The 57418-nt window shown below is 44.4% G+C and carries 61 protein-coding genes (1 of these 61 cut by a window edge); 26 read left to right on the top strand and 35 right to left on the bottom strand.

Annotation, left to right across the window (positions count from 1 at the left end; all coding sequences use genetic code 11):
• From QUB04_RS15465 to QUB04_RS15410, 12 genes are all read left to right on the top strand, one after another.
• Positions 1 to 663: the 3' portion of a hypothetical protein gene (locus tag QUB04_RS15465; protein ID WP_333285559.1), read on the top strand. The gene continues 261 nt to the left of window position 1, outside the view; only the last 663 of its 924 coding nucleotides appear in the window; its start codon lies beyond the left edge, outside the window; it ends in the stop codon at positions 661 to 663.
• Positions 664 to 798: 135 nt separating this feature from the next.
• Complete coding sequence (locus QUB04_RS15460; protein ID WP_333285558.1) at positions 799 to 1635, top strand: hypothetical protein; 837 nt, start codon at positions 799 to 801, stop codon at positions 1633 to 1635.
• A 38-nt stretch (positions 1636 to 1673) separates the two neighbouring features.
• Positions 1674 to 2489, top strand: a complete 816-nt coding sequence (locus tag QUB04_RS15455) for a class I SAM-dependent methyltransferase (protein WP_333285556.1) — start codon at positions 1674 to 1676, stop codon at positions 2487 to 2489.
• The gene (locus QUB04_RS15450; protein WP_333285554.1) at positions 2486 to 3637 is read left to right on the top strand and encodes a glycosyltransferase family 4 protein; all 1152 of its coding nucleotides are present in this window, start codon (positions 2486 to 2488) and stop codon (positions 3635 to 3637) included. The genes QUB04_RS15455 and QUB04_RS15450 overlap by 4 nt, the downstream gene beginning before the upstream one ends.
• 92 nt (positions 3638 to 3729) lie before the next feature.
• Positions 3730 to 5733, top strand: coding sequence for an ABC transporter ATP-binding protein (locus QUB04_RS15445; RefSeq protein ID WP_333285553.1), 2004 nt, complete (start codon positions 3730 to 3732; stop codon positions 5731 to 5733).
• A gap of 159 nt (positions 5734 to 5892) precedes the next feature.
• Positions 5893 to 7092, top strand: a complete 1200-nt coding sequence (locus QUB04_RS15440; protein ID WP_333285551.1) for a glycosyltransferase family 4 protein — start codon at positions 5893 to 5895, stop codon at positions 7090 to 7092.
• Between the two features lie 118 nt (positions 7093 to 7210).
• Complete coding sequence (locus QUB04_RS15435) at positions 7211 to 8161, top strand: glycosyltransferase family 10 domain-containing protein (protein WP_333285549.1); 951 nt, start codon at positions 7211 to 7213, stop codon at positions 8159 to 8161.
• 15 nt (positions 8162 to 8176) lie between these two features.
• Positions 8177 to 9289, top strand: coding sequence for a formylglycine-generating enzyme family protein (locus QUB04_RS15430; RefSeq protein ID WP_333285547.1), 1113 nt, complete (start codon positions 8177 to 8179; stop codon positions 9287 to 9289).
• Between the two features lie 97 nt (positions 9290 to 9386).
• The gene (locus QUB04_RS15425; protein WP_333285545.1) at positions 9387 to 10361 is read left to right on the top strand and encodes an Npun_R2821/Npun_R2822 family protein; all 975 of its coding nucleotides are present in this window, start codon (positions 9387 to 9389) and stop codon (positions 10359 to 10361) included.
• Positions 10358 to 11230, top strand: coding sequence for an Npun_R2821/Npun_R2822 family protein (locus tag QUB04_RS15420; RefSeq protein ID WP_333285543.1), 873 nt, complete (start codon positions 10358 to 10360; stop codon positions 11228 to 11230). Before QUB04_RS15425 ends, QUB04_RS15420 begins: the two co-directional genes overlap by 4 nt.
• Before the next feature lie 12 nt (positions 11231 to 11242).
• Entirely contained in the window at positions 11243 to 11569 is a 327-nt protein-coding gene (locus tag QUB04_RS15415) for a hypothetical protein (protein WP_333285541.1), read from the top strand.
• Between the two features lie 27 nt (positions 11570 to 11596).
• Positions 11597 to 12619: an Npun_R2821/Npun_R2822 family protein gene (locus QUB04_RS15410; protein ID WP_333285539.1), complete on the top strand. Its 1023-nt coding sequence runs from the start codon at positions 11597 to 11599 to the stop codon at positions 12617 to 12619.
• A 14-nt stretch (positions 12620 to 12633) separates the two neighbouring features.
• Here the strand turns inward: QUB04_RS15410 and QUB04_RS15405 are convergent, their stop codons facing one another.
• Together QUB04_RS15405 and QUB04_RS15400 are read right to left on the bottom strand one after the other, a co-directional pair.
• On the bottom strand, positions 12634 to 13584 hold the full coding sequence (locus QUB04_RS15405; protein ID WP_333285538.1) for an NAD-dependent epimerase/dehydratase family protein: 951 nt from the start codon (positions 13582 to 13584) through the stop codon (positions 12634 to 12636).
• Between the two features lie 192 nt (positions 13585 to 13776).
• Positions 13777 to 14151: a hypothetical protein gene (locus tag QUB04_RS15400; RefSeq protein ID WP_333084848.1), complete on the bottom strand. Its 375-nt coding sequence runs from the start codon at positions 14149 to 14151 to the stop codon at positions 13777 to 13779.
• 29 nt (positions 14152 to 14180) lie between these two features.
• On the opposite strand from QUB04_RS15400, the gene QUB04_RS15395 reads away from it, so the two are divergent.
• Positions 14181 to 14306, top strand: coding sequence for a hypothetical protein (locus QUB04_RS15395; protein WP_333285536.1), 126 nt, complete (start codon positions 14181 to 14183; stop codon positions 14304 to 14306).
• A gap of 2 nt (positions 14307 to 14308) precedes the next feature.
• Here the strand turns inward: QUB04_RS15395 and QUB04_RS15390 are convergent, their stop codons facing one another.
• The 4 genes from QUB04_RS15390 to QUB04_RS15375 form a co-directional block, all read right to left on the bottom strand.
• Positions 14309 to 14548 carry a hypothetical protein gene (locus tag QUB04_RS15390; RefSeq protein ID WP_333285534.1) on the bottom strand — a complete coding sequence of 80 codons (240 nt, stop codon included), beginning with the start codon at positions 14546 to 14548 and terminating at the stop codon, positions 14309 to 14311.
• A complete protein-coding gene (locus QUB04_RS15385) occupies positions 14440 to 16116 on the bottom strand; it encodes an AarF/ABC1/UbiB kinase family protein (protein ID WP_333104368.1) in 1677 nt (558 codons plus the stop codon). The genes QUB04_RS15390 and QUB04_RS15385 overlap by 109 nt, the downstream gene beginning before the upstream one ends.
• Before the next feature lie 29 nt (positions 16117 to 16145).
• On the bottom strand, positions 16146 to 16430 hold the full coding sequence (locus QUB04_RS15380; protein WP_333285532.1) for a hypothetical protein: 285 nt from the start codon (positions 16428 to 16430) through the stop codon (positions 16146 to 16148).
• A gap of 211 nt (positions 16431 to 16641) precedes the next feature.
• A complete protein-coding gene (locus QUB04_RS15375; RefSeq protein WP_333285530.1) occupies positions 16642 to 17799 on the bottom strand; it encodes a DegT/DnrJ/EryC1/StrS family aminotransferase in 1158 nt (385 codons plus the stop codon).
• Positions 17800 to 17926: 127 nt separating this feature from the next.
• Here QUB04_RS15375 and QUB04_RS15370 point away from each other — a divergent pair, with 127 nt between their 5' ends.
• Positions 17927 to 18706 carry an ABC transporter permease gene (locus QUB04_RS15370; protein WP_333285528.1) on the top strand — a complete coding sequence of 260 codons (780 nt, stop codon included), beginning with the start codon at positions 17927 to 17929 and terminating at the stop codon, positions 18704 to 18706.
• A gap of 159 nt (positions 18707 to 18865) precedes the next feature.
• Here the strand turns inward: QUB04_RS15370 and QUB04_RS15365 are convergent, their stop codons facing one another.
• The 10 genes from QUB04_RS15365 to QUB04_RS15320 form a co-directional block, all read right to left on the bottom strand.
• Complete coding sequence (locus QUB04_RS15365; protein ID WP_333285526.1) at positions 18866 to 19642, bottom strand: hypothetical protein; 777 nt, start codon at positions 19640 to 19642, stop codon at positions 18866 to 18868.
• The gene (locus QUB04_RS15360; protein WP_333285524.1) at positions 19635 to 20771 is read right to left on the bottom strand and encodes an AAA family ATPase; all 1137 of its coding nucleotides are present in this window, start codon (positions 20769 to 20771) and stop codon (positions 19635 to 19637) included. Before QUB04_RS15360 ends, QUB04_RS15365 begins: the two co-directional genes overlap by 8 nt.
• Positions 20772 to 20940: 169 nt before the next feature.
• Positions 20941 to 22830, bottom strand: a complete 1890-nt coding sequence (locus tag QUB04_RS15355) for a hypothetical protein (RefSeq protein WP_333285522.1) — start codon at positions 22828 to 22830, stop codon at positions 20941 to 20943.
• Positions 22831 to 22989: 159 nt separating this feature from the next.
• Positions 22990 to 23727, bottom strand: coding sequence for a nitroreductase family protein (locus QUB04_RS15350; protein WP_333285520.1), 738 nt, complete (start codon positions 23725 to 23727; stop codon positions 22990 to 22992).
• A gap of 117 nt (positions 23728 to 23844) precedes the next feature.
• On the bottom strand, positions 23845 to 24828 hold the full coding sequence (locus QUB04_RS15345; protein WP_333144854.1) for a GntR family transcriptional regulator: 984 nt from the start codon (positions 24826 to 24828) through the stop codon (positions 23845 to 23847).
• A 298-nt stretch (positions 24829 to 25126) separates the two neighbouring features.
• Positions 25127 to 25324 carry a zinc ribbon domain-containing protein gene (locus QUB04_RS15340; protein ID WP_445301061.1) on the bottom strand — a complete coding sequence of 66 codons (198 nt, stop codon included), beginning with the start codon at positions 25322 to 25324 and terminating at the stop codon, positions 25127 to 25129.
• 64 nt (positions 25325 to 25388) lie between these two features.
• A complete protein-coding gene (locus tag QUB04_RS15335; protein WP_333285516.1) occupies positions 25389 to 26252 on the bottom strand; it encodes an RNA-guided endonuclease TnpB family protein in 864 nt (287 codons plus the stop codon).
• Between the two features lie 54 nt (positions 26253 to 26306).
• A complete protein-coding gene (locus QUB04_RS15330; protein WP_333285514.1) occupies positions 26307 to 27875 on the bottom strand; it encodes an adenylate/guanylate cyclase domain-containing protein in 1569 nt (522 codons plus the stop codon).
• A 400-nt stretch (positions 27876 to 28275) separates the two neighbouring features.
• Entirely contained in the window at positions 28276 to 29685 is a 1410-nt protein-coding gene (locus tag QUB04_RS15325; protein ID WP_333285512.1) for an aminopeptidase P family protein, read from the bottom strand.
• Between the two features lie 116 nt (positions 29686 to 29801).
• Positions 29802 to 30014 (bottom strand): hypothetical protein, encoded by a 213-nt coding sequence (locus tag QUB04_RS15320; protein ID WP_333200791.1) that lies wholly within the window; start codon positions 30012 to 30014, stop codon positions 29802 to 29804.
• A gap of 69 nt (positions 30015 to 30083) precedes the next feature.
• On the opposite strand from QUB04_RS15320, the gene QUB04_RS15315 reads away from it, so the two are divergent.
• Positions 30084 to 30527 carry a DUF4332 domain-containing protein gene (locus QUB04_RS15315; protein WP_333285510.1) on the top strand — a complete coding sequence of 148 codons (444 nt, stop codon included), beginning with the start codon at positions 30084 to 30086 and terminating at the stop codon, positions 30525 to 30527.
• Positions 30528 to 30615: 88 nt separating this feature from the next.
• Positions 30616 to 31077: a Spx/MgsR family RNA polymerase-binding regulatory protein gene (locus QUB04_RS15310; RefSeq protein WP_333285508.1), complete on the top strand. Its 462-nt coding sequence runs from the start codon at positions 30616 to 30618 to the stop codon at positions 31075 to 31077.
• A 2-nt stretch (positions 31078 to 31079) separates the two neighbouring features.
• Here QUB04_RS15310 and QUB04_RS15305 read toward each other — a convergent pair whose 3' ends face one another.
• The 7 genes from QUB04_RS15305 to QUB04_RS15275 form a co-directional block, all read right to left on the bottom strand.
• Entirely contained in the window at positions 31080 to 31508 is a 429-nt protein-coding gene (locus QUB04_RS15305; protein ID WP_333285506.1) for a GNAT family N-acetyltransferase, read from the bottom strand.
• The gene (locus QUB04_RS15300) at positions 31489 to 33108 is read right to left on the bottom strand and encodes a cyclic peptide export ABC transporter (protein ID WP_333285504.1); all 1620 of its coding nucleotides are present in this window, start codon (positions 33106 to 33108) and stop codon (positions 31489 to 31491) included. The genes QUB04_RS15305 and QUB04_RS15300 overlap by 20 nt, the downstream gene beginning before the upstream one ends.
• A 261-nt stretch (positions 33109 to 33369) precedes the next feature.
• Positions 33370 to 33969: a Uma2 family endonuclease gene (locus QUB04_RS15295; protein ID WP_333285502.1), complete on the bottom strand. Its 600-nt coding sequence runs from the start codon at positions 33967 to 33969 to the stop codon at positions 33370 to 33372.
• Between the two features lie 110 nt (positions 33970 to 34079).
• Positions 34080 to 34571, bottom strand: coding sequence for an OsmC family protein (locus tag QUB04_RS15290; protein WP_333285500.1), 492 nt, complete (start codon positions 34569 to 34571; stop codon positions 34080 to 34082).
• A gap of 266 nt (positions 34572 to 34837) precedes the next feature.
• Positions 34838 to 36409 carry an NAD(P)H-quinone oxidoreductase subunit N gene (locus QUB04_RS15285; protein WP_333285611.1) on the bottom strand — a complete coding sequence of 524 codons (1572 nt, stop codon included), beginning with the start codon at positions 36407 to 36409 and terminating at the stop codon, positions 34838 to 34840.
• A gap of 499 nt (positions 36410 to 36908) precedes the next feature.
• Entirely contained in the window at positions 36909 to 37922 is a 1014-nt protein-coding gene (locus tag QUB04_RS15280) for a poly(ethylene terephthalate) hydrolase family protein (protein ID WP_333285498.1), read from the bottom strand.
• A 490-nt stretch (positions 37923 to 38412) separates the two neighbouring features.
• Positions 38413 to 39186: a hypothetical protein gene (locus QUB04_RS15275; protein WP_333285496.1), complete on the bottom strand. Its 774-nt coding sequence runs from the start codon at positions 39184 to 39186 to the stop codon at positions 38413 to 38415.
• A gap of 463 nt (positions 39187 to 39649) precedes the next feature.
• Between QUB04_RS15275 and topA the strand changes: the two genes are divergently transcribed.
• From topA to QUB04_RS15260, 3 genes are all read left to right on the top strand, one after another.
• Entirely contained in the window at positions 39650 to 42508 is a 2859-nt protein-coding gene (gene topA / locus QUB04_RS15270) for a type I DNA topoisomerase (protein WP_333285494.1), read from the top strand.
• A 351-nt stretch (positions 42509 to 42859) separates the two neighbouring features.
• Positions 42860 to 43816 (top strand): MrcB family domain-containing protein, encoded by a 957-nt coding sequence (locus tag QUB04_RS15265; RefSeq protein ID WP_333285492.1) that lies wholly within the window; start codon positions 42860 to 42862, stop codon positions 43814 to 43816.
• Between the two features lies 1 nt (position 43817).
• On the top strand, positions 43818 to 44021 hold the full coding sequence (locus QUB04_RS15260) for a hypothetical protein (RefSeq protein ID WP_333285490.1): 204 nt from the start codon (positions 43818 to 43820) through the stop codon (positions 44019 to 44021).
• A gap of 202 nt (positions 44022 to 44223) precedes the next feature.
• On the opposite strand, the gene QUB04_RS15255 is transcribed toward QUB04_RS15260, so the two are convergent.
• Both QUB04_RS15255 and QUB04_RS15250 read right to left on the bottom strand, forming a co-directional pair.
• The gene (locus QUB04_RS15255; protein WP_333056587.1) at positions 44224 to 44571 is read right to left on the bottom strand and encodes a DUF5615 family PIN-like protein; all 348 of its coding nucleotides are present in this window, start codon (positions 44569 to 44571) and stop codon (positions 44224 to 44226) included.
• Between the two features lie 4 nt (positions 44572 to 44575).
• Complete coding sequence (locus QUB04_RS15250; RefSeq protein WP_333285489.1) at positions 44576 to 44935, bottom strand: DUF433 domain-containing protein; 360 nt, start codon at positions 44933 to 44935, stop codon at positions 44576 to 44578.
• 541 nt (positions 44936 to 45476) lie between these two features.
• On the opposite strand from QUB04_RS15250, the gene QUB04_RS15245 reads away from it, so the two are divergent.
• On the top strand, positions 45477 to 45725 hold the full coding sequence (locus tag QUB04_RS15245) for a hypothetical protein (protein ID WP_333285487.1): 249 nt from the start codon (positions 45477 to 45479) through the stop codon (positions 45723 to 45725).
• Between the two features lie 108 nt (positions 45726 to 45833).
• Here the strand turns inward: QUB04_RS15245 and QUB04_RS15240 are convergent, their stop codons facing one another.
• From QUB04_RS15240 to QUB04_RS15220, 5 genes are all read right to left on the bottom strand, one after another.
• Positions 45834 to 46190, bottom strand: coding sequence for a DUF5615 family PIN-like protein (locus tag QUB04_RS15240; RefSeq protein WP_445301060.1), 357 nt, complete (start codon positions 46188 to 46190; stop codon positions 45834 to 45836).
• 1 nt (position 46191) lies between these two features.
• A complete protein-coding gene (locus QUB04_RS15235; protein ID WP_333285485.1) occupies positions 46192 to 46518 on the bottom strand; it encodes a DUF433 domain-containing protein in 327 nt (108 codons plus the stop codon).
• Between the two features lie 129 nt (positions 46519 to 46647).
• Positions 46648 to 47010 (bottom strand): helix-turn-helix transcriptional regulator, encoded by a 363-nt coding sequence (locus QUB04_RS15230; RefSeq protein WP_333285483.1) that lies wholly within the window; start codon positions 47008 to 47010, stop codon positions 46648 to 46650.
• 546 nt (positions 47011 to 47556) lie between these two features.
• Entirely contained in the window at positions 47557 to 47925 is a 369-nt protein-coding gene (locus QUB04_RS15225; protein WP_333341881.1) for a type II toxin-antitoxin system VapC family toxin, read from the bottom strand.
• Positions 47922 to 48137, bottom strand: coding sequence for a hypothetical protein (locus QUB04_RS15220; RefSeq protein ID WP_445251175.1), 216 nt, complete (start codon positions 48135 to 48137; stop codon positions 47922 to 47924). Before QUB04_RS15220 ends, QUB04_RS15225 begins: the two co-directional genes overlap by 4 nt.
• Before the next feature lie 175 nt (positions 48138 to 48312).
• Between QUB04_RS15220 and QUB04_RS15215 the strand changes: the two genes are divergently transcribed.
• Positions 48313 to 48516: a type II toxin-antitoxin system HicB family antitoxin gene (locus QUB04_RS15215; RefSeq protein ID WP_333285477.1), complete on the top strand. Its 204-nt coding sequence runs from the start codon at positions 48313 to 48315 to the stop codon at positions 48514 to 48516.
• A 64-nt stretch (positions 48517 to 48580) separates the two neighbouring features.
• On the opposite strand, the gene QUB04_RS15210 is transcribed toward QUB04_RS15215, so the two are convergent.
• On the bottom strand, positions 48581 to 48943 hold the full coding sequence (locus QUB04_RS15210; protein WP_333285475.1) for a hypothetical protein: 363 nt from the start codon (positions 48941 to 48943) through the stop codon (positions 48581 to 48583).
• A gap of 33 nt (positions 48944 to 48976) precedes the next feature.
• Positions 48977 to 49339, bottom strand: coding sequence for a papain fold toxin domain-containing protein (locus QUB04_RS15205; RefSeq protein ID WP_333285473.1), 363 nt, complete (start codon positions 49337 to 49339; stop codon positions 48977 to 48979).
• 467 nt (positions 49340 to 49806) lie between these two features.
• Between QUB04_RS15205 and QUB04_RS15200 the strand changes: the two genes are divergently transcribed.
• A complete protein-coding gene (locus tag QUB04_RS15200; protein WP_333285471.1) occupies positions 49807 to 52278 on the top strand; it encodes a phosphoketolase family protein in 2472 nt (823 codons plus the stop codon).
• Between the two features lie 108 nt (positions 52279 to 52386).
• Here QUB04_RS15200 and QUB04_RS15195 read toward each other — a convergent pair whose 3' ends face one another.
• Together QUB04_RS15195 and QUB04_RS15190 are read right to left on the bottom strand one after the other, a co-directional pair.
• A complete protein-coding gene (locus tag QUB04_RS15195; protein ID WP_333285470.1) occupies positions 52387 to 52710 on the bottom strand; it encodes a hypothetical protein in 324 nt (107 codons plus the stop codon).
• Positions 52707 to 52931: a DUF433 domain-containing protein gene (locus tag QUB04_RS15190; RefSeq protein ID WP_333285469.1), complete on the bottom strand. Its 225-nt coding sequence runs from the start codon at positions 52929 to 52931 to the stop codon at positions 52707 to 52709. The genes QUB04_RS15195 and QUB04_RS15190 overlap by 4 nt, the downstream gene beginning before the upstream one ends.
• 103 nt (positions 52932 to 53034) lie before the next feature.
• Between QUB04_RS15190 and QUB04_RS15185 the strand changes: the two genes are divergently transcribed.
• The 3 genes from QUB04_RS15185 (at position 53035) to QUB04_RS15175 (ending at position 55603) form a co-directional block, all read left to right on the top strand.
• Positions 53035 to 54141, top strand: coding sequence for an AAA family ATPase (locus QUB04_RS15185; protein WP_333285468.1), 1107 nt, complete (start codon positions 53035 to 53037; stop codon positions 54139 to 54141).
• A complete protein-coding gene (locus QUB04_RS15180; RefSeq protein WP_333285466.1) occupies positions 54134 to 54820 on the top strand; it encodes a DUF3226 domain-containing protein in 687 nt (228 codons plus the stop codon). The genes QUB04_RS15185 and QUB04_RS15180 overlap by 8 nt, the downstream gene beginning before the upstream one ends.
• 141 nt (positions 54821 to 54961) lie before the next feature.
• Positions 54962 to 55603, top strand: a complete 642-nt coding sequence (locus QUB04_RS15175) for a histidine phosphatase family protein (RefSeq protein ID WP_333285464.1) — start codon at positions 54962 to 54964, stop codon at positions 55601 to 55603.
• A gap of 40 nt (positions 55604 to 55643) precedes the next feature.
• On the opposite strand, the gene psaK is transcribed toward QUB04_RS15175, so the two are convergent.
• Positions 55644 to 55904, bottom strand: coding sequence for a photosystem I reaction center subunit PsaK (gene psaK, locus QUB04_RS15170; RefSeq protein ID WP_333285462.1), 261 nt, complete (start codon positions 55902 to 55904; stop codon positions 55644 to 55646).
• A gap of 228 nt (positions 55905 to 56132) precedes the next feature.
• Here psaK and QUB04_RS15165 point away from each other — a divergent pair, with 228 nt between their 5' ends.
• Complete coding sequence (locus tag QUB04_RS15165; protein WP_333285460.1) at positions 56133 to 57344, top strand: acetate kinase; 1212 nt, start codon at positions 56133 to 56135, stop codon at positions 57342 to 57344.
• The last annotated feature ends 74 nt before the right edge of the window (positions 57345 to 57418 follow it).

Raw genomic sequence — 57418 nt, 5'->3', positions numbered from 1 at the left:
CAAGAAATAACCCGAAAAGAACCTTTTAGTTGGGTCAAATATCAGGAGATAGAACAAATCAAGCAGGGTTCAATAGTTTGTTTTCAAGGCTGGCTATTTCGAGATGGCTGGTTTGTAGAAGATGTCCCCTATTTACACAAGTACGCCGGCCCGATTAGAGCATACTTTGCACCATTAGAGCGATATAGAATCAATGTAGATCGTTTGATATTGACTTTAAAAAATAACTCTGATCACGTCGTCGGAATTCACATCCGTCAAGGGGATTATGCTCAGCATCAAAAGGGGAGATACTTTTACACCACTGAGCAATATTTAGAAGTCATGAATTCTGTGCTAAGGCTATTTGAAGGCAAAAAAATCAAGTTTTTGATTTGTTCTAATATTCCGCAAAATCCCAGTTTATTTGATAATTTTAACTGGGGATTTGGCAGCGGTCATTTAATTGAAGATATGTATGCTTTGGCTGAGTGCGACTATGTTGTCGGGCCGCCTAGCAGTTATACTATGTGGGCTTCTTGTTATGGAGATAAACCTCTTTATATGATCCGCAATGTCAATAAAACAATTAACCTGAAAGATTTTGTACATTTTTATGAATGGCAAGGGCTTTTTCACGAACGAGATGACTGGAGTGAGAGCTTTTGGGAGTGGACACACTGAGAGAAATATAGCCTTTCTCAGTAACATGACGTACCCGACGTGCATGGGGCATAGGGCATAGGGCATAGGGCATAGGGCATAGGGCATACCTCACCACGCTTGAGAACTGCTATAAGTAAATCAATAAGTAAATTAATGAATTCAAATAAATTAGCAGTCAAGGGATTTATCACTATTTTAACCGGTCTTTACTCTTTCCAGGATTGCGTTCATTTTCTGGCGTCTGTTAGGAAGTTTCACCGGGAACCCATTATTATTTTAATAGATAGAGTTCCTCAAATTTTATATCCTTTACTTCAGGTGTTCGGAAATGTCATATTGAAACCTGCACCCTCTCACGAAAATCCTGTTTTGGCGTCGCGGCTAGCTAAGCTGGCTTTGTACCGGGAATCTCTGTTTGAGAAAACTATTTATATGGATTGTGATATTTGTTTGCTGTCGCCAATAGATGAGGTGTTTGATTTTCTTGATGGGGTGGATTTGTTGGTGACGGAAGATGTGCAGCCGGCGATTGCTAAAGCGGCAAATTTATTAAGAGTCAAGCAGGATATTCTGTCAACTTTGCAGTCTGTCGGGTTGCCGCTAAATGAAAATAGCATTCAATACAATGGCGGATTTATCGCTTTTACGAAAAGCAGTAAAACTCAGGAATTGTTCACCAACTTTAAGAAATATTTCGAGATGGTAGTGGCGCATCAAAATGTGCTACTGTTAAAAGACCAGGGCGCTTTTGCGGCTGCTGTTGAATCAGTGAAACCGAAAATGACAACTTTGTCCCCGGTTTACAACTACTTGGATAAGTGGAAAGATGTTTATACGATCGACAAACCGATTAAAGTAATGCACTGCACTTATCCTTACCGCCCTCAGTACGCGAAGAACGTGACGCGATCGCTCTTTACTAGAATAGTCGATCGCACTGCCCAAATATTTTTACCAAATCAACTTAACAACCCCTGGCGTTTAAAATAAGTCTTACTAATTTATTCAATATTTCAATCCTACCTGTTGTGCCACATTATACTGAAGAACTCTATCAATACTTGCAAAAAACATCCCAAGAATCAGCCAAAGAAATTATCCCTATCCTTTGGCAATTCGTGCAACCCAAGCGAGTAATTGATGTCGGTTGCGGCACGGGAACTTGGCTGTCAGCCTTCAAAGAATTCGGCGTTGAAGATATTTTGGGAATCGATGGTGATTGGGTAGATCCCAAAATGCTAGAAATCCCCGATGCTAACTTTTTAGCATTAGATTTAAACCAGCCTTTGCCCATTAAAAAACAATTTGATTTAGTTGTTTCCTTAGAAGTGGCAGAACACTTGCCCTCTGAGTGCGCCCCCATATTTGTAGAGTCTTTAGTTAAGCTGGGCCCAGTTATTTTATTCTCTGCCGCAGTACCATTTCAAGGGGGAACAAATCACGTAAATGAACAGTGGCCCGACTATTGGGCGAAACTATTTCAAGAGCAAGGATATGTGGCGATTGACTGCGTGAGAAATAAAATATGGCAAAACGATCGAGTTAAATGGTACTACGCCCAGAATATACTTATATTTGCCCAGGCCGAATATTTAACCACGAATCCTGTCTTGCAAAAAGAGGCCGCTGGAACTAACATTTTTCAGCTTTCCTTAATTCATCCGCAGCTTTATTTGCGAACGGCATCAGCAGCCAGCAATTTAAGACAAGAAATCAAAGATGCTTTAGCCTTAAAAGATCCGAGAATTTCCCTAAAAAAAGTATTTTTTGCTTTGCTACCCTTGACAAAATCCCGGTTAAGTAGGAAAATAAAGCAACTTTTTTTGAAAAATTTTATCAAGTGAAAGTTTCATTAGTAGTGAGCGATTTGTCAGGAGGAGGTGCAATTCGTGCTTTTCTTTTAGCTCAAGTCTTGATCGAGCTTAAATGTGATGTAGAAGTAGTGGGATTTCAGTTTGGCAAGGAATTGTATGCTATTCCTCCCAGAGACATCCCGGTATGTGCGATACCTGCTCAAAATTATCCGGGGTTTTTAATGGATGCTCAAAAACTTTGGAAAAAAATAGATGGGGATATTATTTATGCAGTCAAACCTAAACCTACAAGCTTGGGTTTATCGCTGCTAAAAAAACTGGCGACCCGCCACTCTATAATTTTAGATATAGACGACTGGGAACTGAGCTGGTACGGGGGAGATGAATGGCAATACCGTCCCTCTTTCAAACAACTTTATCGAGATATTTTTAAACACAACGGTCAATTGAGAGAACCAGATCATCCCCTCTATCTCAAGTGGATGGAAAGTCTCATTCACCGTGCGGATGCAGTCACCGTTGATACTGAGTTTTTAAAACAGCGTTTTGGTGGTGTATATTTGCCTAATGGTAAGGATACTGCAATGTTCGACCCTGCTAAATACAATCCTGAATTGAGCAGACAGCGTTACGGCTTGTCCGGGTATAGAATCTTAATGTTTCCCGGTGCGCCGCGACCTCACAAAGGTGTTGAGGATGTTTTGATGGCCCTCGAACAGTTAAATGAAGCCGATTTAAAATTAGCGATCGTCGGCGGGAGTCCTTATGATGATTATGATGATAAACTTGTGAAACAATGGGGGCGTTGGATTATTAAACTGCCAAGGTTTCCAGTGGAGACGATGCCGTCGGTTGTAGCTGCGGCTCATGTTGTCGTTGTTCCTCAGCGAGAAACTCTCACAGCCGTGGCTCAGTTTCCGCTCAAGCTGACAGATGGCATGGCAATGGCTAAGCCTGTTTTGTCTACGCGAGTGGGGGATATTCCAGCAATTTTAGGGGGAACGGGTTATTTAGTCGATCCGGGTTCTCCCGCTCAAATTTCACAAAAAATTCAATGGATATTTCAAAATTTGACAGCGGCTAATTTACAAGGAATGAAAGCTCGGGAAAGATGTGTGAAAAAATATAGTATTCAAGCAATGAAACCGATACTTTCCGATATAATTGCAGGTATGTAAATGTTATTTTAAACCGACTCACGGGAGGAAGAAAAGCTGGCTGTTATTAAAGAAGATTTTGAGATGCCGTACTGTTTAGCTGGGAATGCTTCATGTCTGCCAATAAGCTACTCCTAAAATTTGCCAGACGATATCCCGGCCGGATTCTCTTAACTGTGGTGCTGGGCTTTTCTGGCGCTTTATTCAACGGTATCAGCACTACTCTGATTGTACCAGTGCTTTTAAGTTTTTTAGATCACGCTATCGAGCTGCGCGGCGCTCCATCTCTAATTAAAACTTTGATGTATCCCTTTGAGGGAATGCCCGAAAATCAGCGTTTAATCTTGATGACCGGGGCCGTAGTGCTGGCAATTTTTTTTAAAAATGTTGCGAGTTATATCAATACTTTAGTAGCTACTTCTCTGACGCGCTCTCTGACTTTTGATTTGCGAGAAGCAGGTTTGCGGTTGTTGTTAGAAGTAGATCTAGATTTTTACTCGAAAACTAAAGTCGGGGATTTAATTAATAGATTGGGCGGAGAGATTGGTCGGACTGCTAGTGCAGTTGGTACGGCCATCGGAATGTTTACTACGTCAATCACGGTTTTGGTTCTTGTGGGTTTGCTACTTTCTATCTCGTGGAAACTGACGGTGACAGCTACAGTTTTGCTGGCGTTAGTTGCTTGGGCAAATCAATATATTATTAACCGTTCCAAGCATTTTGGCCACCTGCTTTCTGAAATGTCGAAAGATTATTCGGTTAGGGTGCTCGAAACCATTACGGGGATTCGGCTGGTCAAGTCAACGGGGAACGAGGAAAGGGAGTATCAGCGGATCAAGCATTTAATTCAAAGGCGAGAACAAGCGGATTTTCAGGCTCAGGTAAATTATGCGGCGATCGCCCCAATTAACGAAGTTGTTAATTTGATAGTTATAATTTTGATTGTATTTATAGGTCGCACAATATTTGCGAATGAGATAGAGTCTATTGCTACAATTTTATTAACCTACTTATTGGTACTTTTTAGGTTAATTCCTTTAATTTCACAGTTGAATAGCGGGCGCAGTCAATTTGCTAATACATCGGCTAGTGTAGAGGTGGTTAATGATTTTTTGAGCTGCGAGGACAAGCCATTTATGCTCAACGGTTCTGTGCCTTACACTCATTTGCGATCGGGAATTCATTTTAATAAAATATCTTTTAGTTATCCTAACCACAAAAATTTAGTTTTGCAAGGAATTGATTTATTTCTACCTCACGGCACTACTTTGGCTTTGGTAGGAACTTCGGGTTCTGGCAAGTCAACTTTGGCAGATTTACTGCCGAGATTTTACGATCCTACTGAAGGTCATATCTCGCTCGATGGCAGGGATTTGCGCGAATTTGAGCTGAAAAGTCTCAGACAAGCGATGGGTATTGTTAGCCAAGATACGTTTTTGTTTAATGCTTCAGTGCGCGAAAATATTGCTTATGCTAGACCCCAAGCGACTGAGGAAGAAATTGTGGAAGCGGCGAAGGGAGCGAATGCTTACGAGTTTATCCAACTATTGCCGGATGGGTTGGAGACTCAAATTGGCGATCGGGGCGTGATCTTATCGGGAGGGCAGCGTCAGAGAATTTCAATTGCTAGAGCCCTGCTGCAAAACCCGGAAATCTTAATTTTAGATGAGGCAACGAGTTCGCTGGATACGGTGTCGGAAAGGTATGTGCAAGCGGCGATCGAGAAATTGAGCTGCGATCGCACAACGTTGGTAATCGCCCACCGCCTCTCCACAGTCCAAAAAGCCAACAAAATCGCCGTGATCGATCGCGGACAAGTAGTAGAAATGGGCTCCCACGAAGAATTGCTAGCAAAAGGAGGTTACTACACTCGCTTGTATTCAGTGCAATTTGCCGAAGAAACCGCTCGCGATGAAGCTCTAATTAGAGGTTCTTACGAAATTCGCACTCGCCTGACTCCCATGATAGCTTACCTCAAAATGCTAGTAGATGAAATGGTAGACTCTCCCGAAGAAAGAGATGAGTTAATCAGAGAATCATTTCACTCTGCTGCTAATATTTTCACTACTTTAGAATTTATAGAAAAGACTATTAAGCGTCAGGCAGTTAAAAAGTAGTCAGTTGGCAGTTGGCAGTTGGCAGTTGGCAGTTGGCAGTTGGCAGTTGGCAGTTGGCAGTAGTCATTAGTCATTAGTCATTAGTCAACAGTCAACAGTCAACAGTCAACAGTCAACAATCAACAGTCAACAATTACTAATTACTAACTACCAATTACCATGTCCAAATATTATGTATTTTTTACCCGAAATATTTTGCCGCAACCCAATGTAGCGAGCTTAGTTCAAGTTGCACACTCTGCCAATGCCGCAGCAAATCTCGGTTATCCAGCAGTCTTGGTATATCTCCGCAAAGGCTGGAGTGCTTTGAATCCGGTTGATTTGCTTTTTCCTTTTCAACCCAGGAAACCAGATGACAAACTTGCCAATATTTACAATATTCAAGATAAATTAAAAGTAGCAGATTTACCGATGCCGTGGCCGATCGACCTTTGGGACAGCAAGTGGACGAGTTCCAGTACAATAGTATCAAAATACTATTTACCGATTCACCTGCTTAAATCCACTAAAATTGTCCACACCCGCGACTGGAACTTTGTCAAAGCAGCAGTTAAAAACGGAATTCCCGCTATCTACGAACAGCATCACCATGAAAACAAGCAATTTGAATCAGAAATTGTCCGCAATCCTCTGTTTCAGATTTCCGTAACTGTTGCAGATACTGTGCGAGACAGCATGATTAAGAATGGAATGCCGCCGGAAAAAGTAATTACGCTGCACAACGGTTTTAACCATTTGTTTCTCGCGAGACAAACAGAAGCAGCCCAGAATTGGCGACAGCAATTATTAGAAGATGACAGACAGCATTTAGCAGTTTATGCAGGCGGACTGTACCCGTTTAAAGGGGTTGATATGTTGGTGGATGTGGCTAAGGAATTGCCGCGAGTTCAATTTGCGATCGCGGGCGGTGATTCATCCCAAGTAACAGCCTACCAGCAGTTAGCAAAAGACAAACAAGTTAACAACATTAAATTTCTCGGCTACCTCCCTCAAAATCAACTTGCTAGCTTGCTGCAAGCAGCCGATGTTTTGACTCACCCGCACTGTTTGACAGAGGCCGCGACGTTCACATCTCCTTTAAAATTCTTTGATTACATGGCATCGGGAACTCCGATTGTAGCGACGGAGATTGCATCTTTAATGGAATTTAAATCGGGAAATATAGCAGCAACTTGGTGCCAACCGGATAACCCGTATGAATTTGCAAAAAGCATTCAAGCTTGTTTAACAAAATATCCCAGGAAGGTCGCAGGTTATGCAGAAACGATGGATTTTGTCAAGCAATTTTCCTGGGAAAATAGGATACAGAAAATTATGGGTTATGTAGATGACCAAGTGCGATCGCAAATTATTCATTAATCCTCATCCGATAATTTTAAAATCCGTAGGGGCGGGTTTTACCAACCATAATCGCCTCAAATAAACAATCTCATAAACCCGCCCTGCCCACACGCAAAAACCAGATTTATTATTAGATATGAACCCAAAAATCATCGGCACAATCACCACCTACCCAGGCATGAACCAAAGCGACTGGCTGTGGCAACAAACCCCCCAAAACTTCGGCAACTGGCGCAACATTCAAATGCTAGCCAACCACCCAGAACCAGACTTTTTACTCATGTATCAATTCGACTTTCCCCGATCGCCAAAACAGCAATCCTGGCTCGACAAAATTCGCCGCCCAAGCCCCCAAAACCCAGAAAACGACATTCGAGAAAAATTGCGCGGTGTCCCCAAGGAACGCATAATTTACCTAATCCGCGAGCCACCATTACCAGAAGTTATTGAAATTACCAAAGCCAACTACGAACAAGCCAAACTTTATTGCGGTTACGTTTCCGGGCCAGACGACTTCGCCCCAAAACCCGATTATATGCCCGCGATTTGGTATCACTCTAACTCGTTTCGAGAACTAGATGAAATGCCTGCGCCGCCGAAAACTAAACCCTGTTCTTGGATTACTTCAGGTGTTAGCCGCAGCGCCAATCACCGACACCGATTAGACTTTATCAAATTGCTGCAATCAGAAGAATTGGATTTTGACCTTTACGGGCGAAACTTGCCAACTTGGGCGCGCGGGAACGGGACTGTAAACAATAAATGGCACGCCGTCGCGCCATACTATTACAACTTAGCTATTGAAAATTATGCAGAAAACGATTTGTATGTCAGCGAGAAGCTTTGGGATGCTTTATTAGCTTGGTGTTTGCCAATTTATTACGGCGGTTCGGCGGCGGATAAATTGTTGCCGGCGGGGAGCTTTCTGCGGCTGCCGAGTTTGGATGAGAAAGGAGTAGAATTTATTAAAGAGGTTGTGGCTACGCCGGATTATTGGCATGAAGCGAGGGAGAAAATTGCCGAAGCTAGACAAATCATTCTCCACGAATTGAACCTGCTTAATTGGCTGTCTAAGTTTGTATCTTAGGAAATAAATAGCGCAATGACAGAAAACCAAAGTCAACCCAGAGAATATGATGCCGTCAAGGGCGGTGAATCTCAAGTGCCATTGAGTGCAGCCGTTTTAGGCGGGATTCCCGGCGTTAAGAGTCGTTTGGCTTCACCGATTGTCGAGGTGAAAATTGCTGCACTGTCTGAAGCGCTCAAATATGGAGATGCAGGTTTAGATTTAATAATGGGGGCACTGCAAGATGAATCAATGAAGGTGAAGTTGGCTGCATATTTGCTCCTGCAAAAGAGAGAACATTTAAAGGAAAAGTTGCATTTACCAAACAATTTGCCTATCTTTGAGTTTGATGTCATCACCGTTGATCCTAAAGGAACAGAAAACAGTCGTAATACGTCCTCTGCTCGCTTCTTCCCAGAAGACTTAGGTAACGGAGTTATGCTGGAAATGGTTTATATTTCAGGTGGCACATTTATAATGGGTTCGCCAGTAACAGAGAAACTTATAGATGATTTTGCAAGGCCGCAGCATCAAGTAACCGTACCCGCTTTTTATGCAGGCAAATATCCCATCACCCAAGCACAGTGGCAAGCAGTGATGGGAAACCAACCCTCCTATTTCAAAAGTGAAAAACTTCCTGTAGAACAAGTATCCTGGAATGATGCCGTCGAATTCTGTGGCAAACTATCGCAAAAAACCGGGAAAAAGTATCGCCTCCTGAGTGAAGCAGAATGGGAATACGCCTGTCGAGCCGGCACAACAACCCCATTTCATTTTGGGGAAACTATTACATTCAATCTAGCGAATTACAAGCAAAATGAGTTCTGTCGTGTTCCAAAATCGCCAGTTAACCGTCGAAAAACAACTAATGTCGGGAGTTTTCCTCCGAATGCTTTTGGACTTTACGATATGCACGGGAACGTTTGTGAATGGTGCAGTGATAGGCGGCACAGTAGCTACATCGACGCGCCTTCTGACGGGAGTTCTTGGGAAACTGGTACAGATGATAACCGAGTTCTGCGTGGCGGTTCCTGGGAAGATGAGGCTCCCTATTGCCGTAGCATGAGTCGTTATGGGTATTTGGCAGGTGAGGGTCACAGATACTGGGGTTTTCGTGTAGCTTGTTCTTTGGATATTCCTATTTCCTAGCCTCCCCCCGATCGCCCTCCTCTACCATTTTAGTAAATGATTCGGCGGTGGAAACCGCAACTACATAAACCAAGTCCGCCTTCGCGAGACTATATATATGAATGGAATTTGCACGCTAGCCAACGATACAGTTTACGACCAACTAATTGCCTTGCTCAACAGTATTGAAGTTATCTTAGGCTCAAATACTCCTGTCTGTATTTATCCTTTCGACGAGCAAATAGAGCAAATCCAAACTGAAATTGTTAACCGTCCCAACGTCTTTATTTATGAAGATAGCGCATCTATTCAGCGATGGGATAAATTCATGCAAGCAGCCGCACCAGAGCGTTTGAACCGCAAAAAATTCCGGCTTTACGGCGCACATCGGCGCTTTTGCGCTTTCGACGGCCCGTTTGAAAAGTTTATCTATATGGATGCGGATACTTTGGTGATGAATTCCCTTGATGCGGTTTTTCAGAAGTTAGAGGAATCGGATTTTGTGGTTTATGATTTTCAATTTCTATCCCCAACTAAAGTCTACAATATTCAGTCACCCAAACTCCTCGAAGTTTTTGAGCAAAATCGGATAGACTCGGAAATATTTTGTTCGGGATTTTACGCCAGCAAGCAAGGATTATTTGAGCAAGATACTAGGGAATGGCTGTTAGCTCAACTGCAATCGGGCGAGGCGGAAATTCTCTATGAAGGTGCGGGAGAACAGCCGTTGCTCAATTATATGGTGATGAAAACGGGGATGAATAGCTATAATTTTGCTTACAGCCTCCCGGATGGCGAAAAAACTGGGTGTAGCATCACTTCTAAACATTTTGAAGACCAAGATCGGATTTTGTACGACAAGGGAAACCGACTTACTTACATTCATTATATTGGTGTGCCGCCGGATGTAATTCGGAGAGTTTGTGCGGGCGAAAATATTGAGTTTCCCTATCGCGATTTGTTTCTGCATTACCGCTATCTCCGCGAACCATCCAAGCGTCCGATTTTTGCCCAAGCGCCAAAGTCTTATACTGAGGTTTCTACGCCGAATTTGTTAAAAAGGGTATTGAGAAGGTTGAGGATAAATGTATGAGTCGCGGTATTTATATTGTTGCGAATGATAAGGTGATCGAAAGTGCGATCGCCCTTTTAAACAGCATACGTCTGTACAATTGTCAAGTACCAATTTTTTTGATTCCCTTCGACGACAATTATCAGCAAGTCGCAGCCGCACTCAGCAGTCTCCACGGGGTGCGATTGTTCCCAAATCTGGAGTTTGTGGAACAGTTTACCAGAGAAATTGGCCAAATGTTCGATCGCAACTTTTTAGCCCTCCCCAACAAAATGCGAAAACTCGCCGCCTGGTTTGGCCCCCTAGACGAATTTCTGTACATCGATACCGATATCATCGTCTTTGAAGACATCGCAGACAACTTAAACAAACTATCAGAAGTAGACTTTTTTTGCTGCGACTACCACCACCTCAGCGAAAAACTGCGAAATGTATTTTCACCCGCTGTAAAAGAACAGAATATCTTTACCGACTCACAGCTTCAAGATGTATTCAACAGCGGTTTTTGGGCTTCTAGAAAAGGAACTATTACAGAAGCGCAAATGTATGGAATTTTGCGAGAATGTTCGCAGCATCGAGAATATTTTGACTTTACTCAAAATGTTACAGACCAACCTCTACTAAATTATATGATTCTTAAGCTGATTCCCAAGCGCTGCAACCTTGTTAAAGATTCAGCAAGCGAACCGGGAAGCTGGGCTGGTTCCAAGCATTTTCAAGAAATAGATTATGTTCTTTATGACCAAGGCAAAAGGTTAAAATATATTCACTGGGCGGGAATAACAATTAAATCGGGTAGTCCTTATTGGCAACTTTGGAAACATTATCGTTATCTCAATGAGAAACCACCAAATTTAGTGCAAAAAATATTTCGTGCTTTCACTAGGTGAGGATAAAATCATATGTTGTCTTATTATCAACCAGCTTTCAAGAACAGGCAAGATGCCTGTTCCACAATTCCTAAATTTGGGGGTGTTTTTGACACCAGACAAGCTTTCAAGAACAGGCAAGATGCCTGTTCCACAATTCATAAATTTTTTGGTTTTTTTGACACCAAACAAGCTTTGGAGAACAGGCAAGATGCCTGTTCCACAATTCATAAATCTTGTTGTGTTTTTGACACCCAACAAGTTTTGAAGAACAGGCATCTTGCCTGTTCCACAATTCATAAATTTTCTGGTGTTTTTGACACCAAACAAGTTTTGAATGAGTACAATTCTTCAATCTAAAATCTAAAATCTAAAATCTAAAATCCGATGACTGATGGCATTTATATTCTAGCAAATGATGTTGTTTTCGACCACTTAGTCGCTTTATTGAACAGTCTCGAAGTCAATGGGGCAAAAAATATTCCTGTTTGCATCATTCCCTACGATGATAACCTGAAAAAAGTGCGATCGCACATTTGCCGCCTACAGAATGTAACCCTGTTTGAAAATACCGATTCCATCCATTTTTGGGAAGACTTTGCGACTCAAGCTTGGACATCTCACTGCAAGGCTCAAAAAGTTTGGCAGGCTAAAGGTTGGCGACCAGTTCACTGTTTGGGAATGCACCGAAAATTTTGCTGTTTTGACGGCCCTTTTGACAAATTTGTCTATTTTGACTGCGACACTCTGTTAATGGGTTCTCTGGATTACATCTATCAAAAACTTGATGAATTTGATTGGGTAGCCAACGATTTTCAATACAAGTCTGATCTCAATTATGTATTTGATTTGTCATCCCCAAAATTGGCAGAAATTTTTAATTATGACCGACTGGAATCTCATATTTTTTGTGCGGGTTGGTTTGCTTCAAAAAAAGGCATTTTAAATCGGCATAACTCAAGCCAACTTTTAGATAAATTAACTTCAGGCGAAGCAGAAATTTTGTCTTTGCGGGGAACTGACCAACCTTTGTTTAACTATTTAGTCGCCCGTAGCGGCATCTCTTTTTATAACTTTGCTTATCGTCAACCTGCACAGGTAACGGGCAATCATTGGTCTTCTCAATTTGATGTGATAGATTATGTTCTATACGATAAAGGGCGGCGGCTGACTTACTTGCATTACATGAGTATTTCGGCTGCAAAGTTTACTCGATTGTGTGCTGGCGAAGATATTGAGATTCCGTACCGAGATGTATTTCTGCACTACCGCTATTTGAATTCGCCGCAAACACAACCAAAACTCACGCCTCCAAATTTGCTAGTTCGCTGGCAGAGAAATCTCAAAAGTTGGGGAATTCAAAAAGTTAATAATGTTCAATTTAAGTTGCGGAATTTCTGGGATAGATAGCATCTAACTGTACTCTAACTGTACAAAGACTGAATCCACTCCCATTCCTGCCTTAAACCTTCTTCTAAAGCAACCTGCGGCTGATAACCTAAGATTTTCTGGGCTTTAGACACATCCGCGCTAGTGTGCCGCGCGTCTCCCCTCGCAGCTTCGGTAAAATCTATCCGAATAGGTCGATCGACAATTCTCTCTATTGTATCAATAACTTCTTTCAAAACCACCCGACTTCCCCCACCAATATTAAAAACTTCCCCCGCAGCTTCCGCAACCTCAGCCGCCGCTAAATTCGCCGCAACGCAATCGCTGATAAACGTAAAATCCCGCGTTTGCAATCCGTCGCCGAAAATTGAAATCGCCTCGTCAAACAAAATCGACTTAAAAAACTTGTGAAAAGCCATATCGGGGCGCTGTCTGGGCCCGTAAACAGTAAAATAGCGCAGCGAAGTAGTCGGAAGACCAAAATTTTTGTAATAAAGGCCGCACAAACGTTCACCGGCTAATTTCGTAATTCCGTAGGGAGAAACCGGCTGCGGACAAGCGTTTTCATTTGTGGGAAAAGATTCAGCATTGCCGTAAATTGAAGAAGAAGAAGCATAGACAAACTTTTGCAATCTTGGCGCATCTTTGGCCGCTTCTAACAATACTTGAGTGCTGTTAATATTGCGTTCGGTATAGCTGCGAAAACCGTCGCCCCAGCTAGCACGAACTCCTGCTTGCGCCGCCTGATGAAATATTACCTTAGCATCGGATAAAAGCGATCGCCAATTCAGAGACAAAATATCGCCTTCCACCAATTCAAAACCCGGATACTTTTCAAATCGTGCAATATTTTTGCGCTTAAGAGCCGGATCGTAATAATCGTTGAACTCATCAACACCGATCACCGTCTCCCCTCGATTTAAAAGAGTTTCTACTAAATTAGAGCCAATAAATCCCGCCGCACCCGTAACAATTAAAATACTCATTCGATTTTAGATTTTAGATTTTAGATTTTAGATTTTAAAAATTTTACACCAATTATTGCCTAAGTTGTCATCTTCTTCTTTCTCTTCCTCTGCGTACTCTGCGTTCTCTGCGGTTCAAAAAGCATCAAATAGGATAATACTAGATAGCTATCAACCCCATTGCTTCTCACAAAAGAGGTTGATAGTTAACTTTCATTGTTCAAAAGAATCTAAATCCAGTGCTTGGGAACCTCCGCGTTCTAACTCGATCAAAAGCTTACCTAGCTGAGTCCAAACTAGCCAGCCCGTGAGTAGGGTCAGCGGCAAAGCTAGCGCATAACAAAGTAGTTTGGGGAAGCCAAAAATCTCCATCCCCGAAGCTAAAAATACACAAATACCGCCCGCCATTCCCAGAAAAGGTATGACCAATTGCAGCCTTGGCAGGTTAGCCAAGGTGCGAGTAGAACGATTTTTAGACCACTGTTGTACCGATTGTTTGAGAGTTGCTTCAAATGCTACGCCGGAAGCCATACCTGCTAGTAATCCAGCCGACATTAAAAAATAGGGAGGTTCTGGAAAATAATACACGAATAATTCCTTAATTTGGGTAATTGGGAATGGGGAATGGGGAATGGGGAATGGGGCATTGGGCATTGGGCATTGGGCATTGGGAATTGGGCATTGGGCATTGGGAATTGGGAATTGGGAATTGGGAATGGGAAATGGGGAATGGGCAAGAGTAGAATTATTTTTCTTCCTTCTTCCTTCTTCCTTCTTCCTTCTTCCTTCTTCCTTCTTCCTTCTTCCTTCTTCCTTCTTCCTTCTTCCCTCTTCCTTCTTCCTTCTTCCCTCTTCCTTCTTCCTTCTTCCTTCTAATTAAAATCGAGTTAGCGCGGCTGCTCCTGCTGTGGAAAACTCCGTCAAAGCGCCTAGAGCAACGTTGAACAAGCGACTGGGCTGCAAATCTTCCTTGACTAAGTTCCACAGGCTGCGAACTTCTTCGGTGTGGATTCGATCGTCCTCAATCAAAGCTAACATTAGCTGGCGTCTCAAAAACGACCCTTCCTCTGACAGCAAAAATTGCAAGCCTAGTTGTGCTGTGGGGAGCAAGTCGAAACTGCGATCCGATCGGGCGATCGCGATCATGTCCTCTAACCTGTTCCACTGGAATTTGCCATCTTTGAATAATACCTCAATCAGACGCCGCCGCAGTGCCGGAGATTCTCCGTTCAACAAACGCCGCGCTACATAAGGATACGCCACCTCGACTATCTTGAAATTCGGATTCAGCGTCAGGGCCAAACCTTCTTCTGTCACCAGAGAGCGAATAATTAAGGCAAATTTCGCCGGCACTCGGAAAGGATAATCGTACATCAACTCCGAAAACTGGTCTGTAATCGTCTTGAAGTTAAAATCTGACACCTTTTCGCCGACGATATCACCCAGTACAGATTCCAGCGCCGGGACGATCGGCATAATATCTGTATCTGGAGTCAAAAAGCCAAGTTTGACAAAATCCTTGGCTAATTGTAAGTAATCTTTGTTGATCAAATGAACGACAGAATCAACCAAAGTTTCTTTAGTTGTTTCTTCCATCTGATCCATCATCCCAAAATCAATGTAAGCCATGCGGCCGTCCGCTAAGGCAAACAGATTTCCCGGATGGGGGTCAGCATGAAAAAATCCGTGTTCCAGCAACTGCCGCAAACCGCTGCGGACTCCGACTTCAATTAAACTATCGGTATCCAAACCTGCGGCTTTAACACTTGCCATATCTGTCAGCTTGATGCCGTCAATCCATTCGAGAGTCAGAACGCAGTTTGAAGTATAGCGCCAGTAAATGCTCGGAACTTTTACTGTCGGGTCGTCGGCAAAATTTGTAGCAAATTTCTCGGCGTTGCGGCCTTCATTGATATAATCAATTTCCTCGAACAATTTGATACCGAATTCATCGACGATCAAACAGAGGTCGTGACCGAGATTCAGCGGCAACAAGGGGCCCAACCATCCAGCGGCCCAGCGCATTAAATAAAGGTCAAGGCTCAAGACGGGCAGCAAATTCGGTCGCTGAACCTTGACTGCTACTGCTTCCCCGGTGAGGAGGCGAGCTCGGTAGACTTGACCGAGACTTGCCGCAGCGACAGGTTCGGGGGAGATTTCGCTATAGGTTTCGCTAATTTTGCGATCGAGTTGCGCTTCAATAATCTCGAAAGCGCGCACCGAGTCAAACGGCGGCAATTGATCCTGAAGTTTGATCAATTCTTCGAGAAAGTCTTTGCGGATCAAATCCGGTCTGGTAGAAAGTGCTTGGCCGACTTTAATGAAAGTGGGGCCCAAGCGAGTGAGTATTTGTCGCAGGTGGGCGGCCCGTTCCGGCTGGTGTGCTGCGACTTCGTGCTGCCAACTGTCCCACAGCATCCCCAGCACAAAGCCCGCAAAAGACCAAATAACGGTAATTGCGCGCCAAATTGCTTTCCAAGGACGGTTGCGGTAATACTGAGCGATCGCTTGTGGATCGTAGCGTCTAGCCTGAGTGAATTGATACTGAGGCACTCGTTTATTTTCCTCTTATCTTCTGAAAATTACAGGTTAAATTGAGAATTGGGCATCGGCCATCGGGCATCGGGCATCGGGCATCGGCCATCGGGCATCGGGCATCGGGCATCGGGCATCGGCCTTCCCAGGGCATCGGGCATCGGGCATCGGGCATCGGGGATTAGAAGTCGAAAGTTCCAACATTCTTTATTCTTCCTTCTTCCTTCTTCCTTCTTCCTTCTTCCCTCTTCCCTCTTCCTGAAATCCGTTACATCCGTTACATCCGTTACAGAATCCGTTGCCGAACTTCCTTCATCATTGACCGATCGCATTGCAAGGTTTAGGCGAGCGGAAAATGCACCCGTTCGAGGCGGATTGCTAGCCTAAATTTGTTTCTTTTCATTAAATATAGTACATAAAAGTACAAGTGATCAGTCAAAATACTTAACAGCTCTCCCTGACCGCTGCACATTCTCACAGCAATGCAACCCTGCAATTCTTTTCTCCTCCTGCATTTCCCTCGCTGATGCCATCGCGCCAACGCTACCGGATGCGATCGGCTTTTGCCAAGCAATCTTTCAGACCATAAATCGTCCGCTCTTGTTGATCCCTCGACAGTTCCGGGAACATCGGCAAAGACAAGACTTGGCTGCAAACTTGCTCAGCCTTTGGCAATTGACCGGCAGAATAGCCCAAAGATTTGTAAACAGGTTGCAGGTGCAAAGGTAACGGATAGTAAACCATCGAACCGATGCCGCATTCCTGCAACTGAGCTCGCATCGAATCTCGAAAATCGCCAGAGGGATTTTGCGCGTCTTCTGGACTTGTCAGCCGGATCGTGTATTGATTCCAAACTCCTTTTGCTTCGGGCAATTCTTTGGGGAGGGCAACTCCGGGCACGCGGGAGAGAAATTCGCTGTAAAGTGCCGCTTTCTCCTGCCGCTGAGCGTTCCAACTGTCGAGATACCGCAATTTAATGCTGAGAATCACCGCTTGCAGGGCATCTAAACGGCTGTTGTATCCGATTTCTTCGTAGAAATACCTAGAAGACTGTCCGTGTTCTTTGAGCATTCGCATGGAAGCTGCGAGGGCTGGATCGTTTGTCGTCACCGCGCCACCATCACCGCAAGCGCCTAAATTTTTGGTCGGATAAAAACTGAAGCAGCCGACATGGCCGATGCTGCCGACTTTTCGAGACTGCCACTGGGCCCCGACAGACTGGGCGCAATCTTCAATTACGGCTAAATTGTGCCGAGTCGCAATTTCCATCAACCGAGTCATGTCTACCGGTTGGCCGAAGATGTGCACTGGCATAATTGCCTTGGTTTTGTCGGTAATTGCCGCTTCGAGGAGCTCGACATCCAGATTAAAAGTCTCGCTGTCAATATCGACAAATACTGGAGTCGCACCGACGGCGCTAATTGTCTCAGCCGAAGCAAAAAAGGTAAAAGGAGTGGTAATCACTTCATCGCCGGGGCCAATTTTGAGAGCTCGCAAGGCCAAAATCAGGGCATCGGTGCCGGAGTTGCAGCCAACGCACTCGGAAACGCCGATGTAGTCGGCGAACTCTCGTTCAAAACTCTTCACGCCCGGGCCGCCTACGTAGCCGCCAGAGGCAAGCACTTTTTGCACCGCAGCGGTTATCTCGTCGCCAATCTGGGCGTATTGGCGGGTTAAGTCGAGGGGGGGAACATTATTCACTCTTCACACCATAAATTTCAAGCATTATCAAAGCAAATTCTTGCAGCAAAACTGTTTCTCAGAAACCTTTATTGCAATATCTTATATTTGGACAGGCAAACAATCACATTATCGAAAGGGTGGGCCGGTGTTAATTGAGCTAGATTTTACAGATTTGGGTTGGGCTTTGGGGATGGTGGCGATCGCGATCGGGCTTTCGGCGTGGCAGCAATTGGGATTGGAGGGGGCGATCGCGATCGCCGCAGGGCGCACCCTGATCCAGCTAATCTTAGTCGGGTACGTGCTCGCAGTCGTATTTGACCCGGAGGGGAAAAATCCTTGGCTGGTTTTAGCAGTTTTAGCAATCATGCTGACAACAGCTAGCATGGTTGCCAGCAACCGCATCAGCAAAAAAATCAAGAACTTACTGCCCTTAGTTTGGGGTTCAATTTTTATCAGTACGGCCTTGACTCTCGCCTATACAAACTTGCTAATTTTGCAACCTGACCCTTGGTACGAACCGCAATACCTGATTCCTTTAGCGGGTATGATTTTGGGCAATGCCATGAACTCCGGGGCGCTCGCGGGCGAAAGACTTGTCAGTACAGTTAATAGCAGCCAGTTAGAAATAGAAACCCATTTAAGTTTAGGTTCGACGCCGCAGCAAGCAGTAAAGCAGTACCGCAAAGATGCCATCAAAGCTGGATTAATCCCGCTGTTAAATACAATGACGGTGGTAGGAATAGTAACTTTACCCGGAATGATGACAGGTCAAATGCTGAGCGGTGTCAGTCCTCTCGATGCAGCATCTTACCAGATTTTGATTATGTTTGTGTTAGCGCTGGCAACTGTAATCGCAACTCTGCTGTTGACTGAGGGATTGTCCCGGAAGTTTTTTAATCAAGATGCACAATTGATCAAATGGTAATTGGGAATTGGTGATTGTAGATGTAAATTGATGATTACCGTAGGGGCGGGTTCACCAATATCTCCCATACAAATGATAAATATCATAAACCCGCCCCGCCCGTGACTTTATCGACCACAATATCCGGTGGGGGCAGGTTTAGGGAATATCGGGCTGATCTTACTCAGCAGATCCAATGATTGGAATTAATCGTTCCTCGATTTCATTAATATAGGCTGTTAACCCTGTATTAACACCGTTTTTTCGTAGAAGTTCCAGACTCGTCTCTTCCCAGCACTGTTGTTCGCGTTCCATCTTGCCACCTGTTAGCTTTTCGACAACAACTTTAGGATTTCTAATGCGATCGGGTTCTTTCCATGAGTTAGAGCGTAATTTGTGTGACTCATTACAAGGATTAAACGTCAATTGGGCCGTTATCTCTTGAAGAATTTGTTCTTCCTCTTGATTAGATGGAATAAACCCATTCAATACCCAGGCTTCCCGCATTCTGTCGGCTGTACCAATAATAATTTCTAATTTAGGTTGTCGATTGATGTGTTCAGAACGTGCTTGCTCAATACCTTCTCTTCGCTGAGGTTGATTGTCTAAATCCCGGATCAGGATAACTGCTTTAATCTGTCGTGTTTTTTGAAGAAATCGTACTAAATTCAGAATTTTTATAGCGGCTGCACCATCAGCTTTTAATGCTCCATCTTTACCATGACCTAAATACCTTGGTGGACGAAATCCTAAGCTTTGTTGCAAATTGTGTATAATTTGATTAATATCTTGCCAACAGGAATGTTCTGTATTTTCTTGTAAGCCACTCCAACGAAATAAATATTGAAGCTGTCCCGGTTCTAACCAATCAATTTTATCCACTAAAAGGCGATCGGCTAATTTAGTAGCGGTTCGTGCATCTGCGCTACTTTCCACAATCACCACAAACTCAATCATTTATTTCTCCTGCAACCACCCAATCTTCTCCCTCCGCATCCCAGAATTCTCCAGTGGTTAAAGTTTGTTTTGCCCATTCTACATCAGGATGTTCATCCAAGCGTTTGCAACGAGTCACACCTGAATTGTTGTTACTTAATACATGAACTTGAGAAGGAAGAAGTTCATCCACAATGTAAGGAGAATGGGTAGAAAAAATAATTTGCAGATTGGGGCTGTCTTGAAGAATTTCCTTAAAAACAGCGATTAATTCTCGTTGCGCTTTTGGATGGAGTCCCTGTTCAACATCATCTAGTAACACTAAATTAGGTTGATTGGGATTCATCAAAACAGTCAGTAATCCTAGAGCGAGCATTGTTCCTTCGCTAATGGCATGGGCTGGTATACGCTTACCAGTATTCATGTCTAGGACAACTTCTTTCCCTACAATTTCCTGACTTTCTTCGTAGGAGATAGATTTGCCATCGACTTCGATTAAGCGTTGGCGATTGACCATAACTTTAGCTCGCCTTACCCCTACCTCGCGTACACCTGGTACAATCCGTTTCAACATTTCCTCTAAATATTGAAATTCATCTGGAGCTTCGTCACGAAGATAGTCTAAGGTAGGTGCTAACCCTGAACCATCGAACTCAACTCGCGGTGTAATTGCATCGCTGTAAGCTGCTTTTGCAAGATTAGTAGCTACGAGCTTAAGATGAACTGCGTTTCTCAAAGATTGCTGAATTGGCTCTTCAGTAGTCATTAAGGAAGTTTCAGAGATTACTTGGCTATATTCCGGGTTTTTATCGGCATTCCATGATGCTCTAAAAGTCCACTTATGATTAACGGTTTGTCTCCAGTCATAAGAAGCTTTCCAATCATTTCTCTCTGGGTTTTTCCAAAAACCCGTTGCAGTAACAGAGATATTATCTTGCCCCATTGTTGTAATAAATTGAGGCGCTCTTTCATGCTGAAAAATATTTTCAAATGATGAATTAGCAAGCCGACTGAGATAATGCAATGCTTGCAAAACAGATGTTTTACCAGAACTGTTTTGTCCTACGAGTGCGTGTAGGCGTGAACTATCTAAACTAAGTTCTGTATCTTTATGACTTTTGAAGTTATGAAGTTTGACCTTTTCTAGCATTTGATTGCTAATATTATTTTATACAGTTTGATTGCCGAGCTTGTAGTGTGTGTTCGGATGTTCTAAGTTGTTAGCGCGCATTTAATTGTAACAATCATGTTTCTTGAAACAATGAGTGGGGCGTTGCTCCTAGCCCGCCCCAAAAACTAAAATTAAATGCCGTAACAGCTTATTTCGGTTCGTGACTCCCAATCCGCTGGCCTTCGCCATCGTACACCTGCATCGGGATTTTGGCGTTTTCGGCGATCGCCTCCAAAGCTTTTTGCAACGTTTGAACGTGGTTTTCTACAGCTTGGCGAGACTTCACAGCATTGTTGTTGTTTGCTTGAATGAAAGTTTGTTGCAATTTCTGCACGTAACCTGGAGTCATCTGCACCGCAATCAAATCTTTGCTAACAGTATAGTCGCAAATCTTGGGGTTGCCTTTGCAAGTTCTATCTAAATCGGTGCGGGCTTTTTGCAGGTTCCTTTCTTCCTGCAACTTTACTTCTGCTTGCTGCAATGAAGTTTTGTAGGAAGCTATCAGCGGTTGGGCTTTCTGAGAATAGGCAGTTGCCGCCGGCACTTGCTCCGCGTAACTCAAAGCTCTTCGCCAGGATTCTGATGCTTTAAACCAGGCGTTTTTGCCCTCAAAAATTCGAGCTTCCGCTGCTAAAGTCACAGCTTGAGTATAGGCATTTTCCGAAATTCCTTCGACATTTTTGCGCTCGCGAGCTTCTGAAAGTTTGGTTTCGTATTTGGGAACTAGCAGTTTAGCTTGTTGGTAAGATGTCGTGCCCGTGGGAATTTCTGATAGGATTGCGAGGGATTCTTCCCAACCTGCTTGCACTTGATCCCAAGTCTCGGCAGTAGTCGCTACTGCTTCGCGAGCTTCTGCTATTTGGGCTGTATTTTTGGCCGCGAGCAGCGTTTTTTCGGCTTTTTTCTCTGTGCTTAACTGCCGATTTCCTGTTGCTACATTCTTCCGGTATTCCTTCGTTTTTCTCTGAGCAAATGGATACACTGGGCTGTCTGTGGGGATTTCTCCGAGTTCGGCGATCGCACTTTGCCACAGAGCTTGCGCTTCCTGCCCGTCCTCGGCAGAATAAGGCGGATTTTGGGTTTTCTGGGCTGCTGACTGTGCGAGGCGCGCTGCATCGATCGCAGAGTTTAAATTCTGATTTTGCGAACGGTAGATTTCCAGAGCGCTTTGAGCTTCACCGCGATGAATTGACCATGAGGGAATCGGTTCCAAAAGGGCGATCGCCTGTTTTAACTGTCGCTGCGCTTCTTGGGGGCTGTTGGCAACTTTTGACGTTTTCAGCGTCTTCGTCGAATTCTCGCTCAACTGTTTGGCATTAGCTAATGCAGGACATCCTCCGATGACGCAGGGGCGGCTCAGCATATAATAACCGCCTGCCAAAATTAGCGCCGCCATGCTGACCATTCCTGCAGCAGCCAGCATCGCAAACGGTGAATGCTTAGGTTTTTGGGCAACTGTTACCGCTTCCATATCCAGCGGATTGAAGGGATTGTCTGCAATATCTGCCGGGATTGCTTGCACGCTGAAGGCGATCGGCTCGGAATTGCTGGAACTCTCAGACAAATTGGGGAAATATTCTTCATCCCACGCATCTTTCCCATCCGTTTCTAACGGTATCTCATCCTCTACATCCGCCGTCTCTGCCACATTTTCTGTTAATACTATCCCGGTTTCTTCAGCAGGGAGATTCTCGGTTTTTTTGAACAACAGCACTGCTTTGGGTCTTGACAAAACAGGGTTGTGCATGGTAAAAGAATGGAAAGCATAAGGCTGTTTTTGCCCGGTAATTTTTAGGCAAAGTCCAATCTGTTGAATAGATTCGGGTTCTATTTCGAGAATTGCTGCTTCTAGCACCGCAAAAGTCGGTTTGGCTTTGAGAACTAAACTGCGCGGGTGTTCTCCCACAACCGTTAAAGATTCATCTCGAAAATCACAACTAATATAAAGCGGTAAGTTTTTAAATCCGGCTGCTTGCAAGTGTTGCTGCAATTTTACTTCTAGAATTTGGGCGTTGCTTTGTCGCGTTGCTGCTGTCATATTTTCTCCTCTGTCTAATCTCACCACTTTCGATTTTAGATGTTGAATTTTAGATTTTAGATTGCAGAACCGTCGGGATTTTTGATTTGTTTGAACTTTGACCCGGATTCATTCCAAATCTTAACTCTGAAAATTCAAGTCGCCACAAAATCTTAACTCTCAAATCTCAGCTTGCAAAGCCTGTCCATAACTTTCGCTGTAATAAACTTGAGTCACGTCAAAACGTCCGCCATATTGTTTCAAAGGTGCTGCTGCATAACCAAGCGGCAGCAAACAGCAAACATCTACTTCTTCGGGAATTTGAAAGGCTTCTTTCACCTTAGCGCTGACAAAACCTTCCATCGGACAACTGTCTACCCCAAAACTTTTAGCTGCAATCATTAAGTGGGCTACTGCGAGCATTGTATGTCTGTTTGTCCAAGCTTCTAGGGACTCGAAGCAGGGACGGTTCTCGAACAATTGCGGGATTGCTTGTCGCATATAACCGGCTAAATTGTCATTCATTGCGCCTGTGGTTTTGCCCAATTCGATGACGGCTTCGGTGTTTTCGGGCCGGGCGGCGCGTCGATCGCCACAACAGATTAATACTGTTGGGGCTTCTACCACTTGGCGCTGATCGAAGGCGCAAGCTTTTAATTTTTCTTTGCTGGCTGCGTTTTGAATTACGATAAACCGCCAAGGCTGCAAGTTGTAACCAGAGGGCGATCGCACTCCCAATCGCAAAATCTCTGCCAATATTGCTGGGGGAATCGGATCGGGTTGGAAGCTGCGCGCGGCCCGTCGGCTTTCGATCGCCGTTTTAACATTAATTGAAGGTTGGATTTCAATTGTCATGGATAATTGGTAATTGGTAATTGGTAATTGGGCATTGGGCATGGGGATTGGGGCATTGGGCATTGGGCATTGGGCATTGGGCATTGGGATTGGTAACTTAAAAAAGTTGAATTGTTTTTCTTCCTTCTTCCTTCTTCCCTCTGCCTTCTGCCTTCTTCCTTCTTCCTTCTTCCTTCGTCATCATCCCAAGCCCAACTCGCGCTTGAGCAAATTAATCGACTTAGATCCGATGTAATTTTCGGAGCATATCAGTTGCGGGGGACGAATAATATCTTCTCTAGCCGCATTGATGGCAGCTTTTACTGTAGCAAAACTCGGTTGGTCGCAAAAAATTGTTCTGGCCGATCGCACGATCGAGTTAATCTTGTACTCGTCTGACACCAAGGCCGTCATCACCAGCAAATCCTCTCCCCGGATGCTGTGGATGATGACTTCGGTCGATCGTAGCATTCCCGGACTCAGGCTAACGAGACCCAAATAACTGTCTTTCGGCAAACCCCCGACTAGCTGGATTTCCTGGCTGTAGTCGTAGATGTCTACGGGAATCACTCGCACCGAACGCGGTGCCGAAATCGATTCTGCTTCTCCGATAAAATATCGGCTGGTGATCACAGTTCCCGAAGAGATTTGATCCAAAAAAGTACCTAGCTGTTCCATCGGCACTAACTGTATGGGAATGCGGAGAGCTTGTTCGAGTTCTTTCGCCATCAGTTCACCCACGCCGATGTCTTCTGTGGGGGCTGTAACGACCACGCGGGCGCTGCACCTGAGCCGCCAGTCAATTTCGGCCAAAAATAATTCCCTCGCTTGGTTGAGCGTACAGCCCTGTCCCAGCAGTTGATCGATACTTCCTTGCACTATTTTGTTGGCAAGGGGATATTCTTCGAGGATCGGAGATTTGAGTTTGTTGCCGCCTTCGTTGCCTAGGGCGCGGACGTAAATGCCCGATCCTGCTTGGGCTTCTACGAGTCCGGTATTTTCGAGCTGGCGGTATACTTTGCTGATGGTGTTGCGGTGCAAACCCGTCTGCATGGCTAGCTGTCTGGTGCTGGGCAAGCGGTGTCCGGGCGGAAATTGTCGCGAGGCGATCGCAAACCTAATTTGATTGAATAGTTGGGTGGATGCTGGAATATCGCTATCGGTTTGAATATGAAATTGAACCATTATTAAAGGCTCCGACGACTTCAACTTAGTATTTTTATAAGGTCGAGTACCGCGCCTCGGATTGCTGCGATATCTCTGTCTATAGCATAATCTTATTTGGCTGCTCTGCTGCAGCCGTTCTGCCGAGCGGGCGATGGCGCCTTCGAGGCGATTAATCGCAGCCTGCAGAGTTTCCCTCAACAATCAGGTACTTTCAAGTCTTAGTTTTATTTACTGCTTTGTAAAACTTACCTAAACTTGTCTAAACCCATTTTTAGACACAATTCGGAGTTTACTTCCTACGCTGTTGGGTAGACGGCTAATCCCAAGATAAGTAGGCTATCCCCCTGGCTGCCGAGGGTTCCCAGTTTAAAATATTTAAACTTGCGTTAAAATCACGATCCAAAGATATGCCACAAGCAGGACAATCAAAAGTCCGAACGCTTAGTGGCATCTCTTTTTTTGTACCACAATTGGAACAAGTCTTAGTGCTAGGAAACCACTGGTCTACCAACACTCAATTAGCTCCATACATTTTTGACTTGTAGTCAAGTTGACGTTTGAACTCGTAGAATCCAAGGTCAGATATTGCTCCAGCGTTCCTTGTGATTCGCCATCATTCCTTGAAGATTCAAGTTTTCAATCTTGATTAGCTTGAAAGTTTTAACGGTGGGAGTTGTCAACTTGTGAAGGAAATCTAAACGAATATTAGCTAGCCGTGCATGGAGCCGACGGATTTTATCGTAGGTTTTACGCTGGTTTTGAGAACCTCTTACCTGTTTTGATGCTTTGCGTTGCAATTTAGCAAGTTTGGTTTTCGCACTGGCTCTTAACGGCTTTGGCGCATCAAATACCTGCTGATTTGACAGCGTGGCAAAAGAATTAATGCCTACATCGATTCCTACAGAGCTTTCAGATTGTTGAACAGGCAAACGTTCTGCATCAACACAGAATGACACAAACCAACGACTTCCTTCTTTTGAAACCGTAAAAGTTTGAGAAATAAAACCACATTCTAATGGTTCAAAAAGCCGAAAAGTTCCCAGCGTAGGGATTTTAATGGTGCTACCAGCGACCAACAAAACTTTGCCGTTAGACGAATCGACTGTAAAGGATTGACTGTCTCTGCGGCTGGCGAATCTTGGATGACCTGCTTTCCCAGAGCGATAACGATTGAAAGCATCTTTTAGATCGATTAACGCATTTTGGTAAACTCGACTAGATAACTGGTTCATCCAAGCAAATTCAGGCTTTTTCTTGACGTAGTTGGTGAGAACTTTCTTGACTTCGCCTATCACCTTCGAGTCGGTAAATTTCCCTTCGCTATACATTTGAGTCCGCAAGCTCAGCCCAAAGTTAAATACTACGCGCCGGAATCCTGCGTGTTTTGCCATCACGGTCGCTTCTCTGTTATTCAGTTTGAGCGCTCGTTTAATAGCAAACACAAAACTTCCTCTCAATAATCAACTAGGGAGAATTTTAGCAAACTATTTGGCACTTTAGTCAAGCTCTGCAATTTTGAGATCGCTTGCTGTTTTTCTACCCGTCAGCAAATAAGTCTGCATTGGCCCTTTACCTTTAATCTCGATCTCGCCGCGATCTTCAAATTCATATTTATCCTGCAGCAAATCATAAGTATAGTGACTGACTTGAATGCGACCTGTTATGCCGTGAGATTCCATGCGGCTGGCTGTATTTACCGCATTTCCCCACAAATCGTAAATAAATTTTTTAGTGCCGATTACCCCTGCTACCACCGGGCCGCTATTAATCCCAATGCGGAGGTCAAATTTCGCGTCTAGCTTCACATTTAATTTCTCAATTGCTACTAGCATATCCAGCGCCATTTCGGCGATCGCCTCTGCGTGGTCTGGGCGTTCAATGGGAATGCCGCCTGCTACCATGTAAGCGTCCCCGATCGTCTTGATTTTTTCTAAGCCGTGCTTCTCACTCAGTTGGTCAAAAGCTGAGAAAATTTCATTCAGCAAGTACACTAATTTAGTTGCGGACATGGTGGTAGAAATTTGGGTAAAATTCACCAAATCAGCAAAAAGAATTGTTGCTTTTTCAAACTTGTCTGCAATTACCCCCGGTTCGTGCTTCAACCGATCCACGATCGGTCCAGGCAAAATATTTAGCAGTAAACCGTCAGTTTTCCTCTGTTCTTTCTTGAGTGCAGATTCCATCTTCTTGCGCTTGGAAATGTCGTGAAAAAACACAGAAATGCCGTCGTGACTAGGAAAAGCCCGGACTTCCAACCACACTCTTAAGGGAAGATAATATTTTTCAAAACTCACTCCAACTTGTTTCGCTACAGCTCCATGATACTCTTCATAAAAATCAGAATTAACTAATTCTGGAAACTCTTCCCAAAAATTTTTACCATAAAGTTCTTCCGGCGAGCGCTGCAAAAATTGCGCTGCTTTATAATTGACGTAAGTAAATCGCCACTGGGTGTCGAAAGCAAAAAAAGCATCGCTCATTCCTTCTAAAAAATTGACAATTTGCTCGTCTGTAGAACGGAGTTTTTCTTCTACTTGTTTGTGCTTGAGCTGTGCGCGCTTTAATTTAGTTATATTTATTCGCAACTCCATTTGGGTAATAATTTGCCGTCCTAAAGTCCGCAGCGCTTCTAGCTGTTCTGGGGTGAGATTGCGAGGAACTGTATCTATCGCGCACAAAGTGCCGATCGGATAACCGTCAGGAGTTACTAGCGGGGCTCCAGCATAAAACCGAATATTTGGATCGGAAGTTACTAGCGGATTGCCGACAAAGCGATCGTCATCTAGAGCATTGGGTACAACTAGCAATTCGTTGGGATTTAAAATAGCGTGGGCGCAAAAAGCTAACTCTCTCGGAGTTTCGGGCGCTTCCAGGCCGACTTTGGATTTAAACCACTGTCGGTTAGAATCTATTAAGCTTACTAAAGCAATAGGAGTGCCGCAAATATAGGATGCTAAAGCTGTTAGATCATCAAAAGCTGCTTCGGCTTCTGTGTCGAGAATGTTGTAGCGGTGAAGTGCTTCTATTCTCTCTTCTTCGTTGCTGGGCAAAGGTGCAGCTTGCATCGGAGGCCGCGAGGATATAGGTTTGCGAACACTGCGTGGAAGTATTATTGCAGCGAATTTTCTGACTGTCGAGACCACTTTTTTAACTAATATCAAAAGATTCCTTGACCAACCTTTCTTCATTTTTATCTTTTTTCACACCTGTATAGAACTGCGTATGTGCGATATAATTGGTATCAACTTAAGCCTGAAACCCCTGATCAATGTCGCTTTTAGGTAAAGTCTAGATCCCCCTAAATCCCCCTGATTGTTGGGGAGTAGGGGTTGACTTTGAGAAGACTCCTGTCCCCCCCTTATTAAGGGGGGCGCCAGGGTGATCTAGCCTTAATAGTCAAACATCAGTCTATAACTGGGTTTGACGTTAAGTTGACACCAATGGTGCGATCGAACTCGGCTCAACTTACTTATTTACCGCAACTAACTCCTCAATCTCCGAAGCTTTTGTGGGCAATTTGCCTGTCAATACTTCTCTACCCTTTTCGCTGACAAGTATATCATCTTCTATGCGTATCCCCCGCACATCGGCGAATTTTTCCAACTCCTCCCACTTAACAAAATCTTCATATTTAGCGCGGTTTTCGGGGTTATTTAAGATTGCCGGAACTTGATAAAATCCCGGTTCGATCGATACCAGCATTCCCGGACGCAAAACTCGATTCAACCGCAAAAATCCCAACCCAAACCGACTGCTTCTCGTTCTTCCTTCTTCATAGCCAGCCAAATCTCCTAAATCTTCCATATCGTGAACATCTAAACCAATTAAATGTCCGATTCCGTGTACAAAAAATAGCGCGTGAGCATCCATTTCTACCAAATCTTCAACATTGCCCCGCAAAATACCTAAATCAACTAATCCTTCCGCCATAATCCGAGCAGCTAACAGGTGAATATCTTGATATTCCACGCCCGGACTAACTTTATCAATACAAGCATCGTGTGCTGCCAAAACTACATCATAAATCGCTCTTTGAGTCGGAGAAAACTGGCCAGAAACCGGCCAAGTGCGAGTCACATCAGCCGCCCATCCCGTTGATGTTTCCGCACCGACATCTGCTAACAGCAAATCTCCTGTTTGTAGGGGATTGTGATAATGTTCGCTGTGCAGCACTTCTCCATGCACAGTCACGATACTAGGATAGGCATAGGTCATATTTTCCGAGATGATGACACTTTCCATTGCAGCGCGCACCCCTGCTTCAATTTGAGCATTTCGAGTTGCCGCCATTCCCGCTTTGTGAGCTTCTACGGTGACAGCGGCAGCTTGACGCAATTCGGCCAAACTGGCTGCATCGTGGCTCAGGCGCAGAGATATGATGGCCTGGGTTAATTCTAGGTCGATTCCGGTTGGCGAGTTGGGCGGTGCCAGAGGGCGATGGCGTCCCGCCCCGCAAGCTACGAGAATTTGAGACTGTTGCAACTGAGTCCAAGAATCCTGAATTGCGATCGTTGCTGCATTTGTAGATCGCGCTTTCAATTCGGCCATTGGAAAAGCAGCATCAGCCCCAATTAGCTCGGCAATTTCTGCTCTTTTCGGCATTTCTCCGTGCCAAAGCGTGCTGCTAGCAGGTGCGTCATCTAAGAACAATTCTAATTGGCCCGATTCTAAGCGAATGGCAGCATTTTCTAAGGGCAAACCAGCAAAATATAGAAAGTGACTGCTGGCACGAAAGGGATAAGTAAGTGCCGGATAATTGCGAGGAATGCTGCGCCCTGACCATAAAATTACCGGAAAATTAATTAAACTGGCCAGTTTTTGGCGGCGTTGGTGTAAACTATTTGCTAACAATTTATCGCTGTTTGTAATTTTCATGGGTAAAAACCGATTATTTAGACTTGGGTTTGCAGTAAGGACTTCAGTCATTCAATTCTTGGCATTAAATAAATAAAGTCCCGACTTCAAAATTAGCCGCCATTTTTGCACAAAGTCTAATCTTTATCTTCTTTCTGGCTATCGTCTTGCTTGCTGTCTTTTTTATCGTCTTTGTCGTCATCATCATCCTGCTTTTCTTGGGCCGGGATGCTGTCTGGACGCGAGGACAAAAAGGCTGAAAGTGCTACTCCACCGACAATTAGCAGCAAGGCGGCAACAGCCGCCACCAGCCAAATTCGTTTGTTTGGTTGTGGTTGATTTTGTGACATGAGCGATCGCCTCTATTGACTGTTTGATATATGAGACTTTAAAGTATAAGTAAAATTAACAGAAAAAACATGAAAATTTCTCATAAAGCTCCTCAAACTTCTGTGCAAGTACGCGACTGGCCGATCGCACATTTACCGGGATTGAGCAAGGAAAACCAATCTCAACTGGAAGAGTGCAGCATCACCACAACCGGACAACTAATTAGCCTGACGAAAACGCAGGCGGCGAAAGTGTTGCTAGCCAATCAATTACAGATTAACATTCAATATGTTAATAAATGGGTAGCGATGGCAAATTTGGCTCGAATTCCAAGTGTAGGGTGTCAGTATTGCGGGCTGTTACTTCACGCCGGCGTTGCTTCGCCGGCTCAATTGGCTCAAATGCCCGTGGAGAGATTGCACCAACAAGTTTTAAGGCTGCACGTAGCGACAATGCAGCGCAATGACTTGACTCCTTCAGTCGATCGCGTGCAAAAATGGGTTCAACAAGCTAGATTAGTCAGTAGTCATTAGTCAGTTGTCAGTTGTTAGTTGTCAGTTGTTAGTTGTTAGTTGTCAGTTGTTAGTTGTTAGTTGTCAGTTGTTAGTTGTCAGTTGTTAGTTGTTATTAGCAAACAGTCAACAGTCAACAGTCAACAGTCAACAGTCAACAATCATTAGTCAGTTGTTAGTTGTTATTAGCAAACAGTCAACAGTCATTATTATGTCAATTCAAGTTTACGGAATCCCGAACTGCGGAACCTGCAAAAAAGCTTTCCAGTGGCTCAAAGATAGCGAGGTTAATTACGAGTTTATTAACACAAAAGAACAGCCACCGACTCGCGAAACAATTCAAAGCTGGGTAGCTGCTTTGGGCTTTCAACCCATGCGAAATACTTCTGGTCAATCTTACCGCGCTTTGGGCGAGGACAAGAATAATTGGACTAGCGAAGAGTGGGTGGAGGCTTTTGCTAAGGATGCGATGCTGCTGAAACGTCCTCTTTTCGTTAAAGATGGAACGGCTGTTTTAGTAGGTTTCAAAGAAGACGTAATTAGAGAAAAATTGGAGCTTTCAACAACCTGAGTTCAGCCTGTTGTTCGCCGCAAAAACTTAAGTTCGCCCACATCATCCGTGAAACCCCAACGCTCGTAAAACGGCATCATGTTCGGCAAACAATTCAGATAAAAATGCTCGACAGCTTGCAGTTCGGGATGAGTTAAAACTGCATCCATCAACTTCGCACCCAGTCCCATTTTTCTGTGTGTAGGCTTGATAATGACATCAAAAATCATCGCTCTGTAGACAAAATCGGTAATGACGCGGGTAATGCCAATTAGTCGATCGCTCTCATCGACAAAACCAATGATAACATCAGTTGCCGCCAGCATTTTCACAACATCTTCCCGCGTCCGCTTGTCGCTCCAAAACTCGTTTTTGTACAAATCCATCAAGTCGGAAACCTGGCTTTCGGTCAAAGTTTCGACAATTCGGTACTTATCCATTTGATCGGTCATACTCTACTTTACCGTAATCTAGTTTAATTGCGCGATCGGCAATATCAAAATAGCGATCGTCGTGACTAATCACAAACACCGTTTTCCCCCGCCGCTTCAACTCCGGTAGCAACTGCTTGTAAAAAATATCCCGGAAAAACGGGTCTTGATCCGAAGCCCATTCATCAAACAAATAAATCGGTCTATCTTCCAAATACGCCGTCAGCAAAGCCAGCCGCTTTCGCTGTCCCTGAGACAAAGCCGTAGTTGACAAAACTCCATCTTTCACCTGAACTTTATTCTCCAAATGAAACTCTCGCAAATATTCAGCAGCCTGCTTGTCCAAATCGTGATTAGTCATCCCCAAAAGCCTTTCAAACAGATAGAAATCCGAAAAAATTGCCGAAAAATTCTGCCTGTACCACTCACGATTCTCATCAGTAATTGGCTGGCCATCTAGGAGAATTCCTCCCGATTCAGGAATGTACAAACCAGTGATTAACTTAGCTAAAGTAGACTTACCGCTGCCATTCCCGCCAATTATAAACACCAATTGACCCGGATGAAACTTCAAATTCAGCTCGCCCAAACTAAAATTGCTGTCTTCTTTTTCTCCCGGATAGCTGTGAATTACTCGATTTAACTCCAGCGTCTCCCACTCAGCAGTTTGAAACGGTTTAACCGTTGAATTTATCTCAGCTTGACTCGCCAAAGCCAATCCCATTCTCTCTATCTTTTCCACAGAAGTATTAGCACGAAAAATCGCCGGCAACCTTTGCAAAATATTGTTAAACGGAGACATCAAATAGGTACTTGTCAGAATGTAAGCTGACAAAACCGGAGTAGAAACAGGCACAAATTTGGGTAAAACAAATAACAACAAACCCATCAGCATAAAAAACAGCAACTGACCCACTCCAATCGCAACTGCACCAGTATTCAAAGCAGTCACGTTATAATCGCGGGAAGCATCAGCACTCACCTGCAATTCTTCCGTAAAAAACTCTTGGCGGCGCAAGGAATGCAGTTTAAGTTCCTTAATTCCATCAGTAATACTGCGAAAATGCTTAAATAATATATCTTGTTCTTCTCTGGCTAAATCGAAGAATTTCCGCATTTTGCTGAGCAACAACTGCACCGTGGCAATCATCAGCACCAGAAAACTAAATACAACAACAAAAACCGTACCCGAAATCGTGCTTAAATAAGTTAAGCAGCCCACGACAACAGCGATATCAACACAGAGAAAAGGAATCAAAAATATAGTATTAGAAAGCGTTCCCACATCATCCGTGAGAGTTGCCAGCAAGCGGTTAGCGCCCAACTCTTCCAAATTCCGCAAAGGAGTAGACAAAATGCCACGGCTCAAACTCAGCCGCAGATTGTAAACAGCTTCTTGAGAAAGGTAGATTAACAAAAATTGGGATACAAAGCCACTCAAAAGAGCCAAGATTGCTAATCCCGCAAAATACCAGACTAAATTAGCATTGGAATTGTCGCTGATTGCCCGATTAATTAGGGAAATTAACATAGCGCTGCAACCGCCGCTGATTAAGCCTGTGAGTATGGCAATGGAAACATTTAACCAAGAAGCTTTTAACAGTAACCAAATTACATTCATCTAATTTTACTCTTAATTTAAATTTGGAAACTCTGGAATAAACCAAGCAAATCCCCTACTTCTTGGTTACAATCTCGCTCGCCAATGAATTTGATTCAGAAGTCGGGGATATATAGCAATCCTCGCATCAGTTGTAAAAATATGTAGGGGTAGTGCTACCCCTACTCCCCGTGCCTACCCCCCACGGATCGGGGCAACCACGGGGGGTTTGCCCCTACAACAATTACACAATTCATTTAGAATCGCTATATAGCATTAATTTTATTCTTGTACTTCCGTTTCCTGGGTTTCAAATACTACTTTTGCATAAATCTCGTTCATCGACATTTGCACTCCCAAGGAAGCAAAAGAAACTGTTGCTGTTTCTCCCTCATATTCCTGAAATAACCATTGATTAGATTCAGTTTTAATATACTGTTTGACTAACAATTCGTATTGGCTGACTAATACATATTCACGGAATTGAGGAATCGATCGATAAAACCGAAACTTATCCTCCCGATCGAAATCCTTGGTAGACTTAGAAAGCACTTCCACAATTAGCACAGGATTGAGAATCTCATCACTGCGTCCCTCGTTGAAAATGGGTTCTCCTTCAATCACCATTACATCCGGGTAAGTTCCGCGTCGGTACCGAGGAATCCACAACCGCAAATCGTTGTGAAAAAGCTCATAGGGCTGCCCCTCAAGCAAATTTCCCAAGACTCTACTCAAATTTCGGATAATCCGGCTGTGATTAATACTACCACCAGTCATTTGTACAATTTCTCCATCGCGGTATTCATTTCTAAACTCAGCAGTTTCCTCTAACTCCCGGTACTCATCTAGAGTATAAATTTTTTGCTTATTTTCTACTAACATTTTTACCTCTACAGTTGCGACTAATTTTTAACGACGGAGGATTTTATAGAATATGATAGCAAATTTTCAGGTAGCTTGAAAGGGTGCGATTTGAGATATTGCACCCAATTTTATATGGGATTGGTTCCAGAACTGTTTAATTCCATAACTGTTGCTTCATGCCGCACTGGAAAATTCACCGAATTAGCAATAAAACAAACATGATGTGCGTTGTCGTGCAAACTGCGGGCTTTTTCCAAATCGTCACCAGCTTCGATTGTTACCAGCGGATGCAAAATTACCTCGGTAAACCGAATCTTTCCATCCTTTTGCGCCATCTTGCCCGTCGCTGCATCCGAGTAAGAGACTACCCGAATGCCAGCACGAGCGCACAAAGCAAGATAGCTCAACATATGACAAGCTGACAGTGCCATCAACAACAAATCTTCGGGATTGTACAGAGAAGCATCGCCCCGAAAAGTCGGGTCTGCCGAACCCACAAATGGCGGCTTACCCTCAATATTTATGGCATACTCACGAGAATAAGCGTCGTAAGATGAAGTAGAACCTTGACTGGCACCCGTCCAAACAGTGTTGATGCGGTATACGTGTTCTTTAGTCATTCTCAATTACCCACTTTTCTCTGCGTTAATCAGCGTGAATCTGCGCTTAAAAATCATAATTAACAGTATCAGGAGTTACGCAAGTGTCATAATTAGTAAGGTGCGTCATAGCGTAAACTCTTGATTACCCGTTGATAATGAAAGTCTGACGCACCCTACAAGTCGATAGTCCCCAGTTGGCATTAGTCCTAAGTATATCACAACAAAAAAGAAACGCCCAACTGCAAAGAGTCAGGCGTTTTCCACTATTTCAAAACCAGGAAAAATTAATCCCGGCGAGACACCAAGTTAGATTCAATTTTCGCACCCACAACAGGTTGCACATGACTCAATGCAGACTGCAACATGGGAGTTTTGGTAATAGCATCATTAGCCAAATTAAACAAAGGGTTTGACAAAATTCCCGCCAATGTTGTCGCAACCAAGGTGAGTACAACGCTGACTTGCAAAGGCCGCATTCCCTGAAGGTTCCAGCGAATTTCAGGATAATTTTTCACCGCGTCTGACATCTCTTGAGGTTCTTTTACTACCATCATCTTGACAACACGGATGTAGTAGTAAATCGAAACTACGCTGGTAATTAATCCCAGAATAACTAAGCCGTAAAGTCCTGCTTGCCAGCCGGCCCAGAACAGATAGATTTTGCCGAAAAATCCAGCCAGGGGCGGAATTCCACCGAGAGAAAGCAGGCAAATACTTAAGGCTAAAGTTAACAGCGGGTCTTTTTGGTACAAACCTGAGTATTCGCTAATTTGGTCGGTTCCAGTCCGCAGCGAGAACAGGATGATGCAGGCGAAAGCACCCAAGTTCATAAACAGGTAAACCAACATATAAAATATCATGCTGGAGTAACCGGCTTCTGTTCCTGCAATCAAACCCAGCATTACAAAACCGGCTTGGGCGATCGACGAATAAGCCAAAAGCCGCTTCATGCTAGTCTGGGCGAGGGCAACCACATTTCCCAACACCATGCTGAGAATGGCTAAGGCCGTGAACACGAACTGCCACTGTTCGATAAGTGCGGGGAAAGCAGTTGTTAACAAGCGGATTGCTAGGGCAAAACCTGCTGCTTTGGAACCGACAGAAAGAAAGGCAACAACGGGTGTAGGAGAACCTTCGTAAACGTCAGGAGTCCACTGGTGAAAGGGAACTGCAGAGATTTTGAAGGCGATTCCGGCGATCGCAAAAACCAAAGCAATCACCAAACCGAGAGATTGACCTTCATTCACCGTAGAAAGGTTAGCCGCGATCGCACTCAGCTTAGTTTCGCCACCAGACAAGCCGTACAGCAGCGACAGCCCGTAGAGAAACACCGCCGAAGAAGACGACCCAATTAACAAATATTTCAAAGCAGCTTCATTGGAACGCGGGTCGCGTTTTGTGTAACCCGTCAGCAAATAAGACGAGATACTCAGAGTTTCCAACGAAATAAAAATCATCACCAATTCATCAGCGCCGCTGAGGAACATTCCCCCCAAAGTAGCGGTTAGCAAAATGCCGATAAATTCCGCTAAAGCGGTACCCGTTTGCAGTACATAGCGGACGGATATCAAAATAGTGACAGCCGTACTCAAAGCGATAATTCCGCGAAACACTAAACTCAAGGCATCGCTGTTAAAACCGCCCAGAAACGAGATGGTATCCGTGTTATCCCACTGCAAACACAAGGCAGCGACGGCGGCCAACAAACCCGCAACGGCAACGTAGGGAGTCCAAGCCGAGGAACTGCGGCCTACGATTAAATCGCCGACGAGAACCACCAAGAGGGTGATGATGACAATTCCCTCTGGCAAGATAGTTCCAGCATTTAGCTGGGCAGCAAGAGTAGCAAAATCCATATTTTCAGGCAGGTTGGGTAGTACAAGCCGCAAAGGCTGTAAAGGGCTGTGAACTTGTAAAAATTCTTTACCAAACACAGATTGTAGCGGATTACAGCTTCGCGATCCCAATTGGGCGGGTGTTTGTTGCCGGAGAGTGGATACTCGGTAGCGGTTTTGCATACATGGGCGGGCATTGTAGAGATTGCCGCCTGATGTCACCTGGGACGAGAGTCGCGATCGACCATAACTGCCACAATGTAGAAAGTTAAACCACTAATGTGGCATAACCGAAAGCATCCAGGATACAAGCCCCCGGATTCATTCCTTCGCAGACTCAGGACCCAGAAATAAAAAACCTGTATCCGAGAAACTTGCTCCCCGAATTTATCCGTGGGGTCAATTCTTCAAATCTAAAATCTAAAATCTAAAATCTAAAATCGATTGACCTCCAGTATACGATTAAATGTAGGCACACTATCTATTAGCCTTAATCTATCTTACGTTTTTTTAGGTGGAGCTACTTAGAAGATGGTTTGGGAACTGCAACGGTGGTAACACGGACATTCGGATCGAGGGCGTCACCTTGAGAGTAAATATAATCAAATGCCGATCGATCTTTAAGCATATTTGCCCGCAAAAACAGGGCGCTCCAACGGGCGATCGTTTCAATACCCACGGCTCGCTCTAAGGTAGCAGTATTGCGATCGGGCATCGCACCAGGGGGATTATTAACATCGGTAATGCCGAAGTGATTTGCACCCATAACAGTAATCAAAGCTTTGGGTGGTGTTTGAATTTGGTCAAAGGTGCTTTGAGCTCGATCGGGCGGGGCGACACCATCGATAGATCCTTGAATCAACGCCACTGCAATGCCATCATTAGCGATGGGTACAAATTCATTAGCAATCGGATTCCGCAGGTTAGCTCCAAAAAATGCACCCGCTAATAATTCTTTCGGGCGCGTAAATGGCTCTTGACACAAATACAATTCTGGGAGGCATTTATTAGCAATCACTGATAACCCCACTGCACCACCAAAAGAATGACCCAATAAACCAAGGCGCTGCGTATCGATAACAGACGCGATCGGAGATGTGGGCTTTGTGTTTTCGATCGCCATTTGCGACAAAACCGCCGCAATTTGCGAAGTTTCCGACGCCAAATTAGGCGGTGAAGTGGGATTGAAGGGCGAAGGCCGCAAATGGTTCGGAACGACTACCACAAAGCCGTACCGCGCCACATGGCTAGCGTAATCTGAATAAAATGATTTATCTACAAGCACACCTTGCAATAACAGTACAATGGGGAAAGAGTAATTCCCGGAATTAAGATCGGATGGTTTAGGATAATAAATATCAGCTAAATCGTTATTAGCCGATATAGTCGTACTGTAAAAGCTAGTTTCTTTAAATGGCGGTGCATAATCGATTGTTGTGGCAAAGACTTTGCCCCCAAGGACAACCAACGCAGCAATTACACAAACAATTGCTAGGGTTTTTACTGAAAAAAGATCAGGGTTTAAATTCATCATTATTTTGGGTTTGAGAGTGCGTGCATAAGCTACTGAAAAAAAGCAAGTCGGCGACGGTTGGTAATTTATTTAAGGAGCGTTGCCGGGAAAGGTTTCGGACTCTGTGACTAAGAGTATCAACTTGCCATTAATGGAAGTTTGTGTAAAAAATGCCAATAAACTGACTCATAAATAAACACGATTCCAGATTTTAGACCCTTTTTGACTACTTTTATTTTAGCGTGGCTTATACCCCGACCAAATCTGCTTTATAAAAACCTTTTTTAGAGTGGTGAATCGGAATTTCGGTGCAGGGTGGTTTCATTCTCAGGAAAATCATGGTTTTATAGGGGTAGTGCTACCCCTACTCCCCGTGCCTACCCCCCACCGACGAGCGAAGGGCCGTTTCAGGCATCGGGGCAACCACGGGGGTTTGCCCCGGAGCGAGAATGAAACAGCCCTGGATGTTAAATGGGTTCTATAGAACTCCTTGTTAGCTGGCGGGTTTACATTACCAACAGATAATAAGCGGCAATCCCGGTCGGAAATCTACCTGTTGTCCCTGCACTTCTCCATCAAAACCAAGCTCCACCAAATACTCGGTTCCTATCCGTAACTTTAGCTGATTTGTCTCAAGCACTGCTTGCAGTTCAGGTGACGGATTATTGGCAGCAGGACTGACTAATTCTACACGACTAATTTCGCGGAAACCCACACCATGATCCAAAGGCTGTGACTTATCAGCAGAGTATTGATCTGGACGTTTACCAAAGGAAATTTGGAAAAGCATGGGCTCAGTCAAAACATCACTATTTGTTCCTACTGCGATACTCATCGTTTCAGATAAATAAGGTGGATGATATGCCCAACTAGAAAATGCAACTGTGTCCTCAGAACCTTTGGCTGGACGCAAACAGATGCCAAAGGGACACGCACCATTATTCCGATTTGTCGATCGCTCCCAAAGACGAGTCAGATGAATTGGTTCAGACTTCGCCTCTTCTGGATCGTGAATCCATAGCAATTCCAACATTGCGTTATGGAAAAAGAAAGAGCGATTGGTTGTACCTTGTCCGCGATGAATGCGAGATCCACCCTCAACTAAACCAAAGGATGATAAACGATTAGCTTCCGAAGCACCAATATCAGTAAAGATGAAAAGATGGTCGAATTCAAATGTCATAGCATTGTTGATAGAATTGAGCGATCGCTCAAGTAATTTTAACCTTCTGTGATGGGTTTCCTTCCGATCGCCACGCTGATGCTGCACAGCGTACTGTACCAAAGTCCAAAACCTCTACTCAGTAAATCTTTTCCAATCTAAAATCTCAAATCTAAAATCTAAAATCGCCCGATCGATAATCCCAAACCTCTACTCAGTAAATCTTTCCCAATCTAAAATCTCAAATCTCAAATCTAAAATCGCGCAATCGATCGCCCCAGCCTTCAAGTTACAACCAGATTGAGGAACCATCCGCCCGCATCCCGCAGTCTCAACATCCAGTTAGCGACAATTCTGCTAGAGTCAGGTCATCATCCCGTGCATCTTGTAGAGAGGCGATTCGCAGCCTCTGCCCCCAAAGCAGTAAAATCCCATCACATTGTCACCTGCCACCCGATCGGCAGTAAGTTAAAAATTAAGGTAGTTTGAAAATAATCGCCCAAAGTTGAAAGAAACCTTGACATCTGACCTAAACTCTCTAACTTAGACCCTCTAGCTGCGCTGCCATCCATATTTAAAAGATGCCATGTCAACCTTAGTCATCGTCGAATCTCCTACCAAAGCCCGCACCATCCGCAACTTCCTGCCCTCCACCTACCGTGTAGAGGCATCGATGGGCCATGTCCGCGACCTACCATCCTCCGCCGAAGAAATACCAGAAGCCGTTAAAGGAGAAAAATGGGCGCAACTGGGCGTAAACGTGGAAGCAGACTTTGAACCCCTCTACGTCATCCCGAAAGATAAAAAGAAAATTGTTAAAGAACTCAAAGACGCCCTCAAAGACGCCACAGAACTGATTCTAGCCACTGACGAAGACCGGGAAGGCGAAAGCATTTCCTGGCATTTGCTGCAAATCCTCAAACCCAAAGTTCCCATCAAGCGGATGGTGTTTCACGAAATCACCCGCGAAGCTATCCGCGATGCTTTGACTCACTGCCGCGATATCGACAATCGAGTTGTACAAGCCCAAGAAACTCGCCGAATTCTCGACAGACTCGTCGGTTACACACTCTCTCCGCTACTGTGGAAAAAAATCGCTTGGGGTTTGTCCGCCGGTAGAGTCCAGTCAGTCGCTGTACGCCTCTTGGTGCGCCGGGAACGGGAACGCCGCGCTTTCCGCCAAGGTAGTTACTGGGATTTAAAAGCAACTTTGACCCCCCCCAACCCCCCCCTTGGTAAGGGGGGGGCTTCGGACAATCCCCCCCTTGGTAAGGGGGGGGCTTCGGACAATCCCCCCCTTGGTAAGGGGGGACAGGGGGGTGCATTTGATGCCAAACTCGTGACTGTCGGCAATGTAAAAGTTGCAAACGGCAGCGATTTTGATGAAAATACCGGGCAAATTATCGCAGGCCGCCGTGTACTTTTGCTGAACGAAGAACAGGCGCGGGCTTTACTCTCACGCATTCAAAACAAACCTTGGACTGTCAGCAATCTCGAAGAACGGCCAGTCACCCGCAAACCCTCGCCGCCGTTTACGACCTCGACTTTGCAGCAGGAAGCTAACCGCAAACTGAGGCTGGGTGCGCGGGAAACTATGCGAATTGCCCAAAGTCTCTACGAACGCGGTTTTATCACCTATATGCGGACGGATTCGGTGCATTTGTCCGAACAGGCGATCGAAGCGGCCCGCAGTTGCGTGCAAGAACTTTACGGCAGCGAATACCTCAGCCCCCAACCGCGCAAATACACCACGAAAAGCAAAGGCGCCCAGGAAGCCCACGAAGCTATCCGTCCCGCCGGCAGCACTTTTCGGACTCCGCAGCAAACGGGATTGGATGGCATTGATTTCCGCCTCTACGATTTGATTTGGAAGCGGACTGTCGCTTCTCAAATGGCCGATTCCCGCCAAACTCACGTCACTGTATTAACTCAGGTAGAAGATGCCGGTTTCCGTTCCAGCGGGAAACGCATTGATTTTCCAGGCTTTTTGCGGGCCTACGTGGAAGGTTCCGACGATCCGAATGCGGCGTTGGAAGACCAAGAGGTGATTTTGCCGGCGCTGAAGGTGGGGGATAAACCTAATTGTAAGGATTTAGGGGCGATCGGGCACGAAACTCAACCTCCCGCCCGCTACACGGAAGCTTCTCTGGTGAAAATGCTGGAAAGCGAAGGTGTGGGCCGTCCGAGTACCTACGCGAGTATTATCGGTACAATTGTCGATCGGGGATATGCCAAATTAATAGCTAACGCCCTAATTCCGACATTCACCGCTTTCGCCGTCACGACTTTATTGGAAACACATTTTCCCGATTTAGTAGACACCGGTTTTACTTCCAGAATGGAACAAACCCTCGATGAAATTGCCACCGGCGAGGCGAAATGGTTGCCGTATTTGCAAAAGTTTTATACAGGGGAAACCGGACTCGCAACCCAAGTTAAAGAACAGGAAAGTCAGATTGATGCGAAAGTTGCCCGAACTGTGGTACTGGAGAATATTTCAGCTAAAGTCTGCATCGGCAAATTCGGCGCATACCTGGAATCTGAAAGCGAAGAAGGCCTGGTAAAAGCATCGATTCCCCAAGATTTGACGCCGGCCGATTTAGATCCGGAACAGGTGGAGTTTCTGTTAAAGCAAAAAATGGAAGGCCCGGAAAAATTGGGTCTTCACCCGGAAACCGGGGAACCGATTTATGTGCTCATTGGCAGTTATGGGCCATACGTTCAGTTAGGGGATGTTTCGGAAACGAACAAGAAACCGAAGCGGGCTTCTTTACCGAAGGGGACGGATAAGGATAGCGTGACGGTGGATATGGCGGTGAGTTTGTTGACTTTACCTCGGTTGTTGGGAACTCACCCGGAGACGGGGGCGAAGGTGCAAGCTAATTTGGGGATGTACGGGCCTTATGTGGTGCATGACCAGGGTAAGGTGGGTAAAGATTATCGATCGATCAAACCGCCGGATGATGTTTTGACGATAACGCTCGATCGGGCATTGGAAATGTTAGCGCAACCGAAAGCCGCCCGCGGCAGCAGCAAAACAGCTACACCTTTGAAGGAATTGGGCGCGCATCCAGAATCGGGAGAACTTATCAATGTTTACGACGGCCGTTATGGGCCCTACGTCAAACACGGCGATATCAATGCTTCTTTGGCTAAGGATGAATCTGTGGAGAATTTCACCTTACAAAAAGCACTGGATTTGTTAGCAGCGAAGGAAGCAGCGGGCGGCGGAAAATCTAGCAGCAAGTCGAAGAAGTCAACCAAGACTGCGGCGGCGAAATCGGAAACTGCGGCGAAGAAAACAACTACTGCGAAGAAAACCACTGCGGCGAAGTCAGAAACTGCGGCGAAGAAAACCACTGCTAAAAAGACGGAGAGTGCGGCGAAGAAAACCACTGCTAAGAAGACGGCGACTGCGACAACAGCCAAGAAAACAACTAAGTAAAATTAGTTGAGTTTTCCGTCATCCCAGAAACCCGGTGGGCACGGGGGCATCGCCCCAAGTGCGATCGGGTTTCTTTGTTGGTAAACTATTTGACAAGCTGAGGTTTTTAGTAAGGACTGAAGTCCTTAAAATGGGGTTTGAATCTAGTAGGGTGATCGGAGTTTTTCAAGAAAGAGATGTTTGGGCGATCGCTACCATATTATCATGGAATTTTATCGTAAAAAAACCGGAGTCCATTTCGGGAATATATGGAAAAATATACAAATGAGTTCATGTCCTTTGACCTAAGAATTCCTCGATCTTCTGGAGGCAAACCAATCAATCTCACTATCAATATTGAGGCAGTATCATATGGTGCTTAAACATTGCCTGGAGAAAGTAGTTCTTGAGTATCCAGAAGCTAGCAAAGATAGCTTTACAGGACACCAATTTGCTAGCTATTTCAGAAAGACGATCCCAAAATCTATAGAGTCATTCTTACATCTCCCCGATATGTACAGCATTAAAGCTTCGGCCGGTAACGGTGCTTGGGCTAAAGTTCCTTGGATTGCAATATTTAATAAATTAGTCACTGAGACTGTAACTTCAGGATTTTACTGTGTTTACTTTTTCCCTGTGGATGGCTCTGGTGTTTATCTTTCTTTAAATCAGGGTATTGCAGATATACGCGATGAGTGTGGGCTTCCTGGATCAAGAAATATGGTGAGAAATCAAGCAATATTTTTTAGAGATACCCTTGGAGAAGAAGCGATTAAAGATTTTTCTGATTCACTAGACTTAAAGCTAACTTTCATTTCTAAAAAAGACGCTAGAAGATTGGGGCAGGCTTATGAAGCAGGTAACATTGCATCCAAATTTTACCCTAGAAATGAGATACCTGATGATGAGGTATTGACTGACGACCTCAATAAACTCCTAGAAATTTACTTTACTCTTTTTGAAAAAGTTTTTTTAATAAATGATATTCAGAACTCCGAGCCAAAAAAAGACGACTGGTTTGAAGATTTGACAAAATATAGAATATATAGAGTTACTGAAAGAAACCAAAGTTTATCTAAAAAAGTCAAGCAGTTGCAAGGTTATATATGCAAAGCTTGCGATTTCAACTTTGAAGCTCGATATGGAGAAGTAGGCAAGCAATTTATAGAGGCGCATCATACTGTTCCAATATCAAGCTTGAGCAAGGCGAAAATTAAATTAGATCCAATACAAGACTTTACGGTTCTTTGCTCCAACTGTCATCGCATGATTCATCGAATTAAGCCAACGCCAACTTTGGAGGAATTCAAGAAAATATTGAAGATGTAAAATGCTAAATATGCTGATCTCGCGCCCCCAACGCCGCCCAAACCCCATATCCCTCACCTCTCGTTGGTCTAAAATCTCCTCATCTGCCAGAAAAGGCGATATGTGCGATCGACTTTCACGACAAAACTGCGGCAATCCAGAACTAGAAAGCGTACTATACCGCAAATCGCCCACACTGGAAAATTTTAATACTTTGCTTGAGTAAAACTTGACACAGATCCAAACCATGAATTATATTAGACCTATGGATGCAGCAGACATGATTTAATCATGACATCCCGTTACCCACGAGGGTCTAGGAATTCCGGTAAAGACGTTCTGAATACCAAAATTTATATTTTGGCGAAGGCTCCTTAAGGAGCCTTTGTTATTTTAGGGCTTCGGTAATTCCTTATTATTGAATTCAATTAAGATATGGACGGCGGCCCTGAGCGATAGACACGAATCACTTTTTTCGTCAATGTCTCAGCAGTAGATATTGCATCATTAATATTAGCAGTCAGTCTAGCAATATCGTCATCTCGCGTGCAGGCAATAATACCACAGTGGTCAGGTTGCAGCTTGTGCAGTTGAAAGAAATCCCGTCGGTTGACGGTCAAAACAGCCCGATTTTCAATGATGGCAAATGCTAATACATCCTCATCAGGTAGTCCAGCATTTCCTGCTTCTTGAACAGTCAGGACATCATGCCCCAAGGACCGCAGGTTTTGCACGACTTGCCGAGGAAATTGTTCGTCTGCGTAGAGACGCGCCATAGGTTTATTTGATATTTTCAGGTGTATCTAATATTTCGTCAGCCTCATCTTGCAGTCTAATTGCTTCCTCAATTTCGTCAGGATAAGCTTCAGCATAAGCCCAAACATTTACCAAATCAGCAGCACTGAGATGGGGATAGCAGTCTAGGATAAAAGCATCGGTAGCGCCGTCATTGTGATAGCTGGCGAGCAACCAAACGGGAATGCGAGTTTCGTGAATACAAGCATCACCGCCCATCACGCCGGGAGTTTTTGTAATCGGGCGGCCGCTGTTTTTCAGGCTTTGGGTTAAGATGCTGATTGCCTCAGCTTTCTCGGTTGGCGTTAATGCCAAAAGTTGTGTTTCTAATTCTTTGATTGTCATGGAAATTTTAGGATTTATGAATTATGTAGCTATTTGCTATTATAGTGCGATCGCCCGAATCATTTGAGTCTAGATTGCGATCGAACGATCGTGAAAATTTTGATAATTTTCTTGATTATAGCTTGCTTGAGAAAGCACAAAATATGTAGTGTTTTGGGGCTAGATAATTATGTGTTGATACCAGTTCCAAATTAAGGCTTACTTATAAAATACTAGACAAGCTTGCAAAAATAGGTTTGTACTTCCGTCCTTAAAATTCTGTTCTCTTCCTTTGTCTCCTAAGCGTCTGCGGGGTTTGCCCGCCCCTATTTTTTTTGAGACATCTCAACTCAAACTCTTGTCAGGGCTCACTTTTCTGCTTAGTTGTCACCCGTCAGCCAAATCATCCTATTTACTTATTGACAATTGCTCTTCTCTGTTGGATTGTCAGGGAACGTATATATAAGGTTACAAATTGTATCATAAGCAACAGAAAGTACCCAATCTTTTATGTATCGCTCTACAATGGACAAAAGAAACAAGATTAAGAGGCGCGATCGCTATGGGTATCAATGAAAATCTAGACTGGGAAGAAGCATTTGAGTACCGAGCGGGCTTGACAGTGGAGTTGAAGTCCCAGCCCGGGGTTTTGCATACGATCGCATACTATGAAGTGATGATGGTACCGCCCATCTGGTTAGAAAATGACCCGCGTCCCCGCTATTCTCACGAACTGCGAGTCGTTTCCCACCAGCCAACTGTGTCCAATATTTGCCGGATTTCAGAGTGTCCTGTTTTAGTCGCCTCCTAAGTTTTTTCAGCGGGAAATATTGGCGATGGCATCTAGCCAGCAATCAAACCGATGCAGTGATTTTCGGATTGAGATTGCTTTAATCTACTTTGTGGCGATCGCTTACGCTTAAGATATAGATGACGGTCCAGAACGATAGACTCGAATCAATTGACCTGTTAATGTTGCAAGTGAGGAAATAGCTTCATTAATGTTAGTCGCCATTCTTGCTAAGTCCTGGTCTGCCTTACAGACAATAATTCCAGAATGGTCAGACTGTAAGCTGTGCAGTCTAATAAAATGACGGCGATTTAGAGTTAAAACAGCTCGATTTTCACTGACTGCAAAAGCTAACACTTCTTCGTCAGGAATTTTTTGGTTATCTTTTCCGGCTTCTTGTACTGTCAAAATATTGTGACCCATAGGGCGCAGCAATTCTACAACCTCTCTGGGAAATTGTTCGTCACCATAAAGACGCGCCATCATCTTAATCCTCGTCATTCTCGCGGATAGCTATTTCAATTTCATCGGGAAAAGCTGCCGCATAAGCCCAGGCATTTGCTAAATCAGTAGCTGTTAGTGTGGGATAGTTATTTAAGAGTCGAGACTCGTTCATGCCCAAACGACGAAAACTTTCCAGTACCCAAACAGGAATGCGAGTGTTTCTGATACAAGCATCACCGCCGCAGACACCGGGAGTTTTGCTAATTCCTTGCCAGGTGTTGGCTAAGTTTTGGGTTAATAATTGGATGATTTGAGCTTTCTCGGTTGGCGTTAAGGCCAGAAGTTGCGCTTCTAATTCTTTGATATTCATGAAATCTATTTGATTTATGAATTAGGTATGTATTTAATATTGTATGGCATCAATTGCTTGATGAGTCGGAATGACACAAGAACGGGAGCAAAAACAGGATTAACTGGTTTGCTAAATTGTCTCTGCTAGTTAGGTTTCTTGCAAAATGTTGTGAATTAATTCTGCTGCTAGTTCTAACTTATCGCGGTGAGTCAAGGCTTCCATGTCAACGATGACGACTGAGCGACGGTTGGGTGCGGGTGCGGCTGGGGGTGTGGCGGCGGGCAATTCCAGGGTTTCGTAGAAATAATCGATAGGTTTGCTGTAGACGGCGGCGAAGGCGGGTAACTCCCTCTCGGCGTCTACTTTGCGCTTGCCGTTTTCGATACACGAGATGGCTTGTTGGCTCAGGGTTATCCCGTAGCGCAGCTCTAACTGCTCAATAACTTGCTCTTGGGTTAATCCGAGTGCTTCGCGGGTAGCCTTGAGGCGCTTGCCAAGGGAGAACGCCATATCAGGAAATCATGTAAAGGACAAGGAAATCCTATATTTTTCCTTAAGAAACCTCCATCCGATAAATCACTAGCTATACGATAATCATGTAAAATTCAAATAATCATCGCCCCAGTACCAATTTCCAACCAGTCAAAGTCTGTTTGTCAATATCTTGAGAAAGGAATTAGCAATCTTATGAAGAATCAAGTTTTTGTTGGTAGTATCGCGCTCTTAATATTGAGTATATCTCTGCCAGGTAATGCTCAATCAAAGACTCCTGTAACGGATCAATTTGGTGCCACATGAACGACACCAAATGCCAATGTATGGCGCGAAGAGTGTAGAAAGTTTTACCGCATCAGGCTCAAGCCAGATGGTACTTTCATGACTGAGACTACTGAAATAACAGATGAATTTGGTGTTACGGGAAAAACACCTGATGGCAATCAATGGTTAAAAAGAATCAGTGGGACTTTTTAACTGTTGGTGCAGGTAAGGAAGTAAGAAAATTGAAAGGCGATCGCACTTTTTTCAACATCTCGATTAAAGTGCGATCGCTCTTTTTTACAAAATTTGCACTGACTCAGTATTAATTTCAGTTAAATTAGTCAGTTTGATATCATTCGTCAACAGCATTGCATTGAGAAACTTGGCTGTTGCTGCAACTACGGCATCGGGAAGTTTTAGCCTGTAAGTTTTCCGCAAAGCGATCGCCAAATCTTTGATATTACTATCCAGTCCAATCACTGTAACATTAGTCAAAAAATCACGAATCAGTGCCTCTTCTTCTAAACTGAGACTAGAATAAGATAATAATTCTATCTCACTTATCACAGAAACAAAATATTGTCCTGCTGGTAATGGATTTATTAAGCGACCGCCCAAGTAGTACAAAGATACATTAGTATCTAGCACAATTAAATCTTGACTCAATCCCACTCCTCCCTAATTTGTCTCTGGTACTCTAAGGGGTCTTGAGTTAGTTTAATGACACCCGCATACTTGGCTAAATTACTGTTTTCTTTCTTTTGAATTATCAAAGTCTCTAACAGTTGCTCAATTTTCTGCCAGTCCTCGTAATCAATCAGGACTGCAACTGGACGCATTGCTTCGTCAGTCACAAGTTTTTTCTTAACAGGTAGCATTAAGGCCCCCTTCAGATTTAATTTTTAACTTTTCCATTATAGCTCCAGAATTTAAAATGGGCATATCGAAATTACTAGCAGCTTGTGTGACATTTTTTAGCGAGCAATAAAAAAGCGTTCCGATCGCCCAAAACCATCTATAATAAAAAAGTCAGCGCTCGTGACGCGTGAAATTATGAACATCAAAGTCGTATTAGAACCCAGTGAAGAAGGTGGATATACCGTCTATGTTCCCTCACTGTCAGGCTGCATCAGTGAAGGGGAAACCCTTGATGAAGCGTTAGCAAATATTCAAGAAGCGATTGAACTTTACTTGGAGCCGATGGAAGAGGAATTGAGCATTTCCGAAGGTGCAATTGTGAGGCAATTGGTGCTGTGAGCAGCGATCGCACTTTTTTCAGTATCTCGATGAAAATGCGATCGCCAAAATCTATGGGTCATATCTATCTCTGACTGATAACTGTCTCCCCTTTAGCCTCAACCTCATCAACCTTTAAAGTTTTATCCCGCTGCCAAAACTCATCCAGCAACTTAAAAAAATACTCAAACCCCTCCTTTTCATCCACTGAGTAAAGCATGATAATTTTTGCCCAAGAATTCACCGACAGTACCTTAAACCGTCTCTGCAACCAAGGCTGAAACTCCCCGAAAAACTCATTTTCCTGTTCGCTTGACTCAATTCCTAATTCTCGCCTCGCTGTTTTATAACCCGCCAAAAACATAAACAAATCGCTAACCGAAGGTTTCCCAATGTACATCCCCGGTCTAGCTTTTATTTTTTCTATAATCTCCAGCAATCCACTCATCCTTACCTCTTGTTTGAGCTTGACACTTCCATTTTACAAACTTTCCAACTCTTCCACAACAAATTCCTCACTTTGACAGTGAAAATCCTTAACCCATTCTTCCCTTAACATCCCATCTGTTGATAGGTTGTCAAAGACTAGACCTGCCACTTCAACGCCATAATGTTTACCGTTCACTGTAATCGATTCTTCAACTCCCAGACGTTCTAGACGTTCGCTGATAATGTAATCTTCCTCCTGATATCTTGTTCTCAGTCTCAGAATCTTTCCCTGAATGCCTTGTTGTTCTAGCCATTCCATAACAGCTACAGCACAGCGATCGCATTCAAGAATCTTGAATTGACGTACTATTTTTTTAATTTCTTGATAAATCTCTAAATTAGAAAAATTGCTCACCCTTTTACCCTGAGCCTAGACAAACATACAGAACTCTACCAGAAAAGGAGTCAGCGGACAATTCGCCTGCATAAATAAAATTTAATTCACATATAAATCATTACGAGTTCTACCTTGAGAAGTATCTTTTTGGGGACTTGCACAGCACATCCGGCGACCCGCTGCACATACGTATCAGGTGCACAGTGCACACTCTCCGCAAACTCTTGTGTAAATCCTATTTTATATTACTGAATTCCTTGATCCCCGAAAATTTTCATCTTTCTTCCATCAAAAGCGTGCGATATTTAGCCAGAAATTAACATTGATTTAAACTTTTATTTAGGCATAAACGAGCTAGAATTCAATAGTTTGCGTGGAAGACATGGAGGTTAAATACACAAAGTCTGCTATAACAAATTAATATCGATCGCACTTCTCGATCGCACTTTACAAAACAACCACAACTTAGGAGTCAATCGCTAATCATGCTAGGAACAACCCAGATCCCGCAATTAAAGCCGCTTTCCGACTCAGAACTACACAAAATGAACGCCTACTGGCGGGCGGCAAACTACCTATCCGTCGGACAAATCTATCTCCTCGACAACCCCCTACTCAAAGAACCCCTCAAAATCGAACACGTCAAACCGAGACTCCTCGGACATTGGGGCACTACTCCAGGTTTAAACTTCATCTACGTTCACCTCAACCGCATCATCAAAGCCCAAGACCTCAACACCATCTACATCGCAGGCCCTGGACACGGCGGGCCGGGCTTGGTCGCAAACACCTATCTCGAAGGCACTTACAGCGAATATTACTCGAACATTTCCGAAGATGAAGAGGGTATCAAACGGCTGTTCAAACAGTTCTCCTTTCCCGGCGGTATCCCCAGCCACGTAGCCCCGGAAACCCCCGGTTCGATTCACGAAGGCGGCGAACTCGGCTACGCCCTCGTCCACGCTTACGGTGCAGTCTTCGACAATCCCGATTTGATTGTGGCGGCCGTTGTCGGCGACGGGGAAGCCGAAAGCGGCCCCTTGGCTGCTAGCTGGCATTCTAACAAGTTTCTCAACCCGGTTCGCGACGGGGCTGTGTTGCCGATTTTGCACTTGAATGGCTACAAAATTGCCAATCCAACGCTGTTGGCCCGCATTCCGCAGGAGGAATTGGAAAGTTTGATGGTCGGTTATGGCTACAAACCTTATTGGGTGGAAGGTTCAGACCCGGAAACCATGCACCAGTTGATGGCTGCAACTCTCGATACCGCGATCGGCGAAATTAAGGCGATTCAGGAAAAAGCCCGGACAGAGGGCTATTCGGGCCGTCCCCAGTGGCCGATGATTGTGATGAAAACTCCCAAAGGCTGGACGGGGCCGAAGGAAGTTGACGGTAAGAAAACTGAGGATTATTGGCGATCGCACCAAGTCCCACTTTCGGAAATGGCTTCTAAGCCGGGACACGTCCAACTCCTCGAAGATTGGATGAAAAGCTATAAGCCGGAAGAACTCTTCGACGAAAACGGCAAGTTAATTCCCGAATTAGCAGAACTCGCACCCAAGGGATCTCGGCGCATGGGGGCAAATCCCCACGCTAACGGCGGCCTGCTGCTGCGAGACTTGAAAATGCCGAAATTTGAAGACTACGCCGTTGACGTGCAAAAACCGGGCACTGTAATGGCAGAAGCAACCCGCGTTTCCGGCCGCTTCCTGCGAGACGTGATGACACTGAATCAGGAAAACGCCAATTTCCGCATTGTCGGGCCTGACGAGACGGCCTCAAACCGCCTCGATCCGGTGTTTGAAGTGACGAACCGGGTGTGGGCGGGGGAAATTTTGCCCGAAGACGACCACATCTCCCCCGATGGCCGGGTGATGGAAGTCCTCAGCGAACATCTATGTCAGGGATGGCTGGAAGGCTATTTGCTGACGGGACGCCACGGCTTTTTCTCCTGCTACGAGGCGTTTATTCACATCATCGATTCGATGTTCAACCAACACGCCAAGTGGTTGAAAACTACTCGTCACATTCCTTGGCGCCGACCGATCGCCTCTCTGAATTACCTGCTAACTTCTCACGTTTGGCGCCAAGACCACAACGGTTTTTCTCACCAAGATCCGGGTTTTATCGACCACGTAATTAACAAGAAAGCGGAAGTTGTGCGGATTTATTTGCCGCCGGATGCTAATACTTTGCTGTCGGTAACGGATCACTGTCTCCGCAGTCGCCACTATGTCAACGTGATTATTGCAGGGAAGCAGCCGGCCTTGCAGTATTTGGATATGGATTCTGCGATTAAACACTGTACCGCAGGCATCGGCATTTGGGAGTGGGCTAGCAATGATAAAGGCGGCGAACCGGATGTGGTGATGGCTTGCGCGGGTGATGTTCCGACGCTGGAAACTTTGGCGGCGGTTGACATTCTCCGCCGAGATTATCCCGATTTAAAAGTACGGGTGGTGAATGTGGTGGATTTGATGACGCTGCAACCTGCTAGCGAACATCCCCACGGTTTGTCTGACAAGGATTTTGATACTTTGTTCACGAAAGATAAGCCGGTGATTTTTGCTTTTCACGGCTATCCTTGGCTGATTCACCGCTTGACTTATCGCCGGACAAATCACTCGAATATTCACGTTCGGGGTTACAAGGAAGAGGGAACGACTACGACGCCGTTTGATATGGTGGTGATTAATGACCTCGATCGATTCCATTTAGTTGGAGATGTACTCGATCGCGTTCCGAAACTGAGTTCTGTTGCAGCTTACGGCAAACAAGCTATCCGTGACAAGCTGATCGAACACAGGCACTATATCAACGAACACGGCGATGATATGCCGGAAATCCGTGACTGGAAGTGGCCGCACGCGGGCCCGGTTTCGCCGGAAGCGCCGAAGGAAACGAAAGATCCGACAACGACAGGAGATCAAACCGTGCGATCGGGTGCACCGGGCTAGCGATATTCTGGGTAGGGACACGGCATTGCCGTGTCCGGCACAGGATCGTGGATTAGGACACGGCATTGCCGTGTCCCTACGGGATTCAATTTGTATTAGAATAAAGCTTCAGCAAGCAATGTCAATTTCGAGGTATGCGCCCGGAACAATCGTGTCGATCGCGTTCCGAATCTCGTCTTGATGTTTTTGAATGCGAGGCCAAGAAGTAGACAGCAAAACCACAATAGCAATTTGTCGGTTTGTCAGGTTTTGTTGATAACGCAAGTTGCGATCGGTCGTCACCAGCAGATTATACCCATCGCGTTCGGCAGTGTCGAGCAGATCGCCATTTGCTAATGTTGACCATCCACGTTCATAAGCAGTATCTACTGTATGACTCAGCAGCGATCGGCGCAACGGTACTGGCGTACCTTGATCGAACAATATCTTCATGCCACCATCTGCGTTAACGAGGCTAGGGCGCGATCGAGTAATACCTCAACTTGGGCGCGAGTTACTCCCGGAAACCATTCGAGAAACTCGTCAATAGAAGCCCCATCTTTAAGGTTCTCGAAAAAGGCGGCAACAGGTACGCGCGTTCCCCGAAATATCCATGCACCACTCACCTTGGTCGGATCGCGTTCAATGACTTCAAAGAGGTCTATATTCTGCATGACGTTCGTTGCTTGTTGCGGATGAAGTAAAACAACTAAGATAGAATTAATCTTATCATAAATCAATGGTGGTTTAGGATTTGTACATTCAAAAGAGGCGGGAATGCTTAAAGAAATAGAAATCCAAAATTTTAGGTGTTTTGAGCAAATCAAAATTTCTGGGTTTGAAAGAGTAAATTTAATCGGCGGTAAAAATAATGCTGGCAAGACAGCATTGCTAGAAGCACTTTTTCTCTATAACGATCCCGACGGTAGAAGTATATTCGCATTAAAAAAGCTGAGAATGGAATCGTCAGCATCGTCAGAATCCTCAGAATGGATAGAATCAATAGAATCAATATATAAAAGGGAATGGGACAACTTGTTTTATTCCCTCAACAAAGACGCAGTTATAGTAATTCATGGAAAAGATGAAAGTAATGTCGTAGATAAAATAGAAATTTGGTTAGATGAATCTGGAAATGTAGACAATATTTTCTCAGACACAAATGTAGAAAGATTAAGAGAGTTATTCTTGAAGGATAAAGATGATTTGTCAGTCCTAAATATCAAATTAACTCGATACAATCAAGAAACTGTTAATTCCGTTGCAATAGCTACTTCATCAAAAAAAATGGGGTTTGGCAGTCGTCCTAATGTTAAAGAACCGCCTTTTATTCCATCTTGTATGAGGTCTTTTGAAAGGAATCTCACGGAACTATTTGACCTGGCGCGTTTGAATGAAAAAGATAGCGAAGTTTTGAAAGCTTTTCAAATTCTCGACTATTCAATAGAATCAGTAGACAGTTTTTCGATCGGGGAACCCACGCTCTACTTGAGAAGGAAAGGCGAAAAGCGTTTGCCTTTATCATTGTTTGGAGATGCCATTAACAGAGTTGCAGAAATAATCCTTAAACTGGTAAACAGCGAACACAAAATACTGCTAATTGATGAGATAGAAAATGGCATACACCATACAAGTCAGCGGGAGTTTTGGAGAGTGTTATTTCGGTTGGCGGTTGAAATGGATACGCAGATTTTTGCTACAACGCACAGTTTAGAGATGCTTCAAGCATTTGCGGATGTGGGTTTAGAACAAAATCAGGAATGCAGCAGCGCATATTTTGAACTAGCAAGGAAACTCAAAACAAATCAAATAATCGGAAGTCGGCTCGATTTGGAAACTCTTAGTTATGCCATTGAGCATCAAGAAGGAGTGAGAGGTGAGTAATATTGTCATAGTAGAAAGTAAAAATGATAAAATTTTCATGCAGGCAATGGTTGAAAAACTAAACTGCGATATCCAGGTAGCATCACCTATTTATATAGATGATTATCAAAGTTTGGAAGGCTTGAGCGAAACAGAGTTAATCAAAGCTTTAAAAAATTTAATAAGAAAGATTGACCGAAAAGATATCGAAAAGATAGGAATTATTATAGATATTGATAATTGTTCAGAGCAAGAACGGCTGAAATTCGTAGATAGATGTATAAAACAAGTGTTTGAAGCTGAAAGCTTGTCAAGCACTAAACAATTTATCGATATTTGTACAGATCATGGAACAAATGCAAAATTGGCTTGTTACTTTACAAATTTTGAAGGTAAAGGCGAACTGGAAACGCTTTTAAAGGCAATAAAGGCTAGAGAATCTCCTCATGCTGATTGTTTGGATAGCTGGAAAACCTGCATAGAAAGCCAGGGACAGCAAATTAACCAGAAAGGTTTTGATAAATTCTGGGTGAGCATCTATCTCAGGTATGATACTTGCTCAGATAACGAACAGCAACAAGCTGGAAGGAAATGCAGTATGTCTGGGTTTGATTATGTTATGGAACAGAAAAAAGATATTTGGGATTGGGATAATCCTGCACTCGATGATTTGAAGGAGTTTTTTAAACTCTTTTGCTAATATAGTAAAATTCACATACAATTAATATCAAATCCGTTGGTATCGCAATTATTCATCTCTCTCTGATCTAACTCTGCGCCCTCTGCGCCCTCTGTGGTTAATCAAAAAAAATCCTGTTCACCAATCAAATAAGATATCTCTATGAGCTTAAAAATCTACTTTGTACGACACGGTGAAACGACTTACAGCCAAACAGGTGGCTTCTGCGGCGCTATCGATCCAGAATTAACGCCCGTAGGTTCTCAAATGGCAGAACAGTTTGCTGCTACTTACGCAAAATTGCCTTGGAATGCTGTTTATGTCAGTCCGATGAAACGCACAATTGCCACTGCAAAACCTTTGTGCGATGCTGTGGGAATTGAAATGCAGCTTCGCGACGGACTGAGGGAAATTAATTACGGTGAGTGGGAGGGCAAAACAGTAGAAGAGGTCAAAAAAGACTACGAAGAAGATTATATTAATTGGCTGACTGAACCTGCTTGGAATGCACCGACGAATGGGGGCGAGACTTCCGTGGAAATTGCTAGCCGATCGTCCTTAGTTATCGCAGAAATTCAGGAAAAGTACAAGAGCGGTAATGTTTTGGTTGTCTCGCACAAAGCAACTATTAGGATTATTCTGTGCACTCTCTTGGGGATTGATTTGGGGCGTTATCGCTATCGCATTGCCGCTTTAGCAGCTTCTGTCAGTATTGTTAAGTTTGACGTGCGCGGGCCGCTGCTGGAGGTTTTGGGCGATCGATCGTACATGGATGAAACTCTCCGCAATTTACCGGGTACTTGAAATTGCGGGTAAGGTGCGGGAGCGCACCTACATCCTGCAACTAAATCGCGCCTATGTTAGACAATCCTAAAATAGCACCTGCTCCCAAAATATGACCAAAGGCCATAGTTCCCACAACTGCACCCAAACTCAAACCGCCGAACATACTGGATGAGGGCATTGCTGGGCCTGTGTGAGGCTTTTGGATGGTTGATTTGCCGATCGCAATAGCTAAAATATTGCAAAGAATCATAATCAAACCGATCGTGGGGCTCCACTCTATGGTTCTGGGGGCAACGGCAAGTAAAATTGGTGTAAACATCGATCGACTCCTTAAACTTTAGTAAACGAAAATGTGCATAGAAGATATATCAAAAAAATGCAACTCTTCGCTACACATTGCATTAAGAGTTAATTTTTCGACATATTTCTTAAAAATTTTCCCAGGATCTCAAGGTTTCTTCGTCTGTGCAGGCGGATGAAAGTTGGACAAGATGCGATTGCAATCGCCTAGCGATCGAAAGAACGAATCAACAGGAAATAATAAAGCATGAAAATACTGGTGTTAAATGCGGGTTCTAGCAGTCAAAAGAGCTGTCTTTACGAGTTAAACGATGTCCTGCCCGATCGACCTTTGCAACCCCTCTGGTCAGCTCAAATTGATTGGACTCACCAGCAGGGTATAGCAGAGTTGAAAGTCAAAACAGCAAAAGGCGATCGACTTGAAGAAGAGTTTGCCTCAGACTCTCGCAAAGATGCTATTTCTCGAATGCTGGAGAGTCTGTGGAGGGGAAGAACTCAAACAATTAATGATTTAAAAGAGATTGATATTGTCGGCCACCGCGTCGTACACGGCGGACAAGATTATCAGCAAAGTACGTTAATTTCGCCGGATGTTAAAAAGGCGATCGCCCGTTTATCTGTTTTCGCCCCTGTCCACAATCCGGTTAACCTCGAAGGTATCGAAGCGATTGAAAAACTCCTCCCAAATGTGCCGCAAGTAGCAGTATTTGATACAGCTTTTCACGCACAATTGCCGCCTGCAGCCTTTGTTTATCCAGGCCCCTATGAATGGCTGGAAAATGGGATTCGCCGTTACGGTTTTCACGGGATTAGCCATCAATATTGCGCGCGTCGGGCCGCCGACATTCTGGGTCGAGATGTGGCAGATTTGCGGTTGGTTAGCTGTCATTTGGGCAACGGATGTTCTCTGGCGGCCATTCGCGGTGGCTGGAGTGTTGACACGACGATGGGATTTACGCCTTTGGAAGGTTTGATGATGGGAAGTCGATCGGGTTCGATCGATCCAGGCATTATCATTCATCTGTTAAAACAATCCGATTTTACTGCTGAGAAACTTGATGGTATTCTCAATCGAAATTCAGGTTTAAAAGGGATTTCAGGGGTGTCTAGCGATCTGCGGCAGATAGGAGATGCGATCGCCCAAGGTAATCAGAGAGCTCAACTTGCTTTGGATATTTACATCCACCGTTTGCGTGCGGGAATTGGTGCCATGCTGGCGAGTTTAGGAGGGTTGGATGCTTTAATTTTTACGGCGGGAGTTGGGGAAAATTCTGCTCTTGTACGGGCTGCCGCTTGCGAAGCTTTTGGATTTATCGGGTTAAAATTGGATGAGGAGAAAAATCAACATTCATCGATCGATCAAGATATTGCGGCAGTGGATTCAGCCGTGAAAATTTTGGTAATTCACACACAGGAGGATTGGGAGATTGCGCGAGAATGCTGGAAACTTTCTCACTAAGGATCGCGAATTAAATAACTTACAATTTTAATTGTTATTGTGGGATGGGCGTCCCGCCCGTCCAAAAAGGACGG

The organism is Microcoleus sp. D2_18a_B4 (assembly GCF_036702475.1).
Taxonomy (GTDB): domain Bacteria; phylum Cyanobacteriota; class Cyanobacteriia; order Cyanobacteriales; family Microcoleaceae; genus Microcoleus.
Note: the sequence above shows the minus strand (reverse complement) of the source record. Positions and strands in the feature narration are given on the sequence as shown.

Bases quoted from the DNA above. Each gene is read 5' to 3' on its own strand.
- QUB04_RS15460 (WP_333285558.1), top strand. From the start codon at position 799: ATGAATTCAAATAAATTAGCAGTCAAGGGATTTATCACTATTTTAACC.
- QUB04_RS15445 (WP_333285553.1), top strand. From the start codon at position 3,730: ATGTCTGCCAATAAGCTACTCCTAAAATTTGCCAGACGATATCCCGGC.
- QUB04_RS15440 (WP_333285551.1), top strand. From the start codon at position 5,893: ATGTCCAAATATTATGTATTTTTTACCCGAAATATTTTGCCGCAACCC.
- QUB04_RS15435 (WP_333285549.1), top strand. From the start codon at position 7,211: ATGAACCCAAAAATCATCGGCACAATCACCACCTACCCAGGCATGAAC.
- QUB04_RS15430 (WP_333285547.1), top strand. From the start codon at position 8,177: ATGACAGAAAACCAAAGTCAACCCAGAGAATATGATGCCGTCAAGGGC.
- QUB04_RS15425 (WP_333285545.1), top strand. From the start codon at position 9,387: ATGAATGGAATTTGCACGCTAGCCAACGATACAGTTTACGACCAACTA.
- QUB04_RS15420 (WP_333285543.1), top strand. From the start codon at position 10,358: ATGAGTCGCGGTATTTATATTGTTGCGAATGATAAGGTGATCGAAAGT.
- QUB04_RS15415 (WP_333285541.1), top strand. From the start codon at position 11,243: ATGTTGTCTTATTATCAACCAGCTTTCAAGAACAGGCAAGATGCCTGT.
- QUB04_RS15410 (WP_333285539.1), top strand. From the start codon at position 11,597: ATGACTGATGGCATTTATATTCTAGCAAATGATGTTGTTTTCGACCAC.
- QUB04_RS15405 (WP_333285538.1), bottom strand. From the start codon at position 13,584: ATGAGTATTTTAATTGTTACGGGTGCGGCGGGATTTATTGGCTCTAAT.
- QUB04_RS15395 (WP_333285536.1), top strand. From the start codon at position 14,181: ATGGGGAATGGGGAATGGGGAATGGGGCATTGGGCATTGGGCATTGGG.
- QUB04_RS15380 (WP_333285532.1), bottom strand. From the start codon at position 16,430: ATGCGATCGGTCAATGATGAAGGAAGTTCGGCAACGGATTCTGTAACG.
- QUB04_RS15365 (WP_333285526.1), bottom strand. From the start codon at position 19,642: ATGATTGAGTTTGTGGTGATTGTGGAAAGTAGCGCAGATGCACGAACC.
- QUB04_RS15360 (WP_333285524.1), bottom strand. From the start codon at position 20,771: ATGCTAGAAAAGGTCAAACTTCATAACTTCAAAAGTCATAAAGATACA.
- QUB04_RS15355 (WP_333285522.1), bottom strand. From the start codon at position 22,830: ATGACAGCAGCAACGCGACAAAGCAACGCCCAAATTCTAGAAGTAAAA.
- QUB04_RS15350 (WP_333285520.1), bottom strand. From the start codon at position 23,727: ATGCCCAATGCCCCAATCCCCATGCCCAATGCCCAATTACCAATTACC.
- QUB04_RS15345 (WP_333144854.1), bottom strand. From the start codon at position 24,828: ATGGTTCAATTTCATATTCAAACCGATAGCGATATTCCAGCATCCACC.
- QUB04_RS15330 (WP_333285514.1), bottom strand. From the start codon at position 27,875: ATGCAAGCTGCACCTTTGCCCAGCAACGAAGAAGAGAGAATAGAAGCA.
- QUB04_RS15325 (WP_333285512.1), bottom strand. From the start codon at position 29,685: ATGAAAATTACAAACAGCGATAAATTGTTAGCAAATAGTTTACACCAA.
- QUB04_RS15320 (WP_333200791.1), bottom strand. From the start codon at position 30,014: ATGTCACAAAATCAACCACAACCAAACAAACGAATTTGGCTGGTGGCG.
- QUB04_RS15315 (WP_333285510.1), top strand. From the start codon at position 30,084: ATGAAAATTTCTCATAAAGCTCCTCAAACTTCTGTGCAAGTACGCGAC.
- QUB04_RS15305 (WP_333285506.1), bottom strand. From the start codon at position 31,508: ATGACCGATCAAATGGATAAGTACCGAATTGTCGAAACTTTGACCGAA.
- QUB04_RS15300 (WP_333285504.1), bottom strand. From the start codon at position 33,108: ATGAATGTAATTTGGTTACTGTTAAAAGCTTCTTGGTTAAATGTTTCC.
- QUB04_RS15295 (WP_333285502.1), bottom strand. From the start codon at position 33,969: ATGTTAGTAGAAAATAAGCAAAAAATTTATACTCTAGATGAGTACCGG.
- QUB04_RS15290 (WP_333285500.1), bottom strand. From the start codon at position 34,571: ATGACTAAAGAACACGTATACCGCATCAACACTGTTTGGACGGGTGCC.
- QUB04_RS15285 (WP_333285611.1), bottom strand. From the start codon at position 36,409: ATGGATTTTGCTACTCTTGCTGCCCAGCTAAATGCTGGAACTATCTTG.
- QUB04_RS15280 (WP_333285498.1), bottom strand. From the start codon at position 37,922: ATGATGAATTTAAACCCTGATCTTTTTTCAGTAAAAACCCTAGCAATT.
- topA (WP_333285494.1), top strand. From the start codon at position 39,650: ATGTCAACCTTAGTCATCGTCGAATCTCCTACCAAAGCCCGCACCATC.
- QUB04_RS15265 (WP_333285492.1), top strand. From the start codon at position 42,860: ATGGTGCTTAAACATTGCCTGGAGAAAGTAGTTCTTGAGTATCCAGAA.
- QUB04_RS15260 (WP_333285490.1), top strand. From the start codon at position 43,818: ATGCTAAATATGCTGATCTCGCGCCCCCAACGCCGCCCAAACCCCATA.
- QUB04_RS15255 (WP_333056587.1), bottom strand. From the start codon at position 44,571: ATGGCGCGTCTCTACGCAGACGAACAATTTCCTCGGCAAGTCGTGCAA.
- QUB04_RS15250 (WP_333285489.1), bottom strand. From the start codon at position 44,935: ATGACAATCAAAGAATTAGAAACACAACTTTTGGCATTAACGCCAACC.
- QUB04_RS15245 (WP_333285487.1), top strand. From the start codon at position 45,477: ATGGGTATCAATGAAAATCTAGACTGGGAAGAAGCATTTGAGTACCGA.
- QUB04_RS15240 (WP_445301060.1), bottom strand. From the start codon at position 46,190: ATGATGGCGCGTCTTTATGGTGACGAACAATTTCCCAGAGAGGTTGTA.
- QUB04_RS15235 (WP_333285485.1), bottom strand. From the start codon at position 46,518: ATGAATATCAAAGAATTAGAAGCGCAACTTCTGGCCTTAACGCCAACC.
- QUB04_RS15230 (WP_333285483.1), bottom strand. From the start codon at position 47,010: ATGGCGTTCTCCCTTGGCAAGCGCCTCAAGGCTACCCGCGAAGCACTC.
- QUB04_RS15220 (WP_445251175.1), bottom strand. From the start codon at position 48,137: ATGCTACCTGTTAAGAAAAAACTTGTGACTGACGAAGCAATGCGTCCA.
- QUB04_RS15215 (WP_333285477.1), top strand. From the start codon at position 48,313: ATGAACATCAAAGTCGTATTAGAACCCAGTGAAGAAGGTGGATATACC.
- QUB04_RS15210 (WP_333285475.1), bottom strand. From the start codon at position 48,943: ATGAGTGGATTGCTGGAGATTATAGAAAAAATAAAAGCTAGACCGGGG.
- QUB04_RS15200 (WP_333285471.1), top strand. From the start codon at position 49,807: ATGCTAGGAACAACCCAGATCCCGCAATTAAAGCCGCTTTCCGACTCA.
- QUB04_RS15195 (WP_333285470.1), bottom strand. From the start codon at position 52,710: ATGAAGATATTGTTCGATCAAGGTACGCCAGTACCGTTGCGCCGATCG.
- QUB04_RS15190 (WP_333285469.1), bottom strand. From the start codon at position 52,931: ATGCAGAATATAGACCTCTTTGAAGTCATTGAACGCGATCCGACCAAG.
- QUB04_RS15185 (WP_333285468.1), top strand. From the start codon at position 53,035: ATGCTTAAAGAAATAGAAATCCAAAATTTTAGGTGTTTTGAGCAAATC.
- QUB04_RS15175 (WP_333285464.1), top strand. From the start codon at position 54,962: ATGAGCTTAAAAATCTACTTTGTACGACACGGTGAAACGACTTACAGC.
- psaK (WP_333285462.1), bottom strand. From the start codon at position 55,904: ATGTTTACACCAATTTTACTTGCCGTTGCCCCCAGAACCATAGAGTGG.
- QUB04_RS15165 (WP_333285460.1), top strand. From the start codon at position 56,133: ATGAAAATACTGGTGTTAAATGCGGGTTCTAGCAGTCAAAAGAGCTGT.